Raw genomic sequence first — 57,671 nt, forward strand, 5'->3', positions numbered from 1 at the left:
TCGTTGAGCTGCTTCAAGGCGGCATAGAGCGTCGTCGTCTTGCCCGATCCGGTCGGGCCGGTGACGAGGATGATGCCATTGGGTTCGGCAAGCGCCTCGCGCAATATGCGGTCGGCTTCGCCCGACAGGCCGAGCACATCGAAGTCGATCCCCGCCGTATCCTTGTCGAGAATACGCATCACCACCCGCTCGCCGGCGCGGCTCGGCAAGGTCGAAACGCGGACGTCGACCGCCTTGCCCGCAAGCGTCAGCCCGATACGGCCGTCCTGCGGCACGCGGCGCTCGGCGATGTCGAGGCGCGCCATCACCTTGATGCGGCTGACGACGACCGGAGCCACATGAGGAGGCATGCGCAGATGCTCGCGCAGCACGCCGTCGGCGCGCATCCGCACGACGAGCCCGCTTTCATAGGGCTCGATATGAATGTCGCTGACGCCCTGGCGGACGGCTTCGGCGATGATCGCGTTGATCAGGCGGATCGCGGGGGCATCGTCGGCGCTGTCGAGCAGATCCTCGGCGCTCGGGATGCCGAGGTCGAGGTCGCTGCCGTCGAGCGAGCCCGCCATCGCGGCGGCCGAGCTGTCGACCGCATAATGATCGGAGAGCAGCCGGTCGAAATCGGCGACGTCGGCGGTCGCGACGCGGAGCGGCTGCGCGAGATAGCGTTTGACCTCGATCAGCACGGCGGGATCGCTGCCCTCGCGCAAAGTCGCGAGCCACACGCCGTTTTCGCCCGGCGCGATGACGACGCCGTGCGTGCGCGCGAAACCATAAGGAATATCAACCGGCGCCGGGGGAGGCGCCGCCGGTTCGATGTCGGTCACGGATAGTCTCCGGCAGGCGGGGCGGGCGCCTCGGACGTCGAGGGCGGAACATCGGTCGTCACCACGCTGCCGTCGGGGCGGCGCAGTTCGGGCAGGTTGACCGGGCCGACCGTCACGTCGGCCGGTGTCGGCGGCGACGGCGGGGTCGTCCCCATATAGTCGCGCACCAGCGTGTCGATCGCGGGTTCGACATCGGGATTCCGCTGGAGCTGGAAGTCGCGGATATAGCCGTAGCGGCGCGCGGTGAGCGCGGCATTGTCTTCGCGGCTCTTGAGGATCGTCGGGCGGATGAAGACCATCAAATTGGTCTTCGACCGCGTCCGGCTGCGCGACTTGAACAATTCGCCGATCAGCGGAATATCGCTGAGGAGCGGGATGCGCTCGATCGTCTTGCGCTCGTCGTCGTTGAGCAGCCCGCCGATCGCGAGTATCTCGCCGTCGTCGACGGTGAGCACGGTTTCGAACGCGCGCTTGTTGATGATGAGGTCGCTGTTGCGCGACGACACCGGCCCCGCGACGCTCGACACTTCCTGGCGAAGGAAGAGCTTGACCTCGCCCGCGCCGTTGACCTGCGGCGTGACGTCGAGCTTGATGCCGACCTCTTCGCGCTGGACGGTGCGGAAGGCTTCGTCGAAATTGTCGCTGAGCGCCTCGCCCGTCGTGATCGGCACCTCCTGCCCGACGAGGAATTTCGCCGCCTGATTGTCGAGCGTGACGATATGCGGGGTCGCGAGCAGGTTCGACGTCGTGTCCGATTTCACAGCGTTGATGATCGCGCCGAAGACCGTATTCTTGCCGATGTCGCCCGCGAACCCGGCGAAACCGCCGCTCGCGCCGAGCAGCGATGCGGCGGCGGCTTCCTGCAGGCTGTTGCCGAGCGCGCTGCTCGTCTGGGTGACGACGGTTTCGCCGTCGACCGTCGTCTTGTCCTCGGTGAGCTTGGTCGCGGCATAGGCGCCGCCCAGCGTCAGGATGTTCGGTTGCGCATTGCTGTAGCTCGTCGCGACGAACGGGATATTCTTGCCGCCCAAGAGGAACTGGACGCCAAGGCGCTTCGCGGCATCGTCGCCGATCTCGACGACGATCGCCTCGACGAGCACCTGTTGCCGCCGGCTGTCGAGCTGGCGGATCAGCTCGCCGAGCATCCGCTGCACTTCGCTGTTCGCCGCGACGATGATCGCGTTCGCGCCTTCGTAGCGCGTGACGATGGCGGGACCGCGCGTCGAGATGCTGCCGCTGCCCCCCGCGCCGGTCGAGGTCGAGGCGGGCGCGGCGGCGGCGGGCGCGGGTGCGCTGCCGCCGTTCGAGGAAGAGGTCGAGGACGATGCCGGCGGCAGGCCCGCCTTCTGCGCCGGGTCGCTGCCGCCGCCGATCAGTTGCTGGAGCGTCGGCAGCAGGGTTTCGGCATTGGCGTGTTCGAGCCAGTAGACGCGCAGTTCGGTGCCGCCCGCCGCCTTCGCATCGAGATCGTTCGCCATCGCGACGAAGCGCGCGACGAGCGCCTGGTCGCCCCTGAGAGCGATCGCGTTGCTGCTGTCGATCGGCACGATCGCGAGCGGCGCGCGCGCGCCCTCCCCCGCCGCGGGGACAAGCGCGGCGAGCGCGGCGGCGATTTCGCGCGCGCCGGCGTTTTTCAGCGTGACGATCTGGCTGGTCGAGCTGTCGCGGTCGATGCTGGCGGCGAGCGACCGGATGCGGCGGATATTGTCGGCGAAGTCGGCGACGACGAGGCTGTTGGCGTTGCGGTTCGCGGTGAGCGAGCCCTGCGGGCTGACGAGCGGACGCAGCGTTTCGACCGCCGCCACCGCGTCGATATGCTTGAGGCGGATGATTTCGGTGACGAACTGGTTCTGCGCCGCGCGCGCGCTACCGATGCGGCCGGGCTGCGACGCGGCGCCGTCGATCGGCTGTATGCGATAGCTGCCGTTCGGCCCCGGCACCGCGACGAGGCCGTTCGAGCGCAAGGTCGCAAGGAAAATCTCGAAATATTCGCTGCGCGAGAGCGGCCGGTCGGTGACGACCGACACCTTGCCGTTGACGCGGCCGTCGATGACGAAGGTGCGCCCGGTGATCCGCGCCGCATCCTGGATGAAGGCGCGAATGTCCGCGTCGCGCACGTTCAGCGTATATTGGGCTTGTGCAGGCGTCGCAGAGATCAGCGCGGCTGCAAGCATGAGAGAAAGTTTGAAACGCATAAACCTATTGCTTTGAAAGGAAGATGGCGACGGGAACGACGCTGGCGCCGCGTTCGACCTCGAGCGCGATACGCGCGCCCGGGGCCAGTTGATTGGCGAGCGCCGCGACGTCGCTCGCCGAGGTGATCGGGCGGCCGCTGACCGAGCGGATGACGTCGCCGGGGCGGAGGCCCGCGGCGCGGAAGGTGGCGCCGTCGCCCTGAGGCTGAACGACGATGCCGGTGATGCGGCCCTCTTCGGCACGCGGCGCAAAGGCGACACCCGCCTTGATCGCCGCGGGGGTCATTTCGCCGCTGGTGGCCGAGGGCGCTGCGCCGATTTCGGGCGTCGGCGCCGGCAGCGCGGTTCCCGGCGCCGCAACCGGCGCCTCGCCGCTCTGGTCGAGAAACAGGCTTTCGCGCGCGCCGCCGCGATCGAGCAACACATGGTCGAACGCGACGCCGGCGAGCTTCAGTCCCGGCGCGATCTCGTCGCCGACGGCATAGCTCGTCTGCACCCCGTCTTCGCCCGCGATGATTGCCGACCCGCCGCCCGTCGCTTCGTTGAGGTTGATCCCGAAGAGGGTGAGCCCCGCCGAGGTCACGGTGGCGGTGGCCGGGCCCTGGATATTGCCGCGGAAAAAGGGATCGAGGCTGGTGAAGAGCGCACGCCGTTCGGCGGGCGACGCGATGACGGCGGTTTGCGGCTGCCACGCGCCGAGCGGCGACAGCGGCGTGAGCAATGTCCAGAACAGGCGGACGCCTTGCCAGATCAGGAGCGCGCCGAGCAGGCCGACGAGCAGGTGCGGCCCAATTTCGCGCGGGTTCCGCCTGCGGACGCGGAGCCACGAAGGCAGCGCGCGCGGCAGCCGAACGGCCGATCCGGACATCAGCGTTGCCATGGTTTCTTCCCTGTCCCCCAACTGAAAGGCTGCATGACGAATCGCCTAGGGGCGATTGGTGACAATCAGTTGACGGGAAGATTACAGTTTTTTGTCAGCCGGGCGAGTCCGCTGCGGTGGGCGGGGTAATGATCCTCCCGGCCGCGAAGCGGTGGGGAAGTGGCAGCCCGCAGGGCTGACAGAGGGGCCGCGGCGCCGCGCCCGAGCCCCTCCACCACCGCTTCGCGGCGGTCCCCCTCCCCACCGCTTCGCGGCAGGGAGGATTTTATGCCTCAAAACTTGATCGACGCGCTGAGCGAGAAGGTGCGGCCGAGCTTGTAGCGGTTGAAATAGATCTTGTTGTCGCCCGAGGTCTGGAGCTCTTCATATTTGCGCCCCGTGAGGTTGCGCGCCTCGAACTTCAGCTCGATTTCCTTGTTCAAGAGGTTAATGCCCTGCCGCGCGACGAAGTCGAGCTGGATGCCCGGCTTTTCCTTGAGGTCGGGCTGGCCCGACGGACCGCGGCTGGTGACGCGCGGGCTGGCATAGGTCAGAAGCAAAGTCTGCTGCGACAGCCGGTCCTGATCCTCGAGCCCGATCTGGAAGTTGACCAGATGGTCCGACTGGCCGGTCAGCGGCGAGCCGTCGAAGAAGAAGATGTCGGCCGGACGCTCGACGCCGTTGACGAAGGTGACATCGTCCTCGCCGACCTGAATGTCCGACTGGGTATAGGTGTAGTTGCCGATCAGGACGAGCCGGCGGCTCTGCCAGAAGGGCGCGTCCGACAGCGTATCGAGCGGGAAATATTTCTGCACCTCGACCTCGGCGCCATAAAGCGTCGCCTTGGGCGCATTGGCGTAGCTGGTGCTGACCTGATTGTCCGACGCCGAGGTATAGGCCTCGATCGGGTTGTCGATCGATTTGTAGAAGCCCGCGACCGTGAACCGCTGATCGCGATCGAAATACCATTCGTAGCGCAGCTCGGCGTTCCACAGCTCGCTGTCGGCCAGCGAGGGGTTGCCGCGATAGAGGCGGTTCGATTCGGGATCGAGATAGACCTGCGCGACCAGTTCGCGGAACTGCGGTCGCGCGATCGTCTTCGACCCGTTGAGGCGGAGCTGCATGTCGGGCGCCATTTCCCAGGTCAGCGTCACCGCCGGCAGCCAATAGTCGTTGTTGAGGTTGGTCTGGACGAACACCGACGAGCCGGTGTTGAACAGGTCGACCGGAACGACGGTCTGCTTGGCGTCTTCATAACGCACGCCGGCGTTGATGTTGACGCCGGGCACGATCTCGGCCTGCAGCTGTGCGTAACCGGCGTGGGTGGTCAGATTGGCGTCGAACGCCGCGGCGCCGTCCTGCGCCGAGGTTTCGAGCAGCCGGATGTCATAAAGCTGGATCGAGGCGTCGGAGAGCAGATAGTCGGGGCGCAATTGCTGAACCTCGATCGGCAGATTCTGCGCGCGGAACAGGAAGTCGCGGCGCACCGAGGTGCGGTGCGTGTCGCTATAGGCATAACCGACCGTCGCGGTGATCCGCGGCGCCAGTTCATAGGACAGGTCGACGCCGCCCGACCAGAGATCCTCGTTCAGGTCCGAAAAGGAAATGCTCGCCGAACCGCGGCCGCCGGTGAGGTCGTTGACGAATTTGTCGCCGACCGGATCGATATCGGTCGGCAGGTTGGTGCGCACGTAGGTGAAGCTGCGCTCATAGGGCGCCTCGCGCTGCGAATTGGCATAGCCGCCGCGCAGGTCGAGCTGGATGCGGTCGAAATCGAATTCGGCGACGAGCTGGCTGTTGATCAGCTGGCGTTCGTACCAGGCGGTGTCCTGCTGCATGATGTCGCGGTCGGACTGGTTGCGGTTGGTGCCGAGGCCGAGGCGCGCCTGTTTCAGCGTGTCGCGGATATAGAGGTTGGTCCAGCGGAACTTGTGATCGCCAAGCTCGAGCCCGAAACCGAGCAGGCCGTTGACGACGATGCGGTTGTCGGTGACGACGCGGTTGAAATTGGTCTGCGGCTCGCCCGACAGATCGGTTTCGAGCGAAGTCTGCTGAAGCGTATCGCGCGTGCGCCACTTGTTGCTGATCCCCGCGGTGGCGATGATGCCGAGCTCGCCGTCGGGGAGCTGGATCGTGGTGCCGCCGGTGATGCCCGCCGACCAGTTGACCGGGATGTGGTCGTTCTGCTGAAGCAGGCTCGTCTCCGAATTGACGAGCTCCATCTGGATCGCCTTGAGGTCGTCGAGGCTGAAATCGGCGCCCTCGAGGATCGGCTTGCCGCTGGCGAAGGCGGCCTTGAGCAGCGGCGGGACGTCGCGCGTGCCGTCGTCGAAGCCGGTCCAGTCGGTGTCGCTGCCATAATAGGTATAGCCGAGCTCGTTCGTCGTCTCGCTGTCCCAGCCGATGCCGCCCGAGAAGGTCAGGAAGCTTTCGCGCGGGATCGCCTTGGTCGTGAGGTTGATCACGCCGCCGCCGAATTCGCCGGGGAAGTTCGCCGAATAGCTTTTCTGCACCAGCGTCGAATCGATGACGTTGGTGGGGAAGATGTCGAGCGGGACGACGCGCTTCAAGGGTTCGGGGCTGGGCAGCGGCGAGCCGTTGAGGAGCGCGAGCGAGTAACGGTCGCCGAGGCCGCGGACATAAACGAAGCCGCCGCCGACGACCGACAGGCCGGTCACGCGCTGCAGCGAGCCCGAAATATCGCCTTCGCCGGTGCGCGCGATGTCGGCCGAGGAAAGGACCGACACGACCTCGGGCGTCGCGCGGACGACATTGGGGGTATAGCGGCCGGTGACGACGATTTCGGCGTCGGCGCCGCCGGGGATCGACACATCGACCTCTTCTTCGCCGGCCGCGCCATCGTCAGCCGGGTCGGCGGGCGGCGTCTCGGCGGGCGCGGGATCGGGCTCGGCCGTCTGGGCGAGCGCCGCGGGCGACACCAGCGCCGACGAAAGGAGCAGGAAGCTGGCGAATAGCGACCGCTTGGTCATGTTGGATTACCCCTAATGGAGATGGGCCCTAATGGCAGATGGAAATGGGGGCGGGGCGCGCCGGTGGTGCGCCCCGCCCCGGTATCGGACGTCGGCGCGTCAGCTTACGGGGATGTCGGTGCAGTTGCCGCTGGTGTCGCCGAACGACGCCGTGGCGGAATTGCAGGTCCAGCCCGCGTACCAGGTGTCGTTGGCGTCGGCGACGGCGCCGACATAGGCCGTCGTGTCGAAAAAGCTCGCCAGCGTCTTGGCATCGAACGGCGTCAGCGCGGTTTCGGTCGCGCCGTTGACGAACACGCTGGTCAGGCTAGGCGTGTAGGTCGAGCTGTTGTTCGTGCCGAGTTCGAAGATCGCACGGACCGCGGCGTCGTCGGGACCGTTCGAGCCGCGGAACGGACGATCGTTGCACTGCATCGACACCGACTGGAACACCGGCGGGCCGTTTTCGTCGAGCGCCGGGTCGGCGGGCTGGACCGTCGTCGCGCTGTCGACGCGGATGCACGATGCGCCAGTGGTGATCAGGCCGTTGGCGAAGGTGTAGTCGGCGCCGCCGCGGATGCGGATCGCGGCGCCGTTGCCCGCCGCGGCGTTGCGGTGGATGAAGGTGAAGTTCGAGATATTCACTTCCTGGCGCGGCACCGCGTTCTCGTCGCCGTCGGAGTCGATTTCCATGATCGAGTCGCCGACCGCGCCGCCGGCGCGCTGGACCGCGATCGCATATTGGATATTGCCCTTGTAGCCGACGTCGGTGTCGAAGCTGTCGTCCTCGGCGCCGGTCACGATCATGTGCTTGAAGTTCGGACGGCCGCCGAAGACTTCCATGCCGTCGTCCGAGCTGTTGTGGATCTGGATATGGTCGAACTGGGTCAGCGAGCCGACGCCCGACGGGGTCAGTCCCTGCAATTCGCTGTCGGGCGACAGGTTAAAGCCCGAATAGCGGATCTGGACATAGCTCATCCGGCCCGAATTGTCGGTGGTGAGTTCACCGCCGTACAGCGCGTTCGACGTGCCTTCGGTGTCGCGTTCGCAGTCGTTGGTGCCGGGAACCGCGCCCGCCGCGTCGCAATCGGTGATCGGCGCGCGGCCGAGCAGGACGACCCCGCCCCACAGCTGCGAGGTGTTGTCGGTCGCCGAGCCGACGACGTTGCCGCGGCCGGTGAAGACGATCGGCTGGGTCGGCGTGCCGACGGCGTCGATCTTGTTGCCGCGGTTCACGGCGAGGAAAGCCGTGCCGGTCGAGGCGAAGATGGTGACACCCGGATCGATCGTCAGCGTGACTTCGGGCGCCGCCGAGGTCGGGGCATCGGGATCCGGACCCTTGTCGGTGCCGACATCGACGCGGCCGGGCAGCGAATAGATCACGCCATCGACCTTGGGGATCGCGGTCGTGGAGTTGAACTTCGCGGGGAAGCCGCAGTTGCGCCAGGTGCCCTGCGGACCCGAGATGGTGCCGAGATCGGCGAACTGCTCGGCGCCGTTGATCGTCGGGCAGGCGTCGGCGGGCGTCACGCCGGTCGGCGTGGGGGTCGGCGTCGGGGTCGGAGTGGGCGTCGGGGTCGGGGTCGGAATGACGATCACGCCTTCGCCCGGCGACGCGACGCCGTCGGCGCCGCACGCCGCAAGAATGGAACAGGCCACGCCGCTGAGCATGACCAAACGAATGCGTGCGAAAGCCGCCATGAAAATCTCCGTCCCGGTGTGCGCCTGCGCGCCCCTGATGAAAAACACGCCGCGGGCGAGAAGAAGAATTGCTGACTCGCCCCCGGTGACGCCGCCACTAGGGTGATTCGATGACGGTCTGACGCCAGAGCCATGACAGTTGGATGACTCTTTGGAGTCGATTTGGTGACAGCGACGGCCGCGCGGGGGTGCGCTGGTTCGCACCCGCAAAAATAAAAGCGGCGAAGCTCGCTTGCATCGCCCCCAAAGCTTTGCTAGGCGCCCGCTCCTACCTGGTGCCGGACCCGATCCGGACCATCATGATGTGCGGTCGTGGCGGAACTGGTAGACGCGCAACGTTGAGGTCGTTGTGGCCGAAAGGCCGTGGAAGTTCGAGTCTTCTCGACCGCACCATCTTTCCTTGAAAACAAGGATTTTCAGAGTCATGGCATGACCCGGCACATGGAGAAATCCGTGCGCCGGCCGCCTGTTGCCCATCCGGCGTCCCGGCCAGGCGCGGCCGGTCGCGCCAGAAATATTATTGGGCCGAACGTCCGATCGTCCATGTCGCGAGAACATCCTCGCTCGTCGGGTTTTCGAGCCGGACGGTGTCGATCCGGGCGCCGATGACGCAGATCGGCCGCTGTTCGGCACCGGCGGGCTGGACGCAGCGGACCGGCGCATTCCCGGCAACGGCTTCGAGCCGGCCCGAGATACGCAAGCGAAACCCCCGCGAACCATCGAATTTTTCGGCGGCGACCCGCGTCACGGTTTCGAACGGCCGCCCGTTGCGGCGGCCGTCGCGATCGCCCTCGCCCCCGAAGAATTGAGCGATGGCGAGTGTCTGGCCGGGTAGAGTGAGCGGTTCGACGCCGCGCGGGAAGGCCTGCCCAGCGCGCGCCGGACAGACGGTGCTGCTCGACCATGGCCGCGTGATCCAGAAGCCTTCGGCGGCGCCGGTGTCCGCCCGGTCTTCGAGATTCCAGTCGGCGTTGCTCCACATCATCGGCTGGACCGAGACGCGCAGCGTCCCCTCGGCTTCGTCATAGCGCCATTGCATCGGCAGGCTCGCTCCCGCCTCGCTCGCCCCCCCGCATCCGAACGGCAGCAGCAGTTCGAACGGCCGCCCGGCCGCGTCGGCGACCGCCTTCGGCATCGCCTCTCCCGACGCGAAGGCATCCGCGGCGCGCTGCGCCAGCGCGATAAGATCGCCGCGTTCGAGGTTCTTGGGCGTTTCGGGGACGGGCGCCGGAGCGGGCGCCGGAACGGCGACGGGCGCGGGCGCCGGAGGCGCCGGTGCGGTGGTTCGGCCGAGAAAGAAGCCGCCGCCGCCGACCACGAGAATTGCGGCGAGTCCGCCGGCGATGGCGAGCCGGCTGGTTCTGACGCTGGGTTCCTGCATGCCCCTCGATAGCAAATCCGCGCGCATCCTCCAGACCCCACGCGGATTTTTTTGCCACCGGACATTGACTTGCGAGCGATGCCGCCTGACGCAGACGCGATGTCGGTCGACCAGATTCTGACCCTGCTCGTCCTCGCCGCGGTGGTCGCGGCGCTCATCTGGGACAAGGTGCGCGCCGACGTCGTCGCGCTGACCGGTGCGGCGGTTCTGTTGATGACGGGGGTCGTGCGGCCGGTCGAGGTGCAGAGCGCCTTCGCCAGCCCGGCGATCATCGCGCTCGCGTCGCTGTTCGTCATCGCCTATGCGCTCGAACTCTCGGGGCTGCTCGACCGCGCGATCGCATCGGCGGTCGCGATGTGCCGGCGGCTCGGCACCGCCGGCATCTGGCTGCTGCTGTCGATGATCGGCTCGGTATCCTGCTTTCTCAACTCGACGCCGATCGTCGTGCTCGGCGCGCCGGTGATCCGCGACGTCGCGACCTCGCTCGGCCTGTCGCCCAAGCGTTTCCTGATCCCGCTGTCCTATGTCACCATCCTCACCGGCTGCTGCACCCTGATCGGGACGTCGACCAACCTGCTCGTCGACGATATGGCGAGCGTCGCGGGGCAGCCGCGCTTCGGCATTTTCGAGATCACGCCCGTCGGCTTGCCGATGGCGCTCGCCGGTGGGCTCTACCTCTTTCTGGTGAGCGGCCGGCTGCTCGGCGGGCGCCACGAAGCCGAGGAGCGCGAGGGCGCGCCGGCCGAGATCGATCCGGCGCATATCGGCAATGCGCAGATCGGCGATGCCCGGCTGTTCGAGGTGAAACGGCCGCTCCAGCCGCTCAAGGCCGCGATCGCGCTCGCGACCTTCGTCGCGGCGGTGGCGCTCGCGACGGCCGGCGTCGCGCCGATCGCGGCGACCGCCTTCGCGGGCGCGGTCTTGCTGATCCTGCTGCGCGTGATCAGCGCCGACGAGGCCTATAGCGGCCTCAGGCCCGAAATCCTGATCCTGATCGCCGGCATGGTCGTGATCGGCATCGCGATGGAGCAGAGCGGGCTCGCGGCCGAAGCGTCCGAGCTGCTCATAGCCAGCGTCCACGGCCTCAACCCGCTGATCGCGCTCATCATCCTCTATCTTTTGACGATGATCCTGACCGAGCTTTTGTCCAACGCGACGGTGGCGGTGCTCATCACCCCGGTCGCGGTGGCGCTCGCCGACAGTCTCGGCGTCAGCCCGCGGCCCTTTCTCGTCGCGGTGATGATGGCGGCGAGCGCCGCCTTCGCCACCCCCTTCGGCTATCAGACCAATGTCATCGTCTATCAGATGGGCGGCTATCGCTATCTCGACTTCGTGCGCATCGGCCTGCCGCTCAATCTCATCACCTGCGTGGTGGCGATTCTGGCGATCCGTTTCTTCTTTCCCTTCTAGGGTCCTGACCCAGTGGGGCACGATCCCCTTGGACGCTCCGTCTCTTCTTCGTCATTCCGACGAAGGCCGGGATCTCATCGTCCCGGCTTGACGCACCGGCGAGATCCCGGCCTTCGCCGGGATGACGGGGCAAGGAAGAAGGATCGCTCCTTATTCGACAAGCCGAAACCGGATCGCCGTGCCGCCGCCGGGCGCGAGGCGCAAGGTCAGCGTGTCGGCGCTGGTGACCATGCGCTTCTCGATCGTCAGCGCGCCGGGATTGCTGCGATAGTCGGCGCCGGGGCCGTCGGCGTAGATCCGCGCCTCATACCGCGCGCCCGGCGCGAGGAAGGCCAGCGGCTGCCGCAATTCGCGCGCCTCTTCGTCGCCGATCGCGCCCAGATACCAGTCACCTTGGCCGCGCTGCTGTCGCGCGACGACGACATAGTCGCCGATCGCGCCCTGCAGCGTCCTTGACTGCTCCCAGTCGGCGGGGACGTCGCGGATGAATTGGAAGGCGTCCATCCGCGCCTCGTAATTTTCGGGGAGGTCGGCGGCCATCTGGATCGGCGAATAGATGACGATATATTCGGCGAGTTGGGTCGCGAGCGTCGATTGCACGCGCCGCGTCAGCTCGATGCCGCCGCGCGCGATGTCGAAGATGCCGGGGGTATAGTCCATCGGCCCGCCGAGCATCCGCGTGAAGGGCAGGATCGTCATATGTTCGGGCGGATTGGTGGGATCGCCCCAGGCGTTGAATTCCTGCCCGCGCGCGCCCTCGCGGCTCACCCAATTGGGCCAGGTGCGGCGCAGCCCGGTGTCCTTCACCGGCTCGTGGGTGTTGATCGCGATGCGATGCTCGGCGGCGCGCTTCACGACGTCGAGGTGGTGGCGCACCATATATTGGCCCGCGAACCATTGCATTCCGCCAGCCCCATCCTTGATCGTCCCGCTGTGGCGGACATAGCCGGTCTTGATCAACGACACGCCATGGTCGGCGTAGAGTTTCAGCGCGGCATCCAGCTGCCGCGCATAATTTTCGACCCCGCCGCCGGTTTCGTGGTGGCCGATCAGCTTGACCCCCTTCGCCTTGCCGTAGCGGGTGATCTCCGCAAGGTCGAAATCGGGATAGGCGCGGGTGAAGCTGAACTTGTCGCCATTAGCGATCCAGTCGCCGTCCCAACCCTTATTCCACCCCTCGACCAGCACGCCGTCGAAGCCATATTGGGCGGCAAAGTCGATGTATCGCTTCACATTCGGGGTGTTCGCGCCGTGCTTGGGGCCGCTGCCCCAGGTCGACTTCTCGAGGTGCATTTCCCACCAGATGCCGACATATTTGCCGGGCTTGAACCATTGGCCGATGCCCGGAACCTGGCTCGGCTCATTGAGGTTGAGCGTGATCCGGCTGTCGGCGAGCGCGCCGGGCGTTTCGCCGACGAGCACCGTGCGCCACGGCGTCGTGAACGGCCCCGTCTTTTTCGCGAGCACGCCGTCGGGCCAGGGCATCAGCCACGCGCTATAGGTGCCCACGCCGTCGCCTTGCAGCAGCATCGAGGGAAAGTCGACGAGCGCGGCTTCGTGGAAGCTCAGATAGAGGCCGTTGTCGCCCTTCAGCGTCAGCGGGGTTTCGGCGAGCGTGACGCGCCGCGCGTCGGTCTGTTTATAGAGATATTCGTCGCGTTCCTGCCCGAGCCCCTCATACCACCAGGCCTGATAGGCGTCGGCGGTGCGGAACTGGCTGTGGTCGGCGACCACCGACACCGCCTGCCCGGCGGGGATCGCGGCATAATCGTAGCGGAATCCGAAACCGTCGTCGAAGAGGCGGAAGGTCACGCCGACCGCCTTGCTGAGCGGCGTGTCGCCCGCGAGCGTTACCGACAGCTGGTTGTGACGGTCGCGGATCAGGCGTTGTTCGCCCCACGGCTGCTCCCATGTCGTATCGACCGAGCTTCGCCTGGCGCTGCCGAGGCCCGCGAAGCGCGGATCGGCCTCGCCCGCGAAGCGCAGCCCGAGGCGCGACGGCGCGATGACCGTCACGTCGCCGCGCGTCACCCGATAAAGCGCCTCGCCATTTTCGACCGAAACGCACAGCTCGAGTATCTTGCCGGGGGACTGCGCACATTCGCGCGCCGCGGCGGGCGAAGCCATCGCGAGCATCGAGAGGCCGAACAGGGGAAGCGTCTTCAGGATCATAGTGTCTCTCATGCTGGGGGGAAGGTCGTTATGTCCGGAAAGCCGCCGTCAACTGCCGCCGCAACGACGCGCGCGCCTCAGGGCGCATCGCGCCGAGCGCGCCGCGCAGCGCCGCCGGAATATGCGCCGCCGACAGCGCGGGATCGCCGAACACATGGGTGTCGAACATTGCGCGCCAGTAAGCGCGTTCCCCGGGCGGCAGGTCCCTGAGCGCGAGCAGCGCCGCGAGAAAGACATTGTTCGGCTTTTCGACGCCCGTCGCCGCATCGCCCCACCAATAATTGACCATCGCATTATAGGGATCGAGCGAGGCGACATGGTGCCACCAGTAGCGGGGGATGAAGATCGCATCGCCGGGATCGAGCGTCGCGACGCGCGCGGCGGCGAGCGCGTCTCGGAAGTGCGGAAAACGGTCGAAATCGGGGTCCTCCGGATCGACGAGCGACAGCGGCGGCGGATTGTCGAGCGGCCCGATATAGAGGTTCGCGACCTGTTCGGGCGGGAACAAAACGAAACGCCGACGCCCCGCGATCACGCAGGCGAGATTATGGTCGCGGTCGTTGTGCGTCTGCGTCTTCACCGCGCCGCCGAGCCACAGTTTCGGACCGACATCGGCGGGGAGCAGCGGCATCGGGTTCTGGCGGACGAAATCGGGCAGCGCGTCGGCGAGCGGCAGCATCTGGATCGCGAGCGTCGGCGCATTTTCCTGCCCGGTCAGCGCCTCGATCCGCGCCAGCGTGGCCCGCAGCGGCGCCTGCCGTTTGTTGAAGGTGAATTCGCGCAGGTCGGTGCGATAGGCAAAGCGACCGCGCGCCCGCGCGGGCGCCTCCATCACCGGCACGGGCGACCCGCGATCCATGCCCGCCAGATAGGCGTTAAGGCGGCCGGGCGAATGGCGCCCGGCCGCCAGCGCGACCCAGTCGTCGAACAACCCCTTGACGACGACAGGCATTCCGGCCGCGACGAGCGCGGCGAAGTCGGCGGGTGCGGGCGCGCCGCGCGCCGCGATACGCGGCAAGCCGTCGAGCGGCGAATGCGGCGGCCGGCTGCGATCGAGGCGCGCGGGTTCAACCATGCGCGGGCTGCAGGATGCGCGCGAGACAGGCGTCGTGCGTCGGCTGGCGCAGCACCGCTTCGCGCACAAAGCCGAGCATCTTGCGGAAATGCGCCTTCACTTCGTCGGGGGGAAGCCGGTCGGCGGCGGGGCGCCAGCTTTGGGGGAGAATCCCGTGCCCGACGAGCAACGCGCGCCAGCTGTCGGGCGGCAGGCTTTCATCCTCCAGCGGCGGAAGTTCGCCGCGTGCGGTGAAGAGATCGATGCGGTGCGCGAGTTCGTCAGGCATCGGCAGCGCGCGCGCGCTGTCCCAGAAAGCGCCCGAATAGCGCTGAAGCGCATGATGCGCCGCCTGGAATTCGGCGACGCGGGCGAAATGCGAGCGCAGGACGCGATTATATTCGGCGCGCCGTGCGGCATAGCCGGCGCCGTCGGCGGGATAGGCGGCGAGCAGATGGACGATGCAGAGTTGCAGGGCGTGTAGCGCGAAGCCGTGGGCGGGATCGAAGACGCACGCCGCATCGCCGAGAGCGATAACATTGTCCGTCCATGGCTCCGCCGCGACGCCCGCCGCGAACGGGCGGATCGTCACCGCGTCGAGCGACAGCCCGGCGATACTTTGCGCCGCTCTCAGCGCCGCTTCATCGGTCGTCGATGCGTGCGAAAAGACATGTTCGATGTGGATATGCGTCAGGCTGGGGAACAGGCCGGTCCACCCGCCCGCGCTCGCGCGAATCTCGGCATAGGCGGGAAGCGCGGCGGGGCGCGGCGCGACCGCGCTCAGCACCCGGTCGCCGGGAGTGTCCCACGCCTCGAAAGGGCCGCTGGACAACAGGCGTTCGCACGTCAGGTCGGCGAACAAAGCGCTTTCGACCCGCCGTCCGTCGTCGAGGCGCAGCGCCGCGACCCCCTCGCCGCCGCGCTCGACCGCGACGCTCGCGGCTTCGAAAAGCTCGACGCCGAGATGCCGCGCGATCGCCTTCAGGCTTTTGGCGTAAGCGGCGGCGGGCAGATGATAGCCATAGTCGCTGCGGCCATAGACTTCGCTGTCGGTGTCGGGGAAGAACAGCCGCCCGCCGAGCGCCGCGCTCGCGGTCAGCGAGAAATCGTCGAGCCCGACGCCGAGGCCGTAATGGCGCGCCTTGACCCAGTGCGGGAAGAAATCGCCGCCGTTGATGCCCGTGCCATAGGCGCCATAGCTGTGGAGGAAGGACGGCCGCCCCGCACCGCTCGCGTCGACGAAATTCTGCCCGAGCGTGAAGGCGCCGCGCGCGCCGCGCAGCAACGCCGCCTCGTCGATCCCGATCTGGGCGTGCAGCGCCTCGATCGCGGGCAAGGTGGCGTACAGGTCCGCCGTGCCCGCCTCCGCCGGCAGTTCGACCGCGCGCACCGTAACGCCCGCGGGCGCGAGAGCGCGCCGCAGCGCCGCCGCCGCGAGCCACAGCGGCGCGTCGCGGCCGACCAGCGTGATGTCGCGCGCGCCGCTCATGCCACGCTCGCCGCGGGCCGGATCGCGGTCCCCGCCGCGCAATAGCCCGCGATGAAATCGGCATGCGGCGTCATGTCGGCGGCGTTGACCGCGATCCGTTCCGCCAGATCGTCGAGCCGCGCCTGCAGATCCGCCGCCGGCAAGCGATGGGTTAGCGGACTCGCCGCCGACGGCAGAACGCCCTGCCCCTCGAGCACCGACAGCCAGCTGTCGCGCGAGAAAAGGCCAAGCTTGTAATCGGGCGCGACCGCGCTTTCGCGGAACAGCGCGAGCTTGTGCGCGAGGCTGTCGGGCAGCGGCATCGTCCGCACATGGTCCCACAGCGGTTCGCCGATGCGCTCGTTGGCGGTGTAGTGAAACACGAGGAAATCGCGGATGCGGTCGTGGTGGATTTCGAAGAGGCGGTTGAACTCGCGCACCATGCGCGGGTCGGCGCGCTCGCCGCAGCGCGGCATCAGCGCGGCGAGGTCGGTCGTCGCGGCTTGAATCAGGAAGATGCTCGTCGATTCGAGCGGTTCGAGAAAGCCGCTCGCGAGCCCCACCGCGACGACATTGCCCGCCCAACCCGCCGCGCGACGCCCGGCCTGAAAGCGCAGCAGGCGCGGCTCGTCGAGCGCCTCGCCATCGAGCGCGCCGAGCAGCGTCCGCCGCGCCTCCTCCTCGCCGCAGAAGGTGCTGGAAAAGACATAGCCGTTGCCGATCCGGTGCTGGAGCGGGATGCGCCACGTCCAGCCGCCACGCTGCGCGGTCGCGCGCGTATAGGGGGTGAGCGGTTCGACGCTCGCGCACGGCACCGCCAGCGCGCGGTCGCAGGGAAGCCACGCGCTCCAGTCGAGCCACGGCACGCCCATGGTCTGGCCGAGGAGGAGCGAGCGAAAGCCCGAGCAGTCGATGAAGAGATCGCCCGCAACCTCGGCCCCCGAGGCCAATGTCAGGCGTTCGACGTCGCCGCTTTGCGCGTCGCGCCTTACATCGACCACCTTGCCCTCCAGACGCCGGATGCCGCGCGCCGTCGCCCATGCACGCAAGTATGCGGCGTAGAGCCCGGCGTCGAAATGATAGGCATAGCTGTAGGTCGAGCGGATCGATTTGGGATCGGTGTTCGGATGCTCGAAGCCGTTGGCGCGCGCCGCGGCGACCGCGAAGCTATAATCCTGGAGCGAGCGGTTGTCGGTCCCCGCGAGCCGCGCGCGCGCCCAATGGTGCTGGAAATCGGCACTCGCCCAGCGATCGCCGAAGGTGCCGAAGGGGTGGATATAGCGCGCACCCGGACGCAGCCAGTCGGCGAACTCGATGCCGAGCTTGATGGTGCCGCGGGTCGCGCGCATGAACTCGGCCTCGTCGATACCGAGCATGTCGTTGAAGCTCTTGATGTGCGGCAGCGTCGCTTCGCCGACGCCGACGGTGCCGATCTCGTCGCTCTCGATCAATGTGATGTCGTAATCGGCCGCCGCGAGCAGGCCCGCAAGGCCCGATGCGCACATCCAGCCCGCGGTGCCGCCGCCGAGGATTACGATGCGATAGGGTTCCGCCATGCCGTTCCGTCGCTCCCGCAGAACCGGCCGGAAGCGCGGCCGCCCGAACGAGCGGCCGCGCTTCCGCCGGGCTATCAGAACTTCACGCGCGCGCCGAACTGGAAGCGCCGGTCGACGCGGCCCCAGTTGGCATCGCGATAGACGGGCTTCGCCCCCGGGGTCAGCGGCGTGTCGCCGAAGATCTGCTGCTGATAGACCGTCGTCGTATTGAGCAGATTCTGGCCCTCGACCGACAGCTCGAGCCACGGCGTCGGCGAGATGCGGAGCGACGCGTCGAGGAAGCCGACCGATTTCTGGAACACCGGCAGGCCGATGCAGCAGTCGAGATTGTTGGTCAGGAAGCGCGAGCGCCAATTATACGCGACGCGGAAGGCGACCGGTCCCTTTTCATAGAGGCCGACAAGGTTGAAGGTGTGCTTCGAAATGCCGGCGAGACGGTGCGAATCCATCACCACACCGCGGCCGCCCGACACGTCGAGCCCGGCACCGAAGCCGCCGGTGCCGCCGCCGTCGAGCGCGCCCTGCGTCACCAGGTTCGAATTGCTGATCCCGCTCTGCCGGACGTGGGTGTAGTTCGCCTGCGCGCCGAGGCCGCTGAGCAGGCCGGGCAGGAAGTCGAAGAAGGTCTGGAAACCCGTTTCGAAGCCATAGAGCTCGCCGCCGTCCTTCACGTTACGCGGCCCGCGCATCAGCACCGTCTGTTCGGACCCGTTGTTGGTGAAAAGGCGCTCGAATTCGCCGTAAGCCACGGTGTTGCGCAGCTTTTTGTAGAAAATGTCGGCGTGGAACGAGGTGCTGCCGGCATAATGTTCGAAGGTGAGGTCGAACTGGTCGGCAAGGATCGGCTTCAGTCCGGCAAAGCCCGATTCGGCGCGGAAGGTGAAGTTATAGCCGGTGATGTTGCCCGCACCGTCGCGGACGATGTTCGGGCTGTCGGCGCTCGCATCGAACGACGGCGTCTGGATCGCGACGAAATTCCGGAGCAGACCGAAATCGGGCCGCGCCATCGCCCGCGAATAGGCGAAGCGGATGAAATTATTGTCGTCGAGCCCCAAGCGAACGTTGAAGCTGGGCAGGACCGTCGTGTAGTCGGCCTTCAGATTGTTCGGCACGGCCGCGCCATTGGCAAAAGCCAGTATCTCGGGCGTCAGGAAACAGGCCGGATTGACGACGTCGCCCGGCGGCAGCGGCGTCCCGCATGGCCGGTTGAGCACCGGGGTGAAGATCGACGATTGCGGGAAGCCGACATTGCCGACGCTGTCGATGTCGGTGCGCACGACGCGCACGCCGATATTGCCGCGGACGTTCATCCCGCCGAGCATCGCATTGTCGCCGCCAAAGCCCAGCATCGCGTAGGCCGCCTTGGTCTTTTCGGTGACCTCCATCACCTCCGACGGGGTGAAGCAACCGACCGTCGCCTCGGCACGGTCGCAGATCGGCGTCCAGCCGGGCAGGATCGGCGGGCTGACGTTCGAGCCGCGCAATCCTTCGACGAGCCGGTCGCGGTCGCGCAGCGCATCGCGGCTCAGATAGACGAGTTCGCCATTGTCATAGACGCCGCCGTTATAGAAGCCGCCGCCGAGGCTGACCGGTTCGAACAGCCCCTCGCCATAGCCGTTGAAACCCGGACGCGCGCCGCAGCCCGCGGGATAGGGCGCCGCCGAGGTGTTATCGACGTTGAATCCCGGCCCGTTGCAGTTCCACGGCTGCGCGATCGGCGTCCAGTTGAAGGTCGAATAGCGGACATTCTGGTTGCGGTCGGCATAGCGGACGCCGACCTTCAGCGAATCGATCCAGTCATTGCCGTCGAAATCATATTCGGCGTCGGCCTTGAGCGCGAGTTCCTCGGCGTCATTATCCTCGAGATGCGCCTGGATGAAGGGCATCCAGTAATTGTGCGGATTGGCGAGGCCGCCGTCGGCATAGTTGATGTTGGTGCCGGGCAGCAGCTTGATGTTCGGGGTGCCGTCCTTGTTGACGCTATATTCGTAATCGGCGGCCGATGCGGTCGCGACGAGGATATCGTCATTCGTCGTCTTGGCCTTGATCCATTGCGCATCGAAATTCAGCTTGAACCGGTCGGTCACATCCCACTGGATGTTCGCCGACAGGTCGCGCGTGCTTTCGCGATGGTCGAAATTGCGCGCCTCATTCTCGAAATAGAGGCCGTTGCGGTCGGGAACCGCGCAAGCCGAGCCTGGGCCGCAATAGTTGACGAAGGGCAGCCCGGGCACCGCCGAGCCGGTGTCGATCATTTCGGCTTCGCTGCCGAAGCTACCGCGCCAGCTGCCATAGCCCTGGCTGAGCGTCGCCGAGCGCAGCATGCCGTCGGGGCCGAAGGTGAAGCCCGCATTGCCCGTCGGCGTGCGGAGGATCGACGATCCGACGGGGTTGAACGCCGGCGTGCCGTAATAGGTGCCCTCGAGCTTCGCGTGCGAGACATTTTCGAGCCACGCATTGTCGTAGGAGGATTTGATGAACTGCACCGTCGCGCGGACGTCGCCCGTCGGGCTTTCATATTGTCCCGCGAGCGCGATCCCCTCGCGCGTGCGGTCGTAATCGACCTGCGAATAGCGGATGCCGTCGGGAAGATAGGCCCAGCCGGTCCCGCCGAAGGGGTTCGCGGTGCAGGCGACGCTGCCATCGGGGTTGACGATCCCGTTGCCTTCGGCGTCGACCGCGCCCGCCGAGCAATAGGTGCGGATCTTGTCCATGATCACGCTTTCGGTCCGCGTGACGAGATGGCTGCGCGCATAGTCGGCCATCAGCCCGAAGCGGCCGATGTCGGTGTCGAAGGTCTTGCTGACCAGCACCGAAAATTCGCCGTTCCATTTGTCCGACCGGTCGCCATAGGTCGCTTTCGCATTCGCCGCGACGACCAGCCCCTTCTCGTCGAGCGGCAGGCGCGTGCGCAGGTCGACGGTGCCGGCGATGCCGCCCTCGATCATGTCGGCGGTCTGGTTCTTATAGGCATCGACGCGCGACATCAGTTCGGGCGAGATGTCGTTGAAGTTGAGCCCGCGATAGCTGTCGGCCGAAAAACTGTCGCGGCCGTTGATCTCGGTGCGCACGAAGGTGAGGCCGCGGATCAGCACGCCGGCGGGCTCGCCCGAGGGGTGGGTGCTGTCGTCGGTCGACTGCAGCCGCGAAACGGTGATGCCGGGAACGCGCTGAAGCGCGCTCGCCACCGAATTGTCCGGGAAGGCGCCGATGTCGGTCGCGGTGATCGAATCGACGACGGTCAGCGCGTCGCGCTTGCGGTCCTGCGCGTCCTGCAACGCCGCGCGGACGCCGACGACGACGATCTCGTCGCTCGCCGCCGCGCTGTCGTCGGCGGGCGGCGCATCCTGCGCCAGCGCCGGAGACGCCATCACCAGGCCGGCGGTCACCACCGGCAGCGAAGCGCCCCGTAGCATGCGCTTCCGACAATTCGCGAATCCCTTGAGCCTCATCTCTCTCCCCTTCCCATGGCGCCTCCTTTTGCGGAGGCTTCCGTTGCCGACGGCGAGTAAGCTTCCCGCTCAGCATTTGCATGATTTTGCGCATTGTTGCACAAATGGCAAGCGCCTTTTGCGAGGGGTAGGCATCGAGACTATATGACTTTAAATCATATGATTAACTGCGATTTCGGCGTGGAACAGGCGATTTGGAACGAAGCACCGCATACGTTTGCGTCCGATTTCTTTTATGCAAATTATTGCATAAAGCGACGAAGCATACGGATCGAAGGTCAGGATCGCGAGGCGGGAATCGCGAGGGCGGCGAGCGCGGCGGCGCCGAGAAAAAGGGCGGCGAGCGCCAACGCCGGCGCCGGCTGGCCGCCGAACAGATGCTGGACCGCGGCGCCGAGGCAGATCGCCGCGACGAGCTGGGGCACGACGAGGAAGATGTTGTGGATGCCGAGATAGACCCCGACCTTCCCCGCCGGCACGGCGTTGACGATGATCGCATAGGGCAGCGACAGGATAGCGGCCCAAGCGATACCGATGCCCGCCGCGGCGACCCACAGCCACTCCGCGCCGGGCGCGAGCACAAAGCCCGCCATCCCCGCCGCGCCGCACAGCAGGCAGAGCGCATAGGCCCGGCGCTCGCCGATCCGCGCCGCCAGCGCAGGCAGCGCGAGGGCGCCGATCGCGGCGACGCCATTATAGGCCGCGAACAGGATGCCGACCCAGTCGGCCGCCGCGGAATAGGCGGCGGATGCCGGGTCGCTGCTGCCATAATAGCGGCTCGCGACGGTCGGCGCCGCGTAGATCCACAGCGTGAACAGCGCGAACCAGGTGAAGAATTGCACGAGCGCGAGGCGTTTCAGCGCCGCGGGCATATGCGCATAATCCTCGCCGATCTGGAGCAGGCCGAGCGCGTCGGCACCGCGCGCCCGGCGCCATGCCGCCGCCATCTGTCCGGCCCCGATCATCAGCGCCGACGCCCCGAGAACGAGCACTTCCCAACGCCAGCGCAGCACGATGGCCACCAGCAGCAAGCCCGCACCCGCAAGGGCGAGGAAGCGGCCGCTCGCGGGGTGCGCGGGGCGATCGACCGGCGCATCGGGCTGACGGCCGCCCGGCGGCGCTGCAGCGAGGCTCACCGGCCGTTCGTGGGTCGAGGCCGCGGTCCAGAAGACCGAAAGCAACAGGCAGGCGCTGCCGATGTAAAAGGCGTAGCGCACGGCGGGGGGCAAAGCGCCTGGCGCCGCGGTTCCCGATACGCCGAACCAGTTGACGAGCGCCCACGGCAGCGACGAGGCGAAGACCGCGCCCGCGCCGATGAAGAAGACCTGGATCGCATAGCCCCTGGCGCGCTGCGCCTCGGGAAGATTGTCCGCGACGAGCGCGCGCGCGGGATCCATGCTGATATTGTTCGAGGCGGTGAGCAGCCAGAGCGCGGCGACCGACGCCCACAGGGTCGCGGCATTGGGCATGATCAGCAGCGCGAGCGCCGTCAGCAGCCCGCCGGCGATCAGGAACGGCCGCCGCCGGCCGAAACGCGATCGCGAGCCATCGCTGAGGTGGCCGACAATGGGCTGGACGATCAGCCCGGTGATCGGCCCCGCGATCCACAACGCGGGCAGCGCGGCGACGTCGGCGCCGAGCGTCTGGAAAATCCGCGTCGTGTTGGCATTCTGGAGCGCCCAGACGATCTGGATGCCGAATAATGCAAAGCACATGTTCCAGATGTGCAAATTCGCGCGGCGGGCGCCGCGCGGAACTCCATTCCCCTGACGCTTTCGCGGGTTATCGACATGCAAATCTTGCATTCCCTCCCCCTAATCGTGCTAACGCATGTCGGCGTCGAACATGGATGGCAAGCTTATGAGCACCAACAATACGAGATTGGAAGACTTGGCAAGGATGGCCGGCGTGTCGATCTCGACGGTGTCGCGCGCGCTCAACGACCATCCGCTGATCAGCCTCGCCACCAAGAAGAAGATCTGGGCGCTCGCGCGCGAGCATAATTATCCGTTCCGCAGCTATATGCCCGCCGCGCCCGTGGGCGCCGAGGGTTCGATCGTCGTCGTCACCCCGCATATGCAGGGCCGCCCGCTTCCGCTGTCGCATCCCTTCTTCCTCGAACTGCTCGCGAGCATCGGCGAAGCGGCGCGCGCGCGCGATTGCGACTTCACCGTCAGCCACACCGCGCCGCGCGACGTCGACGATCTGCTGACGGTGATGAACAGCAGCCGCGCCAATGGCGTGATCTTCCTCGGCCAGGCGATGCTCCACGACGGGTTCAACCAGCTCGCCGACGCGAACAGCAACTTCGTCGTCTGGGGCGCGCATATGCCGGGGCAGAAATATCGCTCGGTCGGATCGGACAATGTGCTCGGCGGGCGCCGCGCGACGCTGCACCTCGCGCGGCTGGGACGCAAGGCGATCGCTTTCGTCGGGTCGAGCGATCCCGAGGCGATGCAGCGTCGCCAGGGCTATCTCGAAGCGCTCGAGGCGAACGGGCTCGACGCCGACCCCGCGCTCGACGTGCGCGTCGATTTCGGTTTCGAATCGGCCGAGCGCGCGCTCGGCCAGCTTCTCGCGCGCGGCCGCTGCCCTGACGCCATCTTCGCGTCGAGCGACCTGATCGCGCTCGGCGCGATCCGCGCGCTGCGCAAGGCCAATCTGTCGGTGCCCAAGGACGTGTCGGTCGTCGGCTATGACGACATGCTGCTCGCGCGACTCAGCACCCCCGCGCTGACGACGATCCAGCAGGATACGCTGGAAGCGGGCCGCCGGCTGGTGTCGCAGGTCATGGACCCGCACGCCGAACAATATCTTGATTATTTGCCGACGCATCTGATTGTGCGCGAATCCTGCGGCGCCTGACGCGCGCCGTCAGATCGCCAAGGAGATGGTCCGTTGAGTATCGCCAGCATCGCCCTGCCCCGCATCCTTCGCATCGGCGGCGGCGCGTCGAAACAGCTGCCCGAAGTGCTCGCGAGTCTCGGGCTGTCGCGGCCGCTGATCGTGACCGACGCCTATCTCGTCAGCAGCGGACGCGTCGCCGAGTTGACCGACGGGCTGGCGGTGGCGGGCATCGCCGCGCGCGTGTTCGCCGAGACCGTGCCCGATCCGACGGTCGCGTCGATCGATGCCGGGGTCGCGTTCCTGAGGGAGGGCGAGCATGACTGCGTCGTCGGCTTCGGCGGCGGCAGCCCGCTCGACAGCGCCAAGGCGATCGCGCTGCTCGGCCTGCATGGCGGGGCGATGGCGGACTATAAGGCGCCGCATGTTCAGGACGCGCCGGGGCTGCCGGTGATCGCGATCCCGACGACCGCGGGCACGGGGTCGGAGGCGACGCGCTTCACGATCATCACCGACGAGGCGACCGACGAGAAGATGCTGTGTCCCGGGCTCGCCTATCTGCCCGTCGCGGCGCTGGTCGATTATGAGCTGACCTTTACGAAGCCGGTGCGGCTGACCGCCGATACCGGGATCGATTCGCTGACCCATGCGATCGAGGCCTATGTGTCGAAGCGCGCGAACCCGTTCAGCGACGGCATGGCGCTGCTCGCGATGCGCGCGATCGCGCCTAATCTGCGTCGCGTATGTGCCGACCCGATGGACGCGGCGGCGCGCGAGGCGATGATGCTGGGCGCGACGCAGGCGGGGATTGCTTTCTCGAACAGCTCGGTCGCGCTGGTCCACGGGATGAGCCGGCCGATCGGCGCGCATTTCCATGTCCCGCACGGGCTGTCGAACGCGATGCTGCTGCCCGCGGTGACCGCCTGGTCGGCGCCCGCCGCGCTCACCCGCTATGCCGACTGCGCGCGGGCGATGGGGGTCGCCGACGAAGCCGAGGGCGACCAGTCGGCGGTGGCGCGGCTGCTGGATGAGCTCGCCGCGCTCAACCGCGAACTCGAGGTGCCGGGACCGGCGGCGTGGGGGATCGACGCGGCGCGCTGGGAAGCGCTGGTCCCGACGATGTGCGCGCAGGCGGCAGCGTCGGGATCGCCCGCGAACAACCCGCGCGTGCCCGATGCCGAAGAGATGGCGGCGCTCTATGCGCAGGTCTGGGCAAGCTAGCGATGGAAATCCGGCGCTATGCGGCATCCGACTTCGACGGCGTAGAAGCGCTTTGGGAAGAGGCATTTCCGAACGATCCGCCGTGGAACCGCGCCGACGTCGCGATCCCGGCCAAGCTCGCTTTCCAACCCGAGCTGTTTTTCGTGGCGCTGGACGGCGGCGCGGTGATCGGGTCGGTGATGGCGGGTTATGACGGGCATCGCGGCTGGCTCTATTCGGTGGCGGTGCGGCAAGCGTGCGAGCGCGGCGGCGTGGGAACGGCGCTCGTCCGCGAAGCCGAGCGGGCGCTGCACGCACTGGGGTGCGAAAAGATCAACCTGCAGGTCCGCGCGGCGAACGAAGCGGTCGTCCAATTCTATCGCGCGCTGGGATATGCGGTCGAGGAGCGTATCAGCCTCGGCCGGCGGCTTTAAGAGCGATCAGTCCGGCGCTGCCTTCACCGGATTGCGCGGATGCTCAGGCAGCGGCAGATCGAGCCACGCGTGGCGCTGCTCGGCCCAGACCGCCTGTTCGGGCATGGGAAAGTCGCGATCGGCAAACGCCCCCGCCGCGACGCCGATCAGGTGCGGGAGCCGATCGGGTTCCCACCACAGCGACGATCCGCAATCGGGGCAGAAATGGAAGGATACGTCGCGGCCGCTGGCCGACGGGCGCTTAAATGACTTGGCGCCCGCGGCAGGCAATGTCACGCGCTCGCGGGGAAAAAAGGCCGCGACGCTGAAGAGCGATCCGGTCCGCCGCTGGCAATCGAAGCAATGGCAGAGCGATACCTTCGCCGGATCGCCGGTGCAGGTGAGGACGAGCTTGCCGCAGTGACAGGAGGCGGTGCGTTCCATGGCGCGAAGGCATATCACCGCACGGCAAGCAAACAAGATGCGCCGATCGCCCCGCCATCGCCGCTTCGTTCATTGACCCGCAAGCTGCACCCTGCTTAAGCGCGCTCGCCCCGCCTCCCGCTCTCCTACGTCTCGATGTGGAGGCGGGGCATCTCTTTCAAAAACCTCCTCATTGCGGGTCCGGGGCGAACCATCGGGCGTAGCGCTTATGGCAGTCGCTCTCCCATCGCGACTTGCAGCACCGCATACCATTCGGCGCGCGTCCAGCGCGGGATGAACGCCTGCGGGATTTCCCTGATCCGTTCGACCTTCTGCGTGCCGACGATCGGGATCGGACGCGCGGGATGCGCCATCGCCCAGCTATAGGTCGCCGCGGCGCGCGAGACGTCATATTCGGCGGCTTTCGCGTCGAGCAACGCGGCGACCGACCGCCCGCGATCGTCGGCCGGGTCCCCAAGGCGGCCGCCGCCGAGCGGCGACCAGGCGAGGAAGGCCATGCTCTGCTCCATCGACTGGTCGAAGAGGCCATCGAAGAGCGGGGCGAGATGGAGCGGTGAAAATTCGCTTTGATGGCTGACCAGCGGGACCGAAAGCAAGCGGGCCAGCGCCGCCGTCTGGGCCGGCGTGAAGTTGGAGACGCCGATTGCGCCGATCTTGCCGTCGCGGTGCGCCTCTTCGAGCGTGCGGGCGATTTCCTGCGGGTGGGCGAGCAGATCGGGACGGTGAATCTGCCATAGTTCGACCCGGTCGGTGCGCAGACGGCGGATCGAAGCGTCGATCGCCGACGCCAGATAGGGTGCGCTGCTGTCATAGGGCACGCCCGGGATGATCCCGCCCTTGGTCGCGAGGACCATCGCGTCGCGAAGCCCGGGGGCTTCGGCGAAGACCTCGCCGAGCAGGGCCTCGGCCGAACCGAAGCCGCCGGGCGTGTCGAAGCCGTAGATGTCGGCGGTGTCGAACAGCGTCACGCCCGCCTCGAACGCCGCGTCGATGCGCGCGCGGGCTGTCGCAAGATCGACGCCGGCGAAGCGCCACATGCCCCAGGCGATGGGCGCGACCGCGTGCCCGGCGATGTCCACAGGAGCGGGAGCGGGAAGATGGACCGGCATCGGTCAGAGCCCGAGCAGCTTGCGCGCGTTGCCCGAGCGGATCTTCGCGCGCTCCTCGTCGGTGAGGTCGAGCTTCGCGAAGGCCTCGAGCGTTTTGGGCAGCGAAATCTGCGGAAAATCCGACGCGATCAGCACATGGTCGACCCCGACGTTGCGGATCGTCCAGACATATTCCTCCTCGATCGGCGAGTCCGCCGCGAGGATCACGCTCGCCGAAATGTCGAAATAGATATTGTCGGCGAAGAGATTTTCGGCGGTGCGCGCGAGCGCGAGGATATTCCAGAAACGGAAGCCGAGCCCGCCCATATGGCCGAAAATGAACCTGGTCTTCGGCGCCGCGAGCGCGAGGTTGAAGAGTTTCTCGTTATCGCTGGGAACGATGCTGGCATTGTCCATCACGACGATCATGCCCTTCTCGCCCGCGTGCTTGACGAGCGTCAGCACGCGCGGGTCGGCGGCGTCGAATTTCTGCGTATGCGGGTGGATCTTGAGCAGGCGGACCCCGCGCGCGGCGACGCGGTCGACCTCGGCGAGCGCGGCATCGCCATCATAAGGATGGACCGTCGCGATCGCGATCATATCGGGATTCTTCGCGGCGAGCGCGATCAGCGCGTCATTGCGTTTGGCTATATCGCCAGGATTGCCCGCGAGCGCCTGATTCGGACCACCGAACCACATCGCCCCGAAGGCGTCGACCGACTGGTTCGCGGCTTTCAGTTGCGCCCGATATTCGGCAAGCGACGCCTCGCCTTTGTGGAGGTGAACATGGGTGTCGACGACGGCGTCCTGCGCGAAGGCGGATAGCGACGGCGTAAGCAAGGCGATCGAAAGCAGCAGGGCTCGCATGATGTCTCCAGTGCGCGAGGGGAGGAATGCCCCGACCTGCCACAAAGGATGCGCGCCGCCAATTACCTCGCGACCACCGCGATCGGCTTTTCCGATGCTGGAACGGCCCCGCCTCAGTTGGTCCAGTAAATATAATCCTGTCCGTCCTTCCACGGCGCGTCGAGCGGCACGTCGATGCGCACCGGCCCTTCGACCAGCCCCGGCCAGATCGGCTTGGCCATGCCCCTGTTCTGCGCCTCGATCATCGCGCGCAGTTCGGCGACGCGCTGCGGATCGCGCGCGGCGAGATCGCGGCGTTCGGTCGGGTCGGTCGCGAGATTGTAGAGGCGCGCCTTTTCGGGTCGCTTCGTCACCTGCAATTTCCAGTCGCCCGCGCGCACCGCGCGATAATCGCCCGAGCGCCAGAACATCGCGGGGCGCTTCGCGGGTCCGGCGAGGATATTTTCGCTGTCGATCGTCCGATCCTGCGGCAGCTTCGCGCCGGCCGCGGCAGCAATCGTCGCGAAGATGTCGAGGTGCCCCGTGACGTCGGTCCGCTGCGTTCCCGCCGCGATCCCGCCCGGCCAGCGCATGAACAGCGGCGTGCGGATGCCGCCCTCGAAGAAGGTCGCCTTCCAGCCGCGGAACGGCGCGTTCAGGTCGGGCATGCCATTATACCAGGCGCCGCCATTGTCGCTGGTGAAGATGACGAGCGTATTGTCGTCGATTCCGGCTTCTTTCAGCTTTGCCATCACGTCGCCGATGCGGCGGTCGAGCTGCGCGATCATCGCGCCGTAAACGCGCGTCTTGTGATCCTTGATCTGCGGCAGCCGGTCGTAGTCGGCCTTGGTCGCCTGCAGCGGCGTGTGCGGTGCGTTGAAGGCGAGGTACATGAAGAAGGGACGGTTCCGGTTCGCCTCGATCGCCTCGATCGCCTCGTCGGCGAAATAGTCGGTCATATGCCCCTTGGGATGGAAGCGCTGGCTGCCGTTGAAGGTGACGGCGTGGCGCAGATTCGCCCAGATGAAACGATCGATCGGGTCCCACGCCAGCTTGGCGTCGACGCCGTTCGAGTCCCCCTCGGGCAGGAACATCGCAGCGCCCGCAAGGATCGCCAGGCTTTCGTCGAAACCTTGCGCCTGCGGCTGAAGCCGCGGCGCTTCGCCCAGATGCCATTTGCCTATGTGGAGCGTGTGATAGCCCGCCGCCTTCACCGCCTCGGCGATCGTCACCTCGCTCGCGGGGACGCCCATGTCGGGATAGGCGGGAATGTCGGGGGTGATCAGTTCGTCGTGGAAGATCGCGCGGTGCGGTCCGACCCCTTCGCCATGTGCCAGATTTTCGGCGAACTCGACCGGGACCGCGGTATATTCGAAACCGAAACGCGTCGGATAGCGCCCCGTCATCATCGCGGCGCGCGACGGCGAGCAGGTCGCGTTCGCGGCATAGGCGGTGGTGAAATCGACGCCTTCGCGCGCGAGCGCGTCGATGTTGGGCGTCTTGACGACCCCCGCCACCCCGCCGCCGTTGAGGCTGATGTCGTTATAGCCGAGGTCGTCGGCGACGATCAGGATGATGTTCGGCGGGCGCTGGCCCTCCGGCGCTTTCGCAGGGCCTTGCTGCCAGGCGACCGCGCGGTTCGGCTGCACGGGATCGTTCCAATCCTGGAGGATGCCGGGAATGCGATATTTATTCGCCTCAAAGGCCCAATATCCGCCGGCGCCGGCGAGCAACAATGCGCAGAGGGCGATCCATCTTTTCTTCATTATCGTCCCCCATATCGCGGTGTCTACGGCCCCGAAAACTATTGACACTATATGTGCCACTATATTGGCCGGCACGCAAGATTGTTTGACCCCGGCGCCAAGTCGGGCCAGCAGGGACGCCATGGCGACAGAGCCCGGAAAATCGAACGCGCAAGAACTCGCACCATCGCGGGTCGACGGCCGCCGCGAGCGCGGGCGGTCGAGCCATCGGCGCATCGTCGAGGCGATGATGGAGCTGATCGTCGGGGGCGACCTGTCGCCGAGCGCGGCGCGCGTCGCCGAGGAGGCGGGCATTGGGCTGCGCACCGTGTTCCGCCATTTCGACGATATGGACGCGCTTTATGCCGAGATCACCGCGACGATCACCGAGGAGGTGATGCCGATCGTGATGGCGCCCTATCCCGACCAGCCGTGGCAGAGCAATATCCGCGAGCTCGTCGGCCGGCGCGTGCGGGTGTTCGAAACGACGCTGCCCTTTCGCCTCGCCGCCAATATCAAACGCTATCAGTCGCCGTTCCTGATGGGGCAATATAGCCGCGTCGTGATGCTCGAACGCGAGCTGATCCTGCGCCTGCTACCGGCGGCCGTGCGCGCCGACCGGATCGGCGTCGAGGCGCTGTGCGCCGCGCTGTCCTTTCACAGCTGGCGCACGCTACGCCACGATCAGAGCCTGTCGGCCGAGGAAGCGGGCACGGTGATGGCGCGCATGGTAGAGGCGCAGATGGCGGTGATCGCCGCCGACTGAGTGCCTATCCGCGCGCGCGGCGACGGCGGCGGAGCCCCCAGATCAGACCCGAGACCAGCAGGACGAATGCACCGACCCACAGGCCGAAGCGGATCAGGCGGGGCTTGCCTTGCTGTTCGAAGGCGTAGCGGTTGATCTGTTCGTCGGCGGTGTAGCCCGCCGGCATGTCGAGCACGCCGTTCGCCTTCGCATAGGCGCGATAGTCGGCCATCATCGTCTTGAAGCGGTCGGGCTCGGCGGCGGCGAGGTCGCGCGTCTCGCCGGGATCGGTCTTGAGGTTGAAAAGCCGCCACTCGCCGTCGCCGGTGGGCGGCAGGTTGCGCACCAGCTTGTAGTCGCCGCGAAACAGCGCCGCATTGCCCGACAGCTCATAGCCGAGCGGCGCGTCGCCGTGGACGCTGCCCGCGCCGCCCATCAGCATCGGGACGAGGCTGCGGCCAGTGACGGGCTCCACCGCCCTGCCCCGCCAGCGTCCGCCATGCCCCGCCACGCCGGCAAGATCGGTCAGCGTCGGCAAGATGTCGGTGACGTGCGCGAGGCCGTCGCTGATGCCGCCCGCGCGGATGTCCGCATGGCCGGGCCACGCGATAATCAGCGGGACGCGCAAGCCGCCTTCGGTCGCGCTGAACTTGTAGCCCGACAGCGGCGACGCCGCGGCGCTCGCCCAGCCGGGGCCGATCGCCGAAAAGCTGCCGGGGCGGCCGATGTTCGCGGTCGCGAGGTCATATTGCATGCCCAGAAACAACCGGTTGCGCAGGCTGCTGAACGGATTGGTCGGCTCGGCGCCATTGTCCGACAGGAAGACGAAGATCGTATTGTCGTAATCGCCGGCCGCCTTCAGATGCGCGACAAGGCGGCCGACCTCGCGGTCCATCGCGGTCGCCATGCCGGCATAGGCCTGCATCACGCGAATGGCCGCGGCGCGTTCGTCGGCGTCGAGCTTCTTCCAATCGGGCGTCGTCGGCATGGTGACCATCGGCATGCCTGCGGGCATGATGCCGAGCGCCGCCGCGCGCTTCGCCCGCGCTTCGCGGAGCGCGGTCCAGCCGCCCTGATACATCGCCGAATAGCGCGCGATGTCGCTGTCGGGCGCCTGCACCGGGATGTGATTGGCGAGAAAGTTGATCGAGGCGAGGAAGGGTTTGCCGCTTTTCCGATCGGCCTCGATATAGTCGATCATCCGCTGGACGACGAAGCGCGACGAATAATAATCTTTTGGCAAGGTCGCGGGCTTGCCGTTCTCGGTCCAGTTCGCCTTGTCGTACATGCCCTCGATCGGGCGCTGTTCGAAATTGTCCGCGCCGGCATCGGCGAGGCTGAAGGCGCGGTCGTAGCCGCGCGCGTGCGGCAGCCGCGTCGCGTCGCTGCCGAGGTGCCATTTGCCGGTGAGATAGGTGCGATAGCCCGCCGCCTTCAAAAGCTCGCCGATCGTCACGACGCGGTGGTTCATCACCGTATCGTAACCGGGTTTGCCGCGATGTTCGTCGGGGATCGTCTCGGGCATGTTGCCGAGGCCGTTCCTGTGGTTCATCACCCCCGTCTGCAGCATCGCGCGCGACGGCGAGCAGGACCCCGCGACATGGAAGTTCGAAAAGCGCATCCCCGCATAAGCGAGCGCGTCGATGTTCGGGGTCGCGAATTCGGCGCCGAAGGAGCCGACGTCCGAGAAGCCCCAGTCGTCGGCGAGCAGGATGACGATGTTCGGATGGCGCGGCGCGGGCTTGGCGAGCTGCGCCTGAACGGGAGAAGCGCCGATCAGCGCGGCGATTGCGATGATGGCAGCACACCGGGACGCGCCTATGCGACCCGGCCTAGTGGTCCTCCAGCGTACTGCCATCACTCCCACCCCCTCGGGATATGGCACTTACTATGTCAATATATTCTCAAGTCAATGGGGCGATGCAGCTTCGATTAACCTTAGGGTCCGTACTCCATTACAGCGCCGTCGAGGTTTGAAGCAAAATGGCTCAGTGCGAGGAGAGAAGGCGCAGGAATATGTCGATATTGCCAGACTTCTCGACGAAGCAATGGGCCATTTTGATCAAATCCCCCTTCTCGCTTAATTGGGGGACGCCCAAATGGCTTCCATCTCGACCCGAAAGCCGCTTGCAAGGGCGACCAGCCCTCGCGGCGCGTCTTTCGGCCCGAGCTGTTCGCCATTTGGGCGCCTCGACAGCGCTGTAATGGAGTACGGACCCTATCGCTCGCGATAGTCGGGCGCGCGTTTTTCGAGGAAGGCGGCGAGCGCCTCGCGGTGATCCTCGGTCGCCGAGAGGATCACCTGCTGCCGATCCTCGATCGCCATCGCGGCTTCGAGGCTCGGTGCGTCGATGTTGAGATTCAGCGCCTGTTTCGACAAGCGAAGGCCATAGGGCGCGGTCGCGAGCATTTCGTCGGCGAGCGCGAGACCGCGGTCGAGCAGCGCCTCCTCGTCGACGATCTCGCTGACCAGCCCGGCGCGCAGAGCGCGCTCGGCGTCGATGAAGCGGCCGGTCAGGATCATTTCGGACGCAAGGCTCGCGCCGACGAGGCGCGGCAGGAAATAGCTCGACGCCATGTCGCAGCCGCCGAGGCCGATGCGGATATAGGCGGCGTTGCAGCGGAACGACGGCGCCGCATAGCGCACGTCGGAGGCGAGCAGCAGCGACAGCCCGCCGCCGCACGCCGCGCCGTGCCCGAGCGCGACGATCGGCTGCGGGCAGGCGCGCATCTTGCGATAGATATTGCCGATGCTCGTCTGGGTGCGCAGCGTGCGCAGCACCAGTGTTTCATCGCTCGACCGGTCCTCCTGAATGTCGAGCCCGGCGCAGAAGCCGCGTCCGGCGCCGCGCAGGATGACGACGCGCACGTCGGGGCGTTCGGCAAGCCCGCCGAAATAGGCGCCCAATTCGTCGACCAGCCCCTCGTTCAGCGCATTGAGGCGCTCGGGCCGGTTGAGCGTCGCGATCTCGACCGCGCCGCGGCGTTCGACCAGCAGCTCGCTCACAGGGTCTGCCCGTCGTCGACCGTGATGACGCTGCCGGTGATGCCGAGCGCGGCGTCCGAGCAGAGCAGCAGCAGCGGCGCGTGAAGGTCGCTCGGCGGGCGCATGCGCTGGCGCGGGAAGCTCTTCACCATCGCAGCGCCGGTGTCGCTCTCGAACAGTTCGGCGGTCATTTCGGATTCGAAATAGCCCGGCTGGATCACATTGACGCTGATCCCGCGCCGCGCCCATTCGCGCGCGAGCGCCTTGCCCAGATGGCGCACCGCCGCCTTGGTCGCGCCATAGACCGAGGTTGCGGGAAAGACCTTCTCGGCCGTGATCGATCCGATCAGGACGATGCGGCCGTTCTGCTTTTCGCGGCTGCCCGCCTTGTCGAGCCGCTTCGCGCCTTCGGTCGCGGTCAGGAAGACGCCGCGGACATTGGCGGCGAGCAGGAAATCGACCTCGTCGACCGAGAGCCCCATCGCCATTTTTTCGGTCGCGACGCCGGCATTGGCGACAATCGTATCGACGGTGCCGAACGCGGCCTCGGCAGCATCATAGGCGGCCTTGGTCGACGCCTCGTCGGTGACGTCCATGCTGACCGCCACCGCCTGCCCGCCCGCCACTTCGATCGCGGCGACCTGCTCGGCGAGCTTGTCGGCGCGGCGTGCGGCGAGCACCACCTTGGCCCCCGCGGCGGCAAGCGCCTTGGCAAAGCCCGCGCCGAGCCCCGACGACGCCCCGGTCACCAGCGCGACGCGCCCCGTCAGATCGAACTTCGGTTGCTCGGCCATCATCTTCCCTTCCTTCGTTTGCTACGCATTGGTCGCGATTGACGTTAACGTCAACTGGGCAGAACCGGAGAATAAGCGTGGCAAAGGGGTTGACGGATTTATTTTGTTCTCTTAATGTTCCTCTTGTGCACAACGAACCTCATCCCCGTCGCGGCTGCCGAGCGTGGCGGGCGGGGGATAAAGGTCCGCTCAACGCCCTCCGCCGGGCTTGACGATATATTGGTCGCGGTCCTCGACCGGGACATTCCCCTGGATCAGATGTCGGCTGGCGTAGACGCCGCCGCAGATTTCGATGTCGAACCGCTCCTGATCGCGCCGCCGCGTTTCCTCCATGAGGTCGCCGATCGCTTCCTCGTCGACTTCGAGCCGGCGCAGCGCCTCTTCCGCCATTACCAGCGCCGATTCGAAAGTTTCGCGGACCATGAAATCGGCGTTGGCGTGGACCAGCTCGACCGCATGTTCGCGGTCGAAAGCGCGCGCGAGCAGAGGCGTGTGCGGAAATTCGGCTTTCACCAGCTCGACGATCTTGAGCGTCGTTTCGCGGTCGTCGGTCGCGACGATGATCATCCGCGCCTTCTGCGCGCCGGCCGCATGGAGGATGTCGAGCCGCGTGCCGTCGCCGTAATAGATCTTGAAACCGAACGCCAAGGATTCGCGGATCGCGATCGTGTCGGTGTCGATCAGCGAGATCGAGCAGCCGTTGGCGAAGAGCGGCTGGCTGACGATCTGGCCGAAGCGGCCGAAGCCGATCATCAATATGCTGGCGCTGAGGTTGTCGGCGACGTCGAGATCTTCGGCCGTGTCCTCAGCGTGCGGCATGAAGCGATCGTGGAGAATGATCATGATAGGGGTCAGCACCATCGACACGATGATGATCGCGGTCAGGATCGCATTGCTTTCGGCATCGATGATCCCGACGCTCGCGGCCGCGGCATAGAGGACGAAGGCGAATTCGCCGCCCTGCGCCATCAGCACCGCGCGCTCGACCGCCTCGGCATGGCCGCTCTTGAACAGCCGCGCGACGGCATAGATGACGATCATCTTCAGCACCATATAGGCGGTGACCGAGATCGCGATCAGCCCGGCGTTGGCGGCGACGATGTTGAGGTCGAGCGCCATGCCGACGCCGAGGAAGAAGAGGCCGAGCAGGACGCCGCGGAACGGCTCGACATCGGCTTCGAGCTGGTGACGAAAGGAGGATTCGGACAGGAGCACGCCGGCGAGAAAGGCGCCCATCGCCATCGAGAGCCCCGCGAGCTGCATCGTGAGCGCGGCGCCGAGGACGACGAGCAGCGCCGCGGCGGTCATGACCTCGCGCGCCTTCGCGCGCCCGAGCAGACGGAACATCGGGTCGAGCAGATAGCGGCCCGCGACAATCAGCCCGGTGATCGCGCCGAGGCCGATCGCGACCGCGATCAGCCGGTCGGTCATCGACACCGCCTCGCCCCCCGGCGCGAGAAAGGCGGTGAGCGCGAGCAACGGCACGATCGCCAGATCCTCGAGCAGCAGGATCGCGATGATCCGCCGCCCCTTGGGCTGACCCATCTCGCGCCGTTCGTCGAGCATCTGCATGACGATCGCGGTCGAGGTGAGGACGAAGCCGGTGCCCGCGACGAAGCTTGCCGCCACCGGATAGCCGAGCGCGAGCCCGACGCAGATCAGCAGCGCGATCGCACCGCCGACCTGTGCCGCGCCGAGCCCGAAAATCTCCCCGCGCATCGCCCACAGCCGCGACGGCTGCATCTCCAGCCCGATGATGAAGAGGAACATGACGACGCCGAGTTCGGCGACGTGGAGGATCGTCTGCGCGTCGGAGAAGAGCGCCAGCCCGAAGGGACCGATCGCGAGCCCGGCCGCGAGATAGCCGAGCACCGAGCCGAGGCCGAGCCGCTTGAACAAGGGTACCGCGACGACGGCGGCGGCGAGCAGGATGACGATCGGCAGCAGGTCGAACCCGTGCGCGGCCGCCTCGGCGGCATGTGCTGTTTCGGCGGCCATCGCCCGTCCCCTTACCTGATTTCAACTCCGTAACCCGCGCGGAAAGACGGGTTCGAATCGAGGCTTAGAGCAAGGGGCGCCAGCCTGCCAGTACCCGGTCAGGGCGCGCTGCGGGCGGTCGAGAGCGAATAGGGACGCGCCGCCGCAGTCTTGCCCCATGTGGCATCGGGCTTCGCCTGCATCGTGAAGCGGAGCGTGCCGCCGCTGCGGATTTCGGCGTCCGAAATCCAGCTGCGCGCGAGCGGCTTGCCGTTGAGCTCGACCTTGCCGACATAGGGGTTGGCGTCGGACAGCCCGACCGTCTCGACCGTGAAACGCTTGCCGCCGGGCAGATTGAGCACCGCGCGATCGACGAAGGGGCGCCCGATCACATATTGGTTCGACCCCGGCGCGACCGGGTAGAAGCCGAGGCTGGTAAAGACGAGCCACGCCGACATCTGCCCGAGGTCGTCGTTGCCCGACAGGCCGTCGGGGGTCGGCTTGTACTGGCTGTCGACGATCTGCTTCAGCCGCTCCTGCGTCCGCCACGGCGCACCGGCGTAGGCGTAGAGATAGGCGACATGATGGCTCGGCTCGTTGCCGTGGATATATTGGCCGATCAGCCCGGCGATATCCTCGGCATGGCTATAGTCGAGCTTCGAAATGTCATAGTCGAACATCGCGTCGAGCTTGGCGATCGTCTTGGCATCGCCGCCGAGGATGCGAAAGAGCGCGGCCTGATCCTGCGGGACGAACCAGCTATATTGCCAGGCATTACCCTCGGTATAGTCCGAGCCATAGTTGATCGCGGTGGGATCGAAGGGGGTGCGAAAACTGCCGTCGGCCTTGCGCGCGCGGAGCCAGCCGGTCTTCGCGTCGAAGCTGTTCCGCCAATATCCGGCGCGCTTGTAGAAGCGGTCGGCGATGTCCCCCCGGCCCATCTTCTCCGCCATGCGCGCGATGGTCCAGTCGTCATAGGCATATTCGACGGTCTTCGACGCCGCCTCGGGCTCGCGGTCGATCGCGACATAGCCGAGCTTCATATAGTCGCCGAGCCCGCCATAGGGGGCATATTCGGCGCTCGCGACCATCGCGTCCAAGGCTTCGTCGGCGTCGAAATCGCCCACGCCTTTCAGATAGGCGTCGGCGATCACCGGAACCGCGTGATAGCCGATCATCGTCCATGTCTCGCGGCCGTGGAATTGCCAGACGGGAAGGATGCCGTGCGGGCTCGCCTTGCGGCTCGCGATCAGCGATTTGACGATGTCGGTGTTGGTTTTATCGGGCGCGACAAGCGTCAGCAGCGGATGCTGCGCGCGGAACGTATCCCAGAGCGAAAAGGTCGAGCGGAAGGTGAAATCCTTCGCCGCGTGGACCTGATCGTCGGGGCCGCGGTAGCGCCCGTCGACGTCGCTCCACACGCTCGGCGCAAGCAGGCTGTGGTAGAGCGCGGTGTAGAGGTTGGTGCGCATCGGCGCGGGCGCCTCGATCTGGAGCGCGCCGAGCGCCTTGCGCCATTCGTTTTCCGTGTTCGCGCGAACGGCGTCGAAACCGGCGCCCTCGGCATCGAGGTTGGCGATCGCACCCGCCTCGTCAACGCCCGACAATGCGACGCGGACTTCGAGTGGCGCGGTCAGCGCGCCGAAATCGAGCCGCGCTTCGAGCGCCTTGCCGAGCTTTTCGGCGAGCGCGTCGGTGCCGCGGCCCGGCGCCTGAAAACCCTTGTACGCGACCTTCTCGTCGCGATCGAGGAAGGCGTGGGACTTGAGCGGCGCCGAGAAGCGCATCGCGAAATAGAGCTTGCGCCCCGGGGCCCAGCCGCGCGTTTCGCGGAAACCGGTGAGCGTGCCGTCGGGACGAAGGTGGAGGCCCGACCAGAGGATCTTGCCCGGATAATCGTAGAGCGAAGAGCGGAGGTCGAGGAGGAGATGCGCCTGCTTGCCCGCGGGGAAGCTGTAGCGGTGGACGCCGACGCGCGTGCCCGCGGTGAGTTCGGCGCGGATGCCGCTGTCGGCCAGCGTGACGGCATAATAGCCGGGGCTGGCTTTTTCGGTGTCGTGGCTGAAACGCTGGCGATAGCCCGAGCCGGGCTTGGCGGGATCGCCCGGATCGAGCTTCACCTCTCCGACCTGCGGCATGACGAGGATATCGCCGAGGTCCGAGTGGCCCGCGCCCGAGAAATGGGTGTGGCTGAACCCCTGAATCGTCGGGTCGTTGTAGCTGTAACCCGCGGCATGGTCATAGCAGTCGCGGATCTGGCACGTCGCGTCGGTGTCGGGCGACAGCTGGACCATGCCGAAGGGCGCGGTCGCGCCGGGGAAGGTATGGCCTTCGGGGCCGGTGCCGATCATCGGATCGACGAAGGCGAGCGGATCGGACGCCGGTTGCTCGGCGAAAGACTGGATCGGCAGGAGAGCGAGCAGCGCGGCGGCGGCGGTCAGGCGTTTCATGCTGCCTTTGTGCCGCGAAGGCACTGTCCTGTCCAACAGCGCGCGGCCCGCCCTGCTCACGCTGCGACCCCGACCGCGTCCATCGCGAGCGCGATGGCGCCAAGCGGACCCGCCATCGTTCCAAGCTCGGGAGCGATCACATAAGCGCCATTCCCCGGGATCTGCATATAGTCCGCGAGGCTTTTTTCGAGCTGTGCGTTGATCCGCGGGAGCAATTGTGGCTGGCCGGCGAGCACACCGCCGCCCATCGCGACGCGCATCGGCCCGGTCGTGCAGGCGAGCGCATGCACCATCGTCGCCAGCGTGTGGACGATCGGTTCCCAGATGGGGTCGTCGGGCGCCACGTCCGCCAGCGAACGGCCGTCCAGCCGCGCCTTCAGCGCGGTGCCCGAGGCGAGTCCCTCGACGCAATCGTCGTGGAAGCGGCAGACGCTGACCATATCGTCGCCGGCGAGGCGCGGCACGAGAACATGGCCGATCTCGCTGTGGCTGAAGCCGCGCGTCGGCTTGCCATGGACGACCAGCCCGACGCCGACCCCGGTGCCGACAGTCACATAGGCGAAATCTTCGAGGCCGCGCCCGCTGCCCCAGCGGATTTCGGCGAGCGCGGCGCCGTTGACGTCGGTGTCGAAACCGATCGGGACCGAAAAGGCCGATTTCAGCGGGCCGAGCAGGTCGGCGCCTTCCCAATCGGGCTTGTTCGTCGCGCCGACGCGGCCATAATCGGCCTTTGCGGGATCGACCCGGATCGGGCCGAAGGAGGCGACGCCGATGCTGCAAAAACCGGGCGACCGCGCCCAGTCGTCGAGCACCGCCTTGATCGCCGGCAGCGTTTCGGACGGCACGGTGGTCGCGATCGTTCGCTGATCGCGAATGTCGCCCGGCCCCGCCGCGAGCGTACAGATGCATTTGGTGCCGCCGAGCTCGATGCCGGCGAACAGGCGCGCTTCGCCGCGGTCTGTTACGGGACCATCCATCAACGCCACCCCTTCGCCCGATCGCTCAGGTTTTTGGAGGGGAGCGGACCGCCGCGCAAGGCCGAAGCCCGAGCTGGCGCAAATATCGTTCCGGGTCCGGCGAGCGGCAGGCTTTGGGGAGATTTCACGAGACATTCCGTTCTTATCATTTTCTTTTCGCTACCAAAAACTTGTCGCAAATTTGCGTCATGCGGGGGCAGAACCGAAGGAAGGCGGCCGGTCGGCCTTCGCGGTACCGAACTGTGACGGCTTGGCGCCCATCTCAAACACAAGCTCGCCGCCGGCGGCGAGGTCGGCGTGCGCGATCCAGTTCCTGCTCCACGGCTTGCCGTTCCAGGTGACCGACTGCACGTAAGGACGATCGGGACCATTGCCCTCGGCGCGAACGGTGAGCGTCTTGCCCGCGCCGACCGCGACCTCGGCGACGTCGAACAGCGGCGAGCCGAAGACATAGACGGCGCTGACCGGGTCGACGGGGTAGAAGCCCAATGCCGAGAGGATGAACCACGCGCTCATCTGGCCGCAATCGTCGTTGCCGATCACCCCGTCGGGGTCGTTCTTGTACATTTCACCGAGCAGCCGGCGGACCATCGCCTGCGCCTTCGCGGGCGCGCCGCAATAGGCGTACATGTAGGCGACGTGATGATTGGGCTCATTGCCATGGGCATATTGGCCGACGAGGCCCGAAATGTCGGGCGGCGCATTGTCGGGCAGGGTCGAAGGTGCGTTGAACAGCGCGTCGAGCTGTTTCTCGAACGCCGCGTCGCCGCCGAAATGATCGATCAGGCCATAGACGTCGTGCTGGTTGAGGAAAGTCGCCTGCCAGCCGTTCGCTTCGGTATAATCGCGCCATTTCTTGACGTTGTGACCGATCTGGACCGGGTCATAATCCTTCCACCAGCCGCCGTCCCTGAAGCGCGGGCGGGCGAAGCGCGTTTCGGGGTCGATGACGCCGCGGTAATTTTGCGCGCGCTTGCGCAGCGCCGCCGCGTCCTCCTTGGCGCCCACGGCGTCGGCGAGGTGCGCCATCGCCCAGTCGTCATAGGCATATTCCTGCGTCCGGCTGACCGACTCCCACACCTCGTCGCACGGGATGTAGCCGAGGTCGTAATAGAAGCCGCGGCCCAAGGTGCTGTCGATATCCTTGTAGTCGCGGTCGAAGGCGCGGCGGCGGATGTTCGGCCAGGCGGCGGCATAGTCGGCCTTGATGCCCTTGGCGTGCGCCTCGGCGAGCACCGACACGCCGTGCCATCCGATCATGCACGCGGTCTCGACCCCCTGTAGCGGCCAGACGAGCGGACCGGCGGGGCTCTGCGCGGTCTGGCGGCAGATGTCGCGCACGAGCAGCGCGGCGCGCTCGGGATCGATCAAGGTCAGCAGCGGATGAAGCGCGCGATAGGTGTCCCACAGCGAGTAGGTGCTGAACGCTTCCTCGCCCTTCGCGGCCTGATGCACCTGCCGGTCGAGCCCGACATAGCGGCCGTCGCGATCGGTGAAGAGCGTCGGCGCGAGCTGTGCGTGATAGAGGGCGCTCGTCATGATGACGCGCTGCGCCTCGGTGCCGCCCGACACGCGGATGCCGCCGAGCGCCTTGGCCCAGCTGCCGCGCGCGGCCTTGACCGCGCCGTCGAAGTCCCAGGCGGGCACTTCCTGCGCCAGCGCGTCGCGCGCGCCTTTTACGTCGACCGCCGAGAGGCCGGTCTTGATCAGGATCGGCGGGCCACCGGCATCGTCGAAGAAGAAGGCGACCTTGAGCTTGTTGCCCTTGATCGATTTCGCGCCGTCGGGCGCCGGCTTGCCATCGTCGCCGAAGAACTGCACCCGGTCGGGGCGGCGCGACATCTGCATCGCGAAATGGATGCGCCGGCCCTTCGCCCAGCGATTGACCTGCCGCCCGCCCGTGAGCATGCCGTCCTCGCCGATGTCGAGCGACGCGTTTTCGACGACGATGCCCTTGTCCCAGTCATCCTCGATCGCATGCGCGAAATCGATCAGGATATGGCCCGGCCCTTGGCCGAAGCGATAGCGATGCAGCCCGCAGCGTTCGGTGACGGTGAGTTCGGCGAGCACGCCGGTCTCGAGCTTCACGCGGTAATAGCCGGGCTCGGCATGTTCGTCCGAGTAACGCTGGCGAAAGCCCTCACCGGGCTTTTCGATCGTGCCGGGCTCGAGCTTCAACTCGCGCCGCGTCGGCACGACCAGCACGTCGAGCATGTCGCCGATGCCGGTGCCCGACAGGTGCGTGTGGCTGAACCCCATGATCGAGCCGTCTTTCTGGTGATAGCCCGAGCAGGCGTCCCAGCCATGGGTGTTCGTATCGGGGCTGAGTTGCGCCATCCCGAAGGGCAGCGACGCGCCGGGGAAGGTGTGGCCGTGCCCGCCCGTGCCGATGAAAAGATTGGCCTTGGCGACGGCAACGGCGTCGTTCCCGCCCGCGACGCGCGAGCAGCCGGCGGGGATCGCACCGCCGAGGGCGAGCAGGCCGGTGGTGGCGAGAAGCTGGCGGCGACTGGCGGTGATCATCGTCCCCTCCCCGCTCACAGCGGCCGCGCCAGCAGCGCCGGGCGCTTGTCGGCGACTTCGACGATCAACTGGCCGAACAACGCATTGGCCCAGGCGAACCAGCTGCGCGTGAAATTCTTCGGATCATCCTTGTGGAAGCTTTCGTGCATGAAGCCGGTGCCACCGTGCGTCGTCTTCAGCCAGCGCAGGCACTGGAGGATCGTCGCATCGTCGTCGGCGTTCATCGCGCGGGTGATGATCGACATCGGCCAGATCATGTCGAGGCCGATATGCGGCCCGCCGATACCCTCGGCCGCCGTGCCCTTGAAGAAATAGGGGTTGCGTTCCGACCAGGCGAGCGCCGCGGTGCGAAGAAAAAGCGGGTCCTTCTTGTCGACGACGTCGATCAGCGGCAGGCCCGACAGGCTCGGCACATTGGCGTCGTCCATGAACACCCAGTTGCCGAAGCCGTCGATCTCATAGGCCCAGACCTGACCGCCCTTGCCGTCGTCGATCAGCGCGTGCGCCTTCAGCGCCGCATCGACTTCGGCGGCGAGCGCCTCGGCATCGGTTGCCGCAGCATTGTCGCCGCGCGCTTCGCGGTGGACGGCGGCGATCTTGCGCAGCACCGACACCGCGAACAGGTTCGACGGGATCAGGAAGGGATAGAGGCAGGCGTCGTCCGACGGTCGGAACATCGAATGGATCAGCCCGATCTTCTTCGTCGGCCGGCCATAGCCGCCGAGCATCAGACTGTCCGACGGCTGGAGCGCGGGGCGCTGGAACTTGTACGGTCCGGGCCCATCCTTGCGCTGCTGTTCGCGGAAGGTTGCGACCGCAAGCTTCATCGCGCGCGACCAGGTGTCGTCGAACGGCGCCTTGTCCTTCGTGCGCGTCCAATATTCGTGGGACAGGCGCATCGCGTAGCAGAGCGAGTCGATTTCCCATTTGCGCTCGGCCACGCCGGGCTTCATCTCGGTCTTGTCGGTCTGCGACCATTCGAGCTTCGACGGCGCAGTCGGATCCTTGTCGAACGCATTGGCATAGGGATCGATCAGGATGCAGCGCGCCTGCCGCTGGATCAGCCCCTGGAACAGCCGCTTGAGCTTCGCGTCCTTGGCGACGAGGTGGATATAGGGCTGCACCTGCGCCGAACTGTCGCGCAGCCACATCGCCTCGATATCGCCGGTGATGACGAAAGTGTCGGGGCGGCCGTCGAGCGTGCCCGTCTGGACCGTGGTGTCGAGCGTGTTCGGGTAGCAATTCTCGAACAGCCAGGCGAGTTCGGGGTCAGCGATCTTCGCCTTCACCCGCGAAATCTCGGCCTCGATCGCGGGGCTGGTGAAGGCCCGCTCGGCGGGCGCTGGGCGCTTGCTGGCGAAGCTGCCGGTCGCGGCGCGCGCGGCGGCGGGCATCGCGGCGGCGAGCGCGAGCGCGCCGGCGCCGGCCATGATTTCGCGGCGGCTCTGGGTCATGTTCATCTCCGACATCATTTGGACGGCGCGCTGATCGAGAAGGGCGCGTCGGCGGGAGCGGTGCCCCATTGCTTGTTGGGCTTGGCGCCCATCACGAAGTCGACCGTCCCGCCCTGCGACAGCGCGCGGTGGGTGAAATAGGTCTTGCTTAGCGGCTTGCCGCCGAGCGCCACCGATTGAAGGTAGATATTCGCGTCGCTGTTGTTCTTCGCGTTGATCGTCAGCGTCTTGCCATTTGGCATCGTCAGCTCCGCCTTCTGGAACAGCGGGCTGCCGATCGCATATTCGCCCGTCGCCGAGGCGACCGGGTAGAAGCCCAAGGCCGAGAAGACATACCAGGCCGAGGTCTGGCCATTATCCTCGTCGCCCGGATAGCCGTCGGGCGCCGACGAATAGAGCTTCGCCATGATGTCGCGCACATGATGCTGCGTCTTCCACGGCGCACCCGCCCAATTATAGAGATAGGGCATATGCTGGATCGGCTGGTTGCCATGGGCGTACTGCCCCATGTCGACGATCTGCATCTCGCGGATCTCGTGGATCACCTGTCCGTAATAGCTTTCGTCGAAGATCGGCGGGGTGGTGAAGATCGCGTCGAGCCGCTCGACGAATTTCTCGCGTCCGCCCATCAGGTCCATCAGCCCATGGACGTCCTGCATCACCGCCCAGCTATAGTGGAGCGCATTGCCCTCGGTGAAGGCGTCGCCCCACTTATAGGGGTTGAACGGCGTCGACCACGAACCGTCCTGGTTGCGGCCGCGGATCCAGCCGCTCTCCTTGTCATAGAGCTTGCGGTAATTGAGCGCCCGTTCGGTGTATTTCTTCGCATCGGCGTCCTTGCCGAGCAGCTTCGCGAGCTGTGCGATCGAAAAGTCGGCGGTCGCATATTCGAGCGTGCGCGCGGCATTCTCGTTGATGCCCACATCATAGGGGACATAGCCGAGCCGGTTGTAATATTCGGCGCCCTCGCGCCCGACGGCGGCGATCACCTTGCCCGCCTTGTCCTTCGGGCGGCCCTCGCTCGTCGTCGCATTCTTGATCATCGCTTCATAGAGCGTCTCGACGTCGAAGCCGCGCACGCCGTTGAAATAGGCGTCGGCGATCAAATTCGCCGAGTTCGACCCGATCATCACGTTGCGATAGCCGGGGCTCGCCCATTCGGGCAGCCAGCCGCCCTGTTTGTAGGTGTTTACCAGCCCCTGCATGAACTGGCTGTCGCGTTCGGGATACATCAGCGCGAAGAAGGGGAAGACCGCGCGCCAGGTGTCCCAGAAGCCATTGTCGGTGAACATGTAACCGTCGTGCACCTTGCCGTCGTACGGGCTGTAGTGGACGATCTTTCCGTTCGCGTCCTTTTCATAGAAGATACGCGGGAACTGCAGCATCCGGTAGAGCGCCGAATAGAAGGTGCGGATCTTTTCGGCGTCGGGATCGGTCACGCGGATGCGCGAAAGTTCCTTCTCCCACTCCGCCTTCGCCTTCGCTTTCGTCGTGTCGAAGCTGTCGTTGCCGATTTCGGTGCGCAGGTTGCGGAGCGCCTGTTCGGGGCTGATGAACGAGGAGGCGACGCGGACGTGGACCTTGTCGTCCTTCTTGGTCTTGAAGCTGAGCACCGCGCCGACATGATCGCCTTCGCGCGCGAGTTCGTTCGCCGGCGCATTATCGCCAGCCCAGGTGCGCGCGAGGGTGAAGTCGCGGTCGAATTCGGCGACGAAATAATTGTGGAAATTGTCGGGCACGCCGCCGTGATTGTTACGGACATAGCCGGTGATGCGGCGGTTCTTGACGTCGACCTTGACCATCGAGCCGCCCGCGAGACCGTCGAGGAGGATGTGCGCGTCGTCGCTTTCGGGGAAGGTGAAGCGGAACTGCGCGGCGCGCGTCGTCGGCGCGACCTCGGCGGTCACATCATAGTCGGCGAGATAGACTTTGTATGAATAGGGGCGCGCGACCTCGGCCTTGTGGCTGAACCAGCTGCCGCGTTCCTCCTGCTTGACCTTCACCGGGCCGGTTTCGGCCATCAGCGCGAAGGCGGCATAGTCGTTCATCCACGGGCTTGGCTGGTGCGTCTGCTTGATGCCGCTGATCTTCTCGCCGTCATAGGTATAGCCCCAGCCGCTGCCGGGCTCGCCGGTCACCGGCGTCCAGCTGTTCATGCCGAAGGGGACGGCGACCGCGGGATAGGTGTTCCCGTAGGACAGGCGATAGCTCGAATCGGTGCCCATCAGCGGGTTGACGTAATCGACGAGCGCGACCTGGTTCGCGGTCGATTGCGCGAGCGCCGCCGGCGTTCCAACGCTGGTGAGCAGCAGCGCGCTCGCGGCGGCGCCCAGCATCATCTTGCGGATCGTCTTCACTTCGTCTCTCCCCTGTTGGCCGTTCGGGCCGGCAGCGGGCGCGCTGCGACGCCCTCATTCGTCATTTTCACCGGCGCGATCGTGCCGTCGGCGTTGAAGACCATTCGGTCGATCGCGAGCTGGCGGCGCTCGCCGGCGTCCTCGCCCAGCGGGCGCCGGTGATAGGCGATATACCAGTCGTCGGTGCCCGGCACATTGACCACCGAATGATGGCCCGCGCCGCGCGCGATCTTGAAATCCTGCTGAAGAATCTTGCCCATCGGCTTGAACGGGCCGGTCGGCGACGAGCCCATCGCATAGGCGACCGAATAATCGGGGCCGGTCCAGCCGCCTTCCGACCACATCAGATAATAGACGCCCTTCCGCTTCACCATGAACGACCCCTCGACATAGCCGGGGGGCGTGATTTCCTTGTAGGTCGTGCCGTCGGGAAAGGGGATGATCGAGGTCAGGTCGTCGCCCAGCCGGACCACGTTGCAATGCTTCCAGCCACCATAATAGAGATAATGCTGCCCATCGTCGTCGCGAAAGACGAACTGGTCGATCGGCTGCGCGCCATTGTGGAAGGCGTCGATCAGCGGCTTGCCGATCGCGTCCTTGAACGGTCCCTCGGGCCGGTCGCTGACCGCGACGCCGATGCCGCCGAGCTGGTCGTCGGACTGGATGTCGTTGGCCCCGAAGAAGAGATAATATTTGCCGTCCTTCTCGATCGCCGACGGCGCCCATACGGCATAGGCGGCCCAGGCCACGTTCTCGACGTCGAGGGCGTGGTCGTGCTTCGTCCAGTGGACGAGGTCGGGCGATGAAAAGACGTTGAAGAAGGTCTGGTAATGATAGGACGGCCGGACCGTCTTTTGTTCGCGCAGCTTCTTTTGCCGTTCGCTGAAATGTTTCGAGACGTCGGGCGTCTCGCCATGGTCCGAATAGGTCGGATAGATCCAGTAGCGGTCGCCGAAGACGCGAATTTCGGGATCGGCATACCAGCCCGGAACGATCGGATTCTCGGCCGCGGCTGGGCCGCCCGTCATCAGTGCCATGCCCAGAAGCAGCGATTTCAACCCGACACGCACTTGCGTCCCTCCCCTATTTTCCCGTTACGAACCACCGAAGCATTTTCCAGCTCGCCCGGAAAGAGGCGGGTGGCTCCTTGCGGAGCCACCCGAGTGGGAGAGCTGGGGTATGGGCCCCATCAGAACTTGTACGAAACGCCGACGTAAGCGCGGCGGCCGAAATAGTTGCTGCGGACGAAGCGCGCCTTGGTGTCGTTACCAAGGTGCTGGCGCTCTTCCGACTTGGTCAGGTTGATGACCGACGCGGTGAGCATCAGCCCGTCCATCAGCTCGTACGACGCGTTGATGTCGACCTGTTCATAGGGGTCGGTGTAGACGTTGAGGCCCGAGGCGAGCCCGCCGACGACTTCGCCGCGGCGGTTGTACGAGGCGCGGACGAGGAACTTGTCGGTTTCATAGAAGACCGAGGCGTTGACCTGCGTCTTGGCGCTGCCGACGAGCGCCGACTTGCCGACCGTCTCGCCGTCGAGGGTGATGTCGGCGACCGACGTGTCGTTATAGGTGAAGTTCACCTGCGCACCGAGGCCGAAATCGAGCGTGTGCTGGGCATAGACTTCGACGCCCTGCGACACCGCGTTCGAGCCGTTGGCGACCGTCGAATAGGGCTGGATCAGCACCTGTTCGCCATTCACTTCGCGCGTCACGTCGAGCACGAGCGGGACGACGAAGTCGGACACGTCCTTGCGGAACAGGCCGACGCCGAACACCGAGCCGCGCTTGAAATACCATTCGACGCCAAGGTCGTACTGCCACGCCGAGAAGGGCTGGAGATCGGCGTTGCCGCCGCTGCCCGACCAGCCTTCGAATTCGCCGAACTGGCCGCGGTCGAAGGCGTAGGCCGCCGAACGATAGGTCAGCGAACGCTGCGACCCCAGATCGTTGAAAGACGGACGCGAGATCACCTTGGCGACCGCGCCGCGGAGGACGACGTCGGGGGTGACTTCATAGACGACGTTCAGGCTGGGGAGCCAGTCGGTGTAGCTCTTCGACTGGTCGACCTGCGTGTTGACGATCACCTCGCGCTCGTCGAGCGGCCGCACCTGGCAGTTGCCGTCGGGAGCGAGCGGCACGTCGGGATCGAACGGTCCGCCCGGACCGTCGACGCAATAATCGTTGAGGAATTGCAGACGATCCGACGTCAGGCCCGACTGCTTGGTGTGCGCGACGCGCAGGCCGATGTTGCCGCGCAGCGGACCGCTTTCGAAATCAGCCTGCACATAGCCGGCAAACACCTTTTCCTTGAGGTCATAGGTGTTGTTCGGTTCGGGCACGCGCACCGACGGGCCATAGGTGTCATTGATATAATCGAGATAATTCTCGAAATTGATGCCGGGGAACGAGCTCGCATCAAACCCGCCGGCGATGTTGCCAATCGGATTGTCATAGAAATATTCGGGCCGGGCGACCGCGCCTTCGGGCGTGTCCTGATAGCGCAGCTTGGTCGCCGGATCGGCATACCATTCGTTGCGGCCGGTTTCGCGGTGGATGCTCATCTCGCGCCATTTGCCGCCGACGCGGAACGCGCTCAAAAAGCTGTCGAAGCGGCGAACGAGATCGAGCTGCGCATAACGCTGCGAGATCGCGCTGTTGGTGAAGCCCGAGCCCGTCGAGCCGACGTCAATCTGCGCGATGCCGTTCTTGATATTTTCCTGCAGCTCGGGCGAGAATTCCATGTTGAGGTTGCCGCCGGTGAAATCCCACGCGCTCAGGAAGTTGCCGTTCTGCTCCTGCCCGGGGATCGTCAGGCGCGGCTTCACGGCGACGCCGAAACGCATCGACGGGCCGCCGGTGGCCTTCGTCTTGCCGAATTTCAGCACCGCGTCGAAATTGTCGGTGTTGTAGGCGACCTCGGTCTCGAACGTGTTCGAAACCTGCTTTTCGCGGCTGTAGGTGCCCGCGATCTGCGGCGTTTCCATCGTGCAGGGCGTCTCGTTGGCGAGGCAGCCGGTCCCCGCGGCGGGCACCTGGAAATTGGCCGATTGGAAGATCGTGCCGCTCTCGTCGAAGGTCGGCCCGGTGAAGAAATTGCCATAGCCCCATTCGGGGATTTTCAGCACATTGCTCTGAAAATTGCTGCTGTAGTCGAAGCGGAAATAATTGGCGGTGACGGTCAGATTGTCGAACGGACGCATCTGCGCGGTCGCCTGGATACCGAGGCGCTTGCGGTGCTGCGAGAAGACTTCGGCATTGACCGACTGTGGCGCCCAATGGCCCGAATAATGCGTGCCGTCCTGCGCGGTCACGCCCTCGCCCGGCCAATAGGAAATCGCGTCGTCATTTTCGAACGGATTGCCGTTGACGTCGGTCGCCGGGGTGATGATGTCGCCGTTCGCGTCGCGGTCGCTCCACCAGCGCCAGGTTTCGGTCGAGCCGCGCAGTTCGCGGTTCGAACGTTCCTGATAGGTCGCGCCGACGAGGAAGCCGAGCCGTTCTTCGGGGTCTTTCCACGAAATCTGCCCGGCGATTTGCGGGTCGAATTTCTTTGTCGTGTCCGAATAGGTGCCCTCGGCCGAGATGAAGCCCGACCAGGCCGGCAGGTCGAACGGCCGGCGGGTGTTGAGGATCACCGTGCCGCCGACGCCGCCCTCTTCGAGCCGCGCTTCGGACGATTTATAGACTTCGGTGCTGGCGATGAAGTTCGACGGCAGCAGCACATAGTTGAACGAGCGCGACGGGTCGCCGCTGTCGGCGCCGGCGATGAAATTGCCATTGAGCAGGGTCAGCGTCAGATCCGACTGGAGACCGCGGATGCTGACGCGGCTGCCCTCGCCGCCGTCGCGGGTGATGATCACGCCGGGGACGCGCTGAAGCGCGTCCGCGACATTCTTGTCGGGGAATTTGCCGATATCCTCGGCGGTGATGACCTCGATCAGCGAATTGGCTTCGCGCTTCTGCTCGAGGCTCTGTTCGATCGACTGACGATAGCCGGTGACGACGATCGCGTCGCCCGGGGCTTCGGCCGCGTCGTCCGCCGGCGGCGGCGCTTCGGCGGTCTGCGCGTGCGCCTGCCCCGCACCGCACAATGCGACCATCGCGCCCGCGCTCAGCATCAGTTCGCGCACCAGCGCCGCGCGCCGATTCGTCTTCGCTGAATGGATTTGTCCTGCCTTCATCACATCGACCTCCCTGTTCGAGGGGCTGTTCGCCCCCGCTTGTTATCCGGCGCCCTCAGGTCACCGAGCTGCGGATCGTCCGACCCGTTGAGCCTCTATCAGAATATAAAAAACAATTTGTCAAAATAAATTTTTCGAGCCGGGAGCGAGACGCGATGAACCGTTGCGGAATCGCGTAAAAACCGCAGTTTTCCGTGATTTCTTATGGCTTGAGTCAGAGCCGCACGGCGCCGCGTCCGCCATCCCGACTCGGGGATGGCGGCTCTTGTCGCCTTTTCGCTCGTCGCCCGTCAGTCGGGCGCCGGAGTCGTCCACAGCGGCGCGGCGATGTCCGCCAGCGCCTCGGCCGGCGCCTTCGGCACCGCGCGGTCATAAGTCAAAAGCCCGTTGATCTCGTCCTCGACGTCGGTGGTCTGGGTATAGACCGAGGCGCTGAGGCCATTCTCCTTCGCCTGGCGGATCACGCCCTCCATCTTGCGGCGGAAACGGACGAGATATTCCTTCTCGTCCTTGGCGACCTGATAGCTCCAATTGCCCTTGCCGGGTTTCCAGATATGACCCGGCACGGGGAAGCCGACGCCGCCATATTCGCCGAGCACGATCGCGCGGTTGGCCTGCAGCGGCGGCGTCCTCGGCACATCCTCATAGGTGTGGATGTCGAGCATTTCCGATACGCCCGGCGCGACGTCGACCCAGCCCGAATTGGCGTTGACGAGCCGCGAGGGATCGAGCCCTTTCACGAAGCGCGCGAGCGTTTCCGAATCATATTGGCCCCACCCTTCGTTGTTGATCACCCAGGTGACGATCGAGGGAAAGGCGCGCAGTTCGCCGACCATTTCGGACAATTGCTTCTGCTGCTCGGCGAGCGTTTCGGACGGGAAGATCGCCTGATACTGGCTGGTGCCGGCGAGATATTGGTCCTCGCCGCCGCCCGAGGGCATGTCCTGCCAGATCAGCATGCCGAGCCGGTCGGCGTCGTGATAATAGCGCGCGGGTTCGACCTTGATGTGTTTCCTCAGCATGTTGAACCCCGCCTTCTTCAGGAAGACGATGTCGCTCTTCATCGCCTCCTCCGACGGCGGCGTGTAGAGCCCGTCGGGCCACCAGCCCTGATCGAGCGTGCCGTGCTGGAAGAGCGGCTTGTTGTTGAGCAGGATCGCGGGCTGTCCCGCAACGCGGCCGGGCCCGATCGACACTTTGCGCATCGCGAAATAGGCGGCGACGCCGTCGCGCGGCGCGCCCTGAACCTGCGCCTTTGCATAGACGCGGCTTTCATGGTCGGTGAAGCGCGAGTCATAGGCCTTGCGGTCGCGCTCCTTTTCGCCCGCATAAGGGTCGGCGATCGTCACCAGCTCGGCCTTGAGGTCGTAGAGATGCGGATCGTCGGGCGACCAGAGATGTGCGTTCGGGATCGCGAGCGTCGCCCGCCGGTTGGCGCGGATGATCGTCGAGGCGATCGTCTTGCCCCCCGCACTCGCGGTCAGACGCACCGCGTCGGTGTCGTTCGCCCAGCCGCTCAATGCCACCGCGACGTCGACGGCGCCGCGGTCGATGTCGGGCGTCGCGCGCACTTCGGCGATATGGAGTTTCGGCACCGGTTCGAGCCACACCGTCTGCCAGATGCCGCTGACCGCGGTGTACCAGATGCCGGAGGGGTCGAGGATCTGCTTGCCGCGCGGCTGGGTGCCCGCGCTCGTCGGGTCGAGGACTTCAACGACGAGTTCGTTCGCGCCTTCCTTCAGATAGGGGGTGATGTCGAAGCCGAAGGCGTCGAAGCCGCCCTTGTGCGAGCCGACGACCGAGCCGTTGACGCGCACCGTCGCCTCATAATCGACCGCGCCGAAGTTGAGCATGACATTCTCGCCGCGCCAGTCGGCGGGGACGGTGAAGCTGCGGCGATACCAGACGCGGTCGTCGGGCGTGACCTTGCGCGCGACGCGCGACAGCTTCGATTCGACCGGGAAAGGCACGAGGATCTTGCCGTCCATCGCCGCCGGCCGGTCGGCCGCCTTGGGGGCGATCGCATAATCCCACAGGCCGTTCAAATTGACCCAGCGCTCGCGCACCATCTGCGGGCGCGGATAGAGGCGCCACGCGTTTTCGGGCGTCACCTCCTTGCCCCAGCGCGTCATGAGCTCGCCGGTGTAGACGGCGTCGCCCCCTGACGCCGTGGCGGGCGATGCAGCGGTTTGGGCCTGTGCCGCGAGCGGCGCGAGAGCGAGAAGGGATGCGGTGATCAGAAGGCTGCGCATGGTATCTCCTGTTGAAGAGGGGAGCCCGGGACCCAAGGGGGAAGGCGGATCCCGGGCTCGCGCCCCCGCGGAGGACACGGGGGCGAGGGGCTCGGTAGGTCAGCGTTTTCGCGACATCGATGGCGGCGCGGCACCGGGCGATGCGCCCCACGCCTTGTTGGGTTTGGGACCCATGGTGAAGACGAAGGTCGCGCCGTCCTTCACGTCGTCGTGGCGAAACCACGGCTTGTTCCACGGCTTGCCGTCGAGCGTCGCCGACTGGATATAGACGTTCGTGTCCGAATTATTCTTCGCGACGATGCGAAGCGTCTTGCCATTGCCCATGTCGAGGCTGGCATCGTCGAACAGCGGGCTGCCGATGATATAATCCTGGCTCGACGGATCGACGGGGTAGAAGCCGAGCGCCGACAGCGCATACCAGGACGAGGTCGCGCCCTGATCGTCCATCCCCGGATAGCCGTAACCCGCCGCGTCGCTGGCGTAGGTTTTCTCAAGGATCTTGCGGACGAGCGCCTGCGTCTTCCACGGCTGACCGCTCCAATTATAATAATAAGGGGCCTGCTGGTCGGGCTGGTTGCCGTGGACATATTGGCCGATCACGCCGGTGCAGTCGCGGCAGATGCCCGTCGGATTATAGGGTTTGGTGAAAAACTCGTCGAGCTTGGCATTGAACGCGTCGCGCCCGCCGAGGAGGCCGATCAGCCCCTGCACATCGTGCGGGACGAGCCACAAGGTCGACCAGCCCGACGCCTCCTTCATCATGAAATTATAATAGGGTTCGGCGGGATCGAAGGGCGCGATCCATTTGCCGTCGGCGGTGCGTCCGCGCATGAAGCCGATCGATTTGTCGAAGACATGGACGTAATTGCCCGCGCGCTTCAGGAACATCCGGTAGTCGGCGTCCTTGCCGAGCTTCTTCGCATAGAGCGCGAGCGCATAATCGTCCCACGCATATTCGAGCGTCTTGTCCGCACCCGCCTTGCCGCCGGCATAGGGCGGGCTGGGATTGTGATCGGGCACGATGTCCGAAATCCAGCCCTGCTTCATATATTCGGCGAGGTAGCCGCGCGGCCCCTTCGGGTCGGTCGCATTCTTGCGGAGATATTCGTAGGCGGCTTCGTAATCGAATTCGATGCCGCGCTCCCACGCGCCGAGGAAGAGGAACACCGCATTATCACCGTGGAAGGAGGTGTTCATATAGCCCTTCTCGCGCGCCATCGCGAGTTCGGAGGCCATGATGTTCTTGACCGCCTCGGGCTCCATCAGCTCGAGGAGAACGATCTGGTTGCGCCCCGTGTCCCAGAAGGGAACCGGGCCGTAGCGGTCGTGGGTGGCGGTCTGGACCTTGCCGTTGGTGTCGGCAAATTTCTCGCCCTTTTGCGCGATCAGGCGCGGCGACGCGAAGGACTGAAAGAGCGTCGAGTAAAAAAGCTTCCGCTGCTTGTCGGTGCCGCCCGTCACGCGGACGCGGTTCAAAAGCTGCGCCCAGGTGTCGCGCGCCGCCTTGTGGACGCCGTCGAAATCCCAGCCCGACACTTCGGCGGCGAGCCGCTCGGCCGCCTGTTCATAGCTGGTGCCGTGCGCGATCTTCATCAGCACCTGCTCGCCGGCCTTGGTCTTGAAGGTCACATAGCTGCCCGCGTAGCTGCCCGCGATGTCGCGCGCGCCGGGCTGCACGTCGCTGGTGCCGATGCCCCAGCCGATATTGTCGCCGGGCGCCTTGCGGAAGGTGCCGAGCGCCGCGAAGGGCTTCGAGAATTCGGCGACGAAATAGGCACCGTCGGCGCTGTGCTCGTCTTTCGATATCCCGCGAACGATCCTATCGCCGACGACCTCCACCGTCCCGCCGTGGCGCGGCAGGTTGACGATGACGTTCGACCGCTCGCTCGCGGGAAAGGTGAAGCGCATCACGCTCGCCCAGCGCGTCGCGGTGAGTTCGACCTGCGTGCGGAAAGTGTCGAGATAGACCGAATAATAGCCCGGCGAGGCCTTTTCGCGCGACTTGTCATAATAGGATTGGCTGTAGGCGGGCGGCGGCGACCAGTCGCCCACCACCGGCATGACGATCGGCTCGGCGCCGCCGCCATAGGTCGAACCACCGCCGCCGGTGAAGCCGATCATCGTCGGATTGGTGTAATAATAGGGAACGGGGACGCCGTTCGGATAGAGCAGCTCGATATTGTTGTTGACCGGCGCGGCTTCGACCGAGCCGTGCGGCAGGCGCGCGCCCGGCGAGGTCTGTCCCGAATAGACGGGCTCGCCCGGCGGCGGCGCATTGCCGATCACCGCCGGATCGTCGAGCGGCGCGGTGCCGACGAGCGGATTGGCGAGATCGACCGGCGACTGCGCGGTGGCGGCCGAAAAGGCCAGCATCGCGGCCGAGGACGCCAGCGCGATCGCCGCCCTTCGCAGCCGAGGTTGCAGCCGGTTCGAACCCATTTCCTTTTTCATTGCGACCCTCTTCCCTGAAAATATTATCGTTGATTGTTTGTCAGTGCGGTGCGGCTTGCAGCACGCCGGTTCGCGCGGGCGCCTTCGCAGCGATCCAGCCGAACAGCGCGATGGCGAGGTAGCAGGCCATCGGCACCAGAAAGGCGAGGAAGCGGCTACCGCTGGCGTCGGCGACCTGCGCGAAGGCGAGCGGTACGAGCGCGCCGCCGACGATCGCCATGCAGAGCAGCCCCGAGGTCGCCGACGCGGGCGCGGTCGAACGCTCGATCGTCAGCGAGAAGATCACGGGGAACATGATCGAGTTGAACAGCCCGACCGAGATCGCGAGCACGCCCGCCGCGGGCCCGCTGATCTGGCTGATCGTCAGGCAGAGCAGCGCCGCGGCGACGGCCGCCACCGCGAGGAGCGGCCCCGCGGGGAGCTTGTAGAGGAGGCCCGAGCCGATAAAGCGGCCGATCATCGCGCCAAGCCAATAGAGGCTGACGAAGCTGCCCGCCTCGACCGCGCTGATCGCGAACACGTCGGGCTGTTCGAGGAAATTGACCATCGCGCTGCCGATCGCAACCTCGGCGCCGACATAGAGGAAGATCGACAGCGCGCCCGCGAGCGCCCAGGGCGAGGCAAAGGCATTCGTGATGCTCGCGCTCTTTTCGGGCGGCGGCGCGGCGGCGGTGATCTCGTGCCGGACGCGGTAGAGGAAGACCGCGAGCACCGCGATCACCACCGCGATGAAGACATAGGCGACGTCGATCCGGCCGAGCGAATAGGCGATCTTCGCCTCGGTCACCGGCCCGTCCTCGAACAACCCGCCCTGGAGCAGCGTGCGCGCGGCGAGATAGGGCGCGACGACGGTGCCCAGCGAATTGAATGCCTGGCTCAAGACCAGCCGGAAATGCGAGCGGTCGGGGCGGCCGAGCGACGCCGACAGCGGATTGGCGGCAACCTGCAGCAGCGTGATGCCCGAGGCGATCACGAACAGGCCGACGAGCACCATCGCATATTCGCGCACCACGGTCGCGAGCGGCATGATCAGGCAGCCGACGATCATCGTCGCGAGCGCCACGATGATCGAATTGGCCGCACCGAGCCGCCCCATCAGCGCCGCCGCGGGCAGCGAGACGACGCTATAGGCCATGAAGAAGGCGAATTGGGTGAGGAAGCTTTCGGTATCGCTGAGCGCGAAGATCGCCTTCACCGCGGGGATCAGGATATCGTTGACCGCGGTGACGGCACCCCAGACGAAGAAGAGCATGGTGACATAGGCGAAGGTCCAGCCCGTGCCCGATCGGCTATCAGTCATGGCAGGCGCCGCTCCCCCGGATAGGCCAGCAGCAGGTCGCCCCCCGCATCGGCCGCGACCTGCACCGTGCCGGTGAGCGCGACGCATTCGCCCGCTGCGAAAGCGACGCCGTCGGCCAGCCCGTTTCCGGCCACCGGGATCAGCCATGCGGTGACGCCGTCGGGGAGCGTGATCGTCCGCGTCCCACCGGCGAGCCGTTCGAGCACGAATTTCGGGCCGTCGACGAGGATCTCGCGATCGTCGGCGACGCGGCCCGGCGAGGAATAGGCTGCGTAGGGCCGCGGGTCGGCGACCGCGATGCCGTCATCGAGATGCAGCTCGCGCGGGCGGCCGTAATCGTAGAGACGATAGGTCGTCTCACTGTTCTGCTGCACCTCGATCAGCGTCAGCCCCGCGCCGATCGCATGGACCGTGCCCGAGGGGACATAGAAGAAATCGCCCGCCTTGACCGGCTTCCAGTCGAGCAATTGCTCGATGCTGCCGTCGAGGGCGGCCGCGCGCAGCCTGTCCCCGTCGACGGGCGCCCTGGTCCCGAGCGCGATGGTCGCACCCGGCTCGGCACCGAGGATCAGCCAGCATTCGTCCTTGCCGCGCGGCAAGCCGCGGGCATGCGCCTGCGCGTCGTCGGGGTGGACCTGCACCGACAGTTTTTCGCTGGTGAACAGATATTTGATCAGCAGATCGGGCGCCGCGTCGCCGGGCGCCTGGAACCATATCTCGCCCACCGGCGCGCCGCCCGGCGGCGAATCGCGGAACGGCGCTCGCAGTTCGCGTCGTCCCCAGGGCTTTTCCACCCGGTGAGTCGCAAGCAAGGTCGCTGGCACCAATCCCCTCCTTCATTGCCCCGCCCGCCTTTCCGGGTCGGGAGCGCCGCCACCCGAAGGCATATCGGCGGCCGATTTTTCACAGCCTGCCCCGCCCACGACCTTGGCGTCAAGATAATAATGAAAATTAATTTATTTGATCGGGAGATTGTTTATGGCATGTCCTTGCCAAAGAGGACGGCGCCGACGCCCGATCCCGCGGGAGAGAAAAATGACCGATACGCCCGAGAAGGCAGCGCTTTCCGGCCCCGATCCGCGGGGCCGCGCCGGGATCGGCGTTTTGGCGGCGGCGATCGGAACGGCGGCGCTCGCCGGCCTGTTGTTCGGATTCGATACCGCGGTCATCGCGGGCGTGACCGGCGACCTGACCCGCCTGTTCGCGCTGACTCCTGAAACGCTTGGCGTCACCGTGTCCGCCGCGCTCTGGGGAACGCTGGTCGGCGCGCTGTTCGCGGGCAAGCCCGGCGACGCCTTCGGCAGCCGCGACAGCCTGCGCGTGCTCGCCGTCCTCTATTTCGTCGCGGGGCTCGGCTGCGCGCTCGCGCCCAGCTGGACGGCGTTTCTCGTCTTCCGCTTCATATGCGGGCTCGCGATCGGCGGCTCGTCGGTGCTGGCGCCCGTCTACATCGCCGAGATCGCGCCGCCGCGGCACCGCGGCTTCCTCGTCGGCCTGTTCCAGCTGATGATCGTCACCGGCATCCTCGTCGCCTATCTGAGCAATGCGACGATCGCGGGGCTGATCGGCGGCGAGGCGGCGTGGCGCTGGAAGCTGGGCGT

At 66.2% G+C, this 57,671-nt stretch carries 37 protein-coding genes and 1 tRNA gene (2 of these 38 only partly in view); 7 read left to right on the forward strand and 31 right to left on the reverse strand.

The genetic code is table 11. The features are described from left to right. The 5 genes from VFG17_RS06260 to VFG17_RS06280 form a co-directional block, all read right to left on the reverse strand. Positions 1-824, reverse strand: the 5' portion of a protein-coding gene (locus VFG17_RS06260) for a GspE/PulE family protein (RefSeq protein WP_325028595.1). The gene continues 670 nt to the left of window position 1, outside the view; only the first 824 of its 1,494 coding nucleotides appear in the window; it begins with the start codon at positions 822-824; the stop codon falls past the left edge of the window. Then, positions 821-3,019, reverse strand: coding sequence for a type II secretion system secretin GspD (gene gspD / locus VFG17_RS06265; protein WP_325028596.1), 2,199 nt, complete (start codon positions 3,017-3,019; stop codon positions 821-823). The genes VFG17_RS06260 and gspD overlap by 4 nt, the downstream gene beginning before the upstream one ends. A 4-nt stretch (positions 3,020-3,023) precedes the next feature. Continuing rightward, positions 3,024-3,899: a type II secretion system protein N gene (locus VFG17_RS06270; RefSeq protein ID WP_325028597.1), complete on the reverse strand. Its 876-nt coding sequence runs from the start codon at positions 3,897-3,899 to the stop codon at positions 3,024-3,026. Positions 3,900-4,171: 272 nt separating this feature from the next. After that, a complete protein-coding gene (locus tag VFG17_RS06275; RefSeq protein ID WP_325028598.1) occupies positions 4,172-6,868 on the reverse strand; it encodes a TonB-dependent receptor domain-containing protein in 2,697 nt (898 codons plus the stop codon). A 99-nt stretch (positions 6,869-6,967) separates the two neighbouring features. Further along, positions 6,968-8,548, reverse strand: coding sequence for a hypothetical protein (locus VFG17_RS06280; protein WP_325028599.1), 1,581 nt, complete (start codon positions 8,546-8,548; stop codon positions 6,968-6,970). A gap of 306 nt (positions 8,549-8,854) precedes the next feature. Here VFG17_RS06280 and VFG17_RS06285 point away from each other — a divergent pair. After that, positions 8,855-8,941, forward strand: a tRNA-Leu gene (locus VFG17_RS06285). A 124-nt stretch (positions 8,942-9,065) separates the two neighbouring features. Here VFG17_RS06285 and VFG17_RS06290 read toward each other — a convergent pair. Continuing rightward, the gene (locus VFG17_RS06290; protein WP_325028600.1) at positions 9,066-9,929 is read right to left on the reverse strand and encodes a hypothetical protein; all 864 of its coding nucleotides are present in this window, start codon (positions 9,927-9,929) and stop codon (positions 9,066-9,068) included. A 99-nt stretch (positions 9,930-10,028) separates the two neighbouring features. On the opposite strand from VFG17_RS06290, the gene VFG17_RS06295 reads away from it, so the two are divergent. Next, positions 10,029-11,339 (forward strand): SLC13 family permease, encoded by a 1,311-nt coding sequence (locus VFG17_RS06295; protein WP_414712939.1) that lies wholly within the window; start codon positions 10,029-10,031, stop codon positions 11,337-11,339. Positions 11,340-11,489: 150 nt separating this feature from the next. Here the strand turns inward: VFG17_RS06295 and VFG17_RS06300 are convergent, their stop codons facing one another. The 6 genes from VFG17_RS06300 to VFG17_RS06325 all read right to left on the reverse strand — a co-directional run bounded on the left by VFG17_RS06300 (position 11,490) and on the right by VFG17_RS06325 (position 22,756). Then, positions 11,490-13,511: a glycoside hydrolase family 97 protein gene (locus VFG17_RS06300; protein ID WP_325028602.1), complete on the reverse strand. Its 2,022-nt coding sequence runs from the start codon at positions 13,509-13,511 to the stop codon at positions 11,490-11,492. Between the two features lie 28 nt (positions 13,512-13,539). Then, a complete protein-coding gene (locus VFG17_RS06305; RefSeq protein ID WP_325028603.1) occupies positions 13,540-14,586 on the reverse strand; it encodes a cupin-like domain-containing protein in 1,047 nt (348 codons plus the stop codon). Beyond that, positions 14,579-16,054 carry a tryptophan 7-halogenase gene (locus VFG17_RS06310; protein ID WP_325028604.1) on the reverse strand — a complete coding sequence of 492 codons (1,476 nt, stop codon included), beginning with the start codon at positions 16,052-16,054 and terminating at the stop codon, positions 14,579-14,581. Before VFG17_RS06310 ends, VFG17_RS06305 begins: the two co-directional genes overlap by 8 nt. Beyond that, entirely contained in the window at positions 16,051-17,589 is a 1,539-nt protein-coding gene (locus VFG17_RS06315; RefSeq protein WP_325028605.1) for a tryptophan halogenase family protein, read from the reverse strand. Before VFG17_RS06315 ends, VFG17_RS06310 begins: the two co-directional genes overlap by 4 nt. 74 nt (positions 17,590-17,663) lie before the next feature. Further along, positions 17,664-21,005: a TonB-dependent receptor gene (locus tag VFG17_RS06320; RefSeq protein WP_325028606.1), complete on the reverse strand. Its 3,342-nt coding sequence runs from the start codon at positions 21,003-21,005 to the stop codon at positions 17,664-17,666. A 314-nt stretch (positions 21,006-21,319) separates the two neighbouring features. Next, on the reverse strand, positions 21,320-22,756 hold the full coding sequence (locus VFG17_RS06325; RefSeq protein WP_325028607.1) for an MFS transporter: 1,437 nt from the start codon (positions 22,754-22,756) through the stop codon (positions 21,320-21,322). Between the two features lie 145 nt (positions 22,757-22,901). On the opposite strand from VFG17_RS06325, the gene VFG17_RS06330 reads away from it, so the two are divergent. The 3 genes from VFG17_RS06330 to VFG17_RS06340 are packed head-to-tail and all read left to right on the forward strand — an operon-like array spanning position 22,902 to position 25,519. Next, a complete protein-coding gene (locus VFG17_RS06330; RefSeq protein ID WP_325028608.1) occupies positions 22,902-23,906 on the forward strand; it encodes a LacI family DNA-binding transcriptional regulator in 1,005 nt (334 codons plus the stop codon). Positions 23,907-23,939: 33 nt separating this feature from the next. Continuing rightward, entirely contained in the window at positions 23,940-25,106 is a 1,167-nt protein-coding gene (locus tag VFG17_RS06335; protein ID WP_325028609.1) for an iron-containing alcohol dehydrogenase, read from the forward strand. A gap of 2 nt (positions 25,107-25,108) precedes the next feature. Next, the gene (locus VFG17_RS06340) at positions 25,109-25,519 is read left to right on the forward strand and encodes a GNAT family acetyltransferase (RefSeq protein WP_325028610.1); all 411 of its coding nucleotides are present in this window, start codon (positions 25,109-25,111) and stop codon (positions 25,517-25,519) included. A 6-nt stretch (positions 25,520-25,525) separates the two neighbouring features. Here VFG17_RS06340 and VFG17_RS06345 read toward each other — a convergent pair whose 3' ends face one another. From VFG17_RS06345 to VFG17_RS06360, 4 genes are all read right to left on the reverse strand, one after another. Next, a complete protein-coding gene (locus VFG17_RS06345; RefSeq protein WP_325028611.1) occupies positions 25,526-25,942 on the reverse strand; it encodes a GFA family protein in 417 nt (138 codons plus the stop codon). A gap of 206 nt (positions 25,943-26,148) precedes the next feature. After that, entirely contained in the window at positions 26,149-27,051 is a 903-nt protein-coding gene (locus tag VFG17_RS06350) for an aldo/keto reductase (RefSeq protein WP_325028612.1), read from the reverse strand. Between the two features lie 3 nt (positions 27,052-27,054). Beyond that, complete coding sequence (locus tag VFG17_RS06355) at positions 27,055-27,897, reverse strand: amidohydrolase family protein (RefSeq protein ID WP_325028613.1); 843 nt, start codon at positions 27,895-27,897, stop codon at positions 27,055-27,057. Positions 27,898-28,010: 113 nt separating this feature from the next. Continuing rightward, a complete protein-coding gene (locus tag VFG17_RS06360; protein WP_325028614.1) occupies positions 28,011-29,642 on the reverse strand; it encodes a sulfatase-like hydrolase/transferase in 1,632 nt (543 codons plus the stop codon). A 121-nt stretch (positions 29,643-29,763) separates the two neighbouring features. Between VFG17_RS06360 and VFG17_RS06365 the strand changes: the two genes are divergently transcribed. Next, positions 29,764-30,387: a TetR/AcrR family transcriptional regulator gene (locus VFG17_RS06365; protein ID WP_325028615.1), complete on the forward strand. Its 624-nt coding sequence runs from the start codon at positions 29,764-29,766 to the stop codon at positions 30,385-30,387. A gap of 4 nt (positions 30,388-30,391) precedes the next feature. On the opposite strand, the gene VFG17_RS06370 is transcribed toward VFG17_RS06365, so the two are convergent. From VFG17_RS06370 to VFG17_RS06440, 15 genes are all read right to left on the reverse strand, one after another. Next, the gene (locus VFG17_RS06370; RefSeq protein ID WP_325028616.1) at positions 30,392-32,224 is read right to left on the reverse strand and encodes an arylsulfatase; all 1,833 of its coding nucleotides are present in this window, start codon (positions 32,222-32,224) and stop codon (positions 30,392-30,394) included. Positions 32,225-32,584: 360 nt separating this feature from the next. Further along, on the reverse strand, positions 32,585-33,373 hold the full coding sequence (locus VFG17_RS06375; RefSeq protein ID WP_325028617.1) for an enoyl-CoA hydratase/isomerase family protein: 789 nt from the start codon (positions 33,371-33,373) through the stop codon (positions 32,585-32,587). Beyond that, entirely contained in the window at positions 33,370-34,146 is a 777-nt protein-coding gene (locus VFG17_RS06380; RefSeq protein ID WP_325028618.1) for an SDR family NAD(P)-dependent oxidoreductase, read from the reverse strand. The genes VFG17_RS06375 and VFG17_RS06380 overlap by 4 nt, the downstream gene beginning before the upstream one ends. A gap of 189 nt (positions 34,147-34,335) precedes the next feature. Further along, positions 34,336-36,144, reverse strand: coding sequence for a monovalent cation:proton antiporter-2 (CPA2) family protein (locus VFG17_RS06385; RefSeq protein ID WP_325028619.1), 1,809 nt, complete (start codon positions 36,142-36,144; stop codon positions 34,336-34,338). A gap of 98 nt (positions 36,145-36,242) precedes the next feature. Further along, the gene (locus tag VFG17_RS06390; protein ID WP_325028620.1) at positions 36,243-38,573 is read right to left on the reverse strand and encodes a GH92 family glycosyl hydrolase; all 2,331 of its coding nucleotides are present in this window, start codon (positions 38,571-38,573) and stop codon (positions 36,243-36,245) included. Between the two features lie 56 nt (positions 38,574-38,629). Next, positions 38,630-39,550, reverse strand: coding sequence for an ROK family protein (locus VFG17_RS06395; RefSeq protein ID WP_325028621.1), 921 nt, complete (start codon positions 39,548-39,550; stop codon positions 38,630-38,632). 186 nt (positions 39,551-39,736) lie between these two features. Continuing rightward, complete coding sequence (locus tag VFG17_RS06400) at positions 39,737-42,073, reverse strand: GH92 family glycosyl hydrolase (protein ID WP_325028622.1); 2,337 nt, start codon at positions 42,071-42,073, stop codon at positions 39,737-39,739. A gap of 14 nt (positions 42,074-42,087) precedes the next feature. Beyond that, positions 42,088-43,527 (reverse strand): glycoside hydrolase family 125 protein, encoded by a 1,440-nt coding sequence (locus VFG17_RS06405; RefSeq protein WP_325029088.1) that lies wholly within the window; start codon positions 43,525-43,527, stop codon positions 42,088-42,090. A 14-nt stretch (positions 43,528-43,541) separates the two neighbouring features. Then, complete coding sequence (locus tag VFG17_RS06410; protein WP_325029089.1) at positions 43,542-45,866, reverse strand: GH92 family glycosyl hydrolase; 2,325 nt, start codon at positions 45,864-45,866, stop codon at positions 43,542-43,544. A 14-nt stretch (positions 45,867-45,880) separates the two neighbouring features. Then, complete coding sequence (locus VFG17_RS06415) at positions 45,881-46,954, reverse strand: glycoside hydrolase family 43 protein (RefSeq protein WP_325028623.1); 1,074 nt, start codon at positions 46,952-46,954, stop codon at positions 45,881-45,883. A gap of 119 nt (positions 46,955-47,073) precedes the next feature. Continuing rightward, positions 47,074-50,067 (reverse strand): TonB-dependent receptor, encoded by a 2,994-nt coding sequence (locus tag VFG17_RS06420; RefSeq protein WP_325028624.1) that lies wholly within the window; start codon positions 50,065-50,067, stop codon positions 47,074-47,076. Positions 50,068-50,357: 290 nt separating this feature from the next. Beyond that, positions 50,358-52,319: a glycoside hydrolase family 2 protein gene (locus VFG17_RS06425; protein ID WP_325028625.1), complete on the reverse strand. Its 1,962-nt coding sequence runs from the start codon at positions 52,317-52,319 to the stop codon at positions 50,358-50,360. A 99-nt stretch (positions 52,320-52,418) separates the two neighbouring features. Continuing rightward, positions 52,419-54,770 (reverse strand): GH92 family glycosyl hydrolase, encoded by a 2,352-nt coding sequence (locus VFG17_RS06430; RefSeq protein WP_325028626.1) that lies wholly within the window; start codon positions 54,768-54,770, stop codon positions 52,419-52,421. Positions 54,771-54,810: 40 nt separating this feature from the next. Then, the gene (locus VFG17_RS06435) at positions 54,811-56,070 is read right to left on the reverse strand and encodes a sugar MFS transporter (RefSeq protein WP_325028627.1); all 1,260 of its coding nucleotides are present in this window, start codon (positions 56,068-56,070) and stop codon (positions 54,811-54,813) included. After that, on the reverse strand, positions 56,067-56,894 hold the full coding sequence (locus VFG17_RS06440) for a class I mannose-6-phosphate isomerase (RefSeq protein WP_325028628.1): 828 nt from the start codon (positions 56,892-56,894) through the stop codon (positions 56,067-56,069). The genes VFG17_RS06435 and VFG17_RS06440 overlap by 4 nt, the downstream gene beginning before the upstream one ends. Before the next feature lie 211 nt (positions 56,895-57,105). Between VFG17_RS06440 and VFG17_RS06445 the strand changes: the two genes are divergently transcribed. Next, positions 57,106-57,671, forward strand: the 5' end (the start) of a protein-coding gene (locus VFG17_RS06445; RefSeq protein ID WP_325028629.1) for a sugar porter family MFS transporter. It continues 790 nt past the right edge of the window; the window shows 566 of its 1,356 coding nt (coding positions 1-566); the start codon lies at positions 57,106-57,108; its stop codon lies beyond the right edge, outside the window.

It is taken from the genome of Sphingopyxis sp., assembly GCF_035686825.1.
Taxonomy (GTDB): Bacteria; Pseudomonadota; Alphaproteobacteria; order Sphingomonadales; family Sphingomonadaceae; genus Sphingopyxis.

Bases quoted from the DNA above. Each gene is read 5' to 3' on its own strand.
- gspD (WP_325028596.1), bottom strand. From the start codon at position 3,019: ATGCGTTTCAAACTTTCTCTCATGCTTGCAGCCGCGCTGATCTCTGCG.
- VFG17_RS06270 (WP_325028597.1), bottom strand. From the start codon at position 3,899: ATGGCAACGCTGATGTCCGGATCGGCCGTTCGGCTGCCGCGCGCGCTG.
- VFG17_RS06275 (WP_325028598.1), bottom strand. From the start codon at position 6,868: ATGACCAAGCGGTCGCTATTCGCCAGCTTCCTGCTCCTTTCGTCGGCG.
- VFG17_RS06280 (WP_325028599.1), bottom strand. From the start codon at position 8,548: ATGGCGGCTTTCGCACGCATTCGTTTGGTCATGCTCAGCGGCGTGGCC.
- VFG17_RS06290 (WP_325028600.1), bottom strand. From the start codon at position 9,929: ATGCAGGAACCCAGCGTCAGAACCAGCCGGCTCGCCATCGCCGGCGGA.
- VFG17_RS06295 (WP_414712939.1), top strand. From the start codon at position 10,029: ATGTCGGTCGACCAGATTCTGACCCTGCTCGTCCTCGCCGCGGTGGTC.
- VFG17_RS06300 (WP_325028602.1), bottom strand. From the start codon at position 13,511: ATGATCCTGAAGACGCTTCCCCTGTTCGGCCTCTCGATGCTCGCGATG.
- VFG17_RS06305 (WP_325028603.1), bottom strand. From the start codon at position 14,586: ATGGTTGAACCCGCGCGCCTCGATCGCAGCCGGCCGCCGCATTCGCCG.
- VFG17_RS06310 (WP_325028604.1), bottom strand. From the start codon at position 16,054: ATGAGCGGCGCGCGCGACATCACGCTGGTCGGCCGCGACGCGCCGCTG.
- VFG17_RS06315 (WP_325028605.1), bottom strand. From the start codon at position 17,589: ATGGCGGAACCCTATCGCATCGTAATCCTCGGCGGCGGCACCGCGGGC.
- VFG17_RS06320 (WP_325028606.1), bottom strand. From the start codon at position 21,005: ATGCTACGGGGCGCTTCGCTGCCGGTGGTGACCGCCGGCCTGGTGATG.
- VFG17_RS06325 (WP_325028607.1), bottom strand. From the start codon at position 22,756: ATGTGCTTTGCATTATTCGGCATCCAGATCGTCTGGGCGCTCCAGAAT.
- VFG17_RS06330 (WP_325028608.1), top strand. From the start codon at position 22,902: ATGAGCACCAACAATACGAGATTGGAAGACTTGGCAAGGATGGCCGGC.
- VFG17_RS06340 (WP_325028610.1), top strand. From the start codon at position 25,109: ATGGAAATCCGGCGCTATGCGGCATCCGACTTCGACGGCGTAGAAGCG.
- VFG17_RS06345 (WP_325028611.1), bottom strand. From the start codon at position 25,942: ATGGAACGCACCGCCTCCTGTCACTGCGGCAAGCTCGTCCTCACCTGC.
- VFG17_RS06350 (WP_325028612.1), bottom strand. From the start codon at position 27,051: ATGCCGGTCCATCTTCCCGCTCCCGCTCCTGTGGACATCGCCGGGCAC.
- VFG17_RS06355 (WP_325028613.1), bottom strand. From the start codon at position 27,897: ATGCGAGCCCTGCTGCTTTCGATCGCCTTGCTTACGCCGTCGCTATCC.
- VFG17_RS06360 (WP_325028614.1), bottom strand. From the start codon at position 29,642: ATGAAGAAAAGATGGATCGCCCTCTGCGCATTGTTGCTCGCCGGCGCC.
- VFG17_RS06365 (WP_325028615.1), top strand. From the start codon at position 29,764: ATGGCGACAGAGCCCGGAAAATCGAACGCGCAAGAACTCGCACCATCG.
- VFG17_RS06370 (WP_325028616.1), bottom strand. From the start codon at position 32,224: ATGGCAGTACGCTGGAGGACCACTAGGCCGGGTCGCATAGGCGCGTCC.
- VFG17_RS06380 (WP_325028618.1), bottom strand. From the start codon at position 34,146: ATGGCCGAGCAACCGAAGTTCGATCTGACGGGGCGCGTCGCGCTGGTG.
- VFG17_RS06385 (WP_325028619.1), bottom strand. From the start codon at position 36,144: ATGGCCGCCGAAACAGCACATGCCGCCGAGGCGGCCGCGCACGGGTTC.
- VFG17_RS06390 (WP_325028620.1), bottom strand. From the start codon at position 38,573: ATGAAACGCCTGACCGCCGCCGCCGCGCTGCTCGCTCTCCTGCCGATC.
- VFG17_RS06395 (WP_325028621.1), bottom strand. From the start codon at position 39,550: ATGGATGGTCCCGTAACAGACCGCGGCGAAGCGCGCCTGTTCGCCGGC.
- VFG17_RS06400 (WP_325028622.1), bottom strand. From the start codon at position 42,073: ATGATCACCGCCAGTCGCCGCCAGCTTCTCGCCACCACCGGCCTGCTC.
- VFG17_RS06405 (WP_325029088.1), bottom strand. From the start codon at position 43,527: ATGACCCAGAGCCGCCGCGAAATCATGGCCGGCGCCGGCGCGCTCGCG.
- VFG17_RS06410 (WP_325029089.1), bottom strand. From the start codon at position 45,866: ATGATGCTGGGCGCCGCCGCGAGCGCGCTGCTGCTCACCAGCGTTGGA.
- VFG17_RS06420 (WP_325028624.1), bottom strand. From the start codon at position 50,067: ATGAAGGCAGGACAAATCCATTCAGCGAAGACGAATCGGCGCGCGGCG.
- VFG17_RS06425 (WP_325028625.1), bottom strand. From the start codon at position 52,319: ATGCGCAGCCTTCTGATCACCGCATCCCTTCTCGCTCTCGCGCCGCTC.
- VFG17_RS06430 (WP_325028626.1), bottom strand. From the start codon at position 54,770: ATGAAAAAGGAAATGGGTTCGAACCGGCTGCAACCTCGGCTGCGAAGG.
- VFG17_RS06435 (WP_325028627.1), bottom strand. From the start codon at position 56,070: ATGACTGATAGCCGATCGGGCACGGGCTGGACCTTCGCCTATGTCACC.